Annotated in this window: 45 protein-coding genes and 2 tRNA genes (2 of these 47 only partly in view); 18 read left to right on the top strand and 29 right to left on the bottom strand. The window is 68.7% G+C overall.

Annotated features, from left to right (window positions below; genetic code table 11):
- Together ACTHNQ_RS20690 and ACTHNQ_RS20685 are read right to left on the bottom strand one after the other, a co-directional pair.
- Positions 1-636, bottom strand: partial view of a glycosyl hydrolase family 28-related protein gene (locus ACTHNQ_RS20690; RefSeq protein ID WP_440335797.1) — the 5' portion only. The gene continues 1,395 nt to the left of window position 1, outside the view; only the first 636 of its 2,031 coding nucleotides appear in the window; it begins with the start codon at positions 634-636; its stop codon lies beyond the left edge, outside the window.
- Positions 637-885: 249 nt separating this feature from the next.
- A complete protein-coding gene (locus ACTHNQ_RS20685) occupies positions 886-2,136 on the bottom strand; it encodes a glutamyl-tRNA reductase (RefSeq protein WP_440335796.1) in 1,251 nt (416 codons plus the stop codon).
- A 17-nt stretch (positions 2,137-2,153) separates the two neighbouring features.
- On the opposite strand from ACTHNQ_RS20685, the gene hemE reads away from it, so the two are divergent.
- From hemE to ACTHNQ_RS20640, 9 genes are all read left to right on the top strand, one after another.
- Entirely contained in the window at positions 2,154-3,212 is a 1,059-nt protein-coding gene (hemE, locus tag ACTHNQ_RS20680; RefSeq protein ID WP_440335795.1) for a uroporphyrinogen decarboxylase, read from the top strand.
- Positions 3,205-4,422: a protoporphyrinogen/coproporphyrinogen oxidase gene (locus ACTHNQ_RS20675; protein WP_440335794.1), complete on the top strand. Its 1,218-nt coding sequence runs from the start codon at positions 3,205-3,207 to the stop codon at positions 4,420-4,422. The genes hemE and ACTHNQ_RS20675 overlap by 8 nt, the downstream gene beginning before the upstream one ends.
- Before the next feature lie 72 nt (positions 4,423-4,494).
- Positions 4,495-5,178, top strand: a complete 684-nt coding sequence (gene hemQ / locus ACTHNQ_RS20670; RefSeq protein ID WP_440335793.1) for a hydrogen peroxide-dependent heme synthase — start codon at positions 4,495-4,497, stop codon at positions 5,176-5,178.
- Positions 5,175-6,086 (top strand): hydroxymethylbilane synthase, encoded by a 912-nt coding sequence (hemC, locus tag ACTHNQ_RS20665; RefSeq protein WP_440335792.1) that lies wholly within the window; start codon positions 5,175-5,177, stop codon positions 6,084-6,086. Before hemQ ends, hemC begins: the two co-directional genes overlap by 4 nt.
- Positions 6,083-7,051, top strand: a complete 969-nt coding sequence (gene hemB / locus ACTHNQ_RS20660) for a porphobilinogen synthase (RefSeq protein ID WP_440335791.1) — start codon at positions 6,083-6,085, stop codon at positions 7,049-7,051. Before hemC ends, hemB begins: the two co-directional genes overlap by 4 nt.
- The gene (gene hemL, locus ACTHNQ_RS20655; RefSeq protein ID WP_440335790.1) at positions 7,048-8,361 is read left to right on the top strand and encodes a glutamate-1-semialdehyde 2,1-aminomutase; all 1,314 of its coding nucleotides are present in this window, start codon (positions 7,048-7,050) and stop codon (positions 8,359-8,361) included. The genes hemB and hemL overlap by 4 nt, the downstream gene beginning before the upstream one ends.
- 126 nt (positions 8,362-8,487) lie before the next feature.
- A complete protein-coding gene (locus ACTHNQ_RS20650; protein ID WP_440335789.1) occupies positions 8,488-9,186 on the top strand; it encodes an ABC transporter ATP-binding protein in 699 nt (232 codons plus the stop codon).
- A complete protein-coding gene (locus ACTHNQ_RS20645) occupies positions 9,183-10,508 on the top strand; it encodes an FtsX-like permease family protein (protein WP_440335788.1) in 1,326 nt (441 codons plus the stop codon). Before ACTHNQ_RS20650 ends, ACTHNQ_RS20645 begins: the two co-directional genes overlap by 4 nt.
- A 47-nt stretch (positions 10,509-10,555) precedes the next feature.
- The gene (locus tag ACTHNQ_RS20640) at positions 10,556-11,515 is read left to right on the top strand and encodes a magnesium transporter CorA family protein (protein ID WP_018172470.1); all 960 of its coding nucleotides are present in this window, start codon (positions 10,556-10,558) and stop codon (positions 11,513-11,515) included.
- 30 nt (positions 11,516-11,545) lie between these two features.
- On the opposite strand, the gene ACTHNQ_RS20635 is transcribed toward ACTHNQ_RS20640, so the two are convergent.
- Positions 11,546-12,766, bottom strand: a complete 1,221-nt coding sequence (locus ACTHNQ_RS20635; protein ID WP_440335787.1) for an MFS transporter — start codon at positions 12,764-12,766, stop codon at positions 11,546-11,548.
- Between the two features lie 69 nt (positions 12,767-12,835).
- Here ACTHNQ_RS20635 and ACTHNQ_RS20630 point away from each other — a divergent pair, with 69 nt between their 5' ends.
- A complete protein-coding gene (locus ACTHNQ_RS20630) occupies positions 12,836-13,537 on the top strand; it encodes a GntR family transcriptional regulator (protein WP_440335786.1) in 702 nt (233 codons plus the stop codon).
- A 44-nt stretch (positions 13,538-13,581) separates the two neighbouring features.
- Here the strand turns inward: ACTHNQ_RS20630 and ACTHNQ_RS20625 are convergent.
- The 4 genes from ACTHNQ_RS20625 to galU all read right to left on the bottom strand — a co-directional run bounded on the left by ACTHNQ_RS20625 (position 13,582) and on the right by galU (position 16,322).
- Positions 13,582-13,657, bottom strand: a tRNA-Ala gene (locus ACTHNQ_RS20625).
- 66 nt (positions 13,658-13,723) lie between these two features.
- Entirely contained in the window at positions 13,724-14,695 is a 972-nt protein-coding gene (locus ACTHNQ_RS20620; RefSeq protein ID WP_440335785.1) for a large exoprotein, read from the bottom strand.
- 86 nt (positions 14,696-14,781) lie between these two features.
- The gene (locus tag ACTHNQ_RS20615) at positions 14,782-15,411 is read right to left on the bottom strand and encodes a GNAT family N-acetyltransferase (RefSeq protein ID WP_026305693.1); all 630 of its coding nucleotides are present in this window, start codon (positions 15,409-15,411) and stop codon (positions 14,782-14,784) included.
- Positions 15,412-15,434: 23 nt separating this feature from the next.
- A complete protein-coding gene (gene galU, locus ACTHNQ_RS20610; protein ID WP_440335784.1) occupies positions 15,435-16,322 on the bottom strand; it encodes a UTP--glucose-1-phosphate uridylyltransferase GalU in 888 nt (295 codons plus the stop codon).
- 82 nt (positions 16,323-16,404) lie between these two features.
- On the opposite strand from galU, the gene ACTHNQ_RS20605 reads away from it, so the two are divergent.
- The 3 genes from ACTHNQ_RS20605 to mscL are packed head-to-tail and all read left to right on the top strand — an operon-like array spanning position 16,405 to position 17,765.
- Positions 16,405-17,001, top strand: a complete 597-nt coding sequence (locus ACTHNQ_RS20605; protein WP_440335783.1) for a 5-formyltetrahydrofolate cyclo-ligase — start codon at positions 16,405-16,407, stop codon at positions 16,999-17,001.
- 22 nt (positions 17,002-17,023) lie between these two features.
- Positions 17,024-17,305, top strand: a complete 282-nt coding sequence (locus ACTHNQ_RS20600) for an FmdB family zinc ribbon protein (RefSeq protein WP_018172477.1) — start codon at positions 17,024-17,026, stop codon at positions 17,303-17,305.
- Between the two features lie 43 nt (positions 17,306-17,348).
- The gene (gene mscL, locus ACTHNQ_RS20595; RefSeq protein ID WP_440335782.1) at positions 17,349-17,765 is read left to right on the top strand and encodes a large conductance mechanosensitive channel protein MscL; all 417 of its coding nucleotides are present in this window, start codon (positions 17,349-17,351) and stop codon (positions 17,763-17,765) included.
- 10 nt (positions 17,766-17,775) lie between these two features.
- Here the strand turns inward: mscL and ACTHNQ_RS20590 are convergent, their stop codons facing one another.
- Both ACTHNQ_RS20590 and ACTHNQ_RS20585 read right to left on the bottom strand, forming a co-directional pair.
- Entirely contained in the window at positions 17,776-17,976 is a 201-nt protein-coding gene (locus ACTHNQ_RS20590) for a hypothetical protein (protein WP_440335781.1), read from the bottom strand.
- Entirely contained in the window at positions 17,963-21,685 is a 3,723-nt protein-coding gene (locus ACTHNQ_RS20585; protein WP_440335811.1) for an AAA family ATPase, read from the bottom strand. Before ACTHNQ_RS20585 ends, ACTHNQ_RS20590 begins: the two co-directional genes overlap by 14 nt.
- Before the next feature lie 210 nt (positions 21,686-21,895).
- Between ACTHNQ_RS20585 and ACTHNQ_RS20580 the strand changes: the two genes are divergently transcribed.
- From ACTHNQ_RS20580 to ACTHNQ_RS20570, 3 genes are all read left to right on the top strand, one after another.
- A complete protein-coding gene (locus ACTHNQ_RS20580; protein ID WP_440335780.1) occupies positions 21,896-22,516 on the top strand; it encodes a methylated-DNA--[protein]-cysteine S-methyltransferase in 621 nt (206 codons plus the stop codon).
- Positions 22,517-22,635: 119 nt separating this feature from the next.
- The gene (locus tag ACTHNQ_RS20575; protein WP_440335779.1) at positions 22,636-23,556 is read left to right on the top strand and encodes a response regulator transcription factor; all 921 of its coding nucleotides are present in this window, start codon (positions 22,636-22,638) and stop codon (positions 23,554-23,556) included.
- Between the two features lie 79 nt (positions 23,557-23,635).
- Positions 23,636-23,989 carry a histone-like nucleoid-structuring protein Lsr2 gene (locus ACTHNQ_RS20570; protein ID WP_440335778.1) on the top strand — a complete coding sequence of 118 codons (354 nt, stop codon included), beginning with the start codon at positions 23,636-23,638 and terminating at the stop codon, positions 23,987-23,989.
- Positions 23,990-24,058: 69 nt separating this feature from the next.
- Here the strand turns inward: ACTHNQ_RS20570 and pntB are convergent, their stop codons facing one another.
- Positions 24,059-25,480, bottom strand: coding sequence for a Re/Si-specific NAD(P)(+) transhydrogenase subunit beta (gene pntB, locus ACTHNQ_RS20565; RefSeq protein ID WP_440335777.1), 1,422 nt, complete (start codon positions 25,478-25,480; stop codon positions 24,059-24,061).
- Complete coding sequence (locus ACTHNQ_RS20560) at positions 25,477-27,030, bottom strand: Re/Si-specific NAD(P)(+) transhydrogenase subunit alpha (RefSeq protein WP_440335776.1); 1,554 nt, start codon at positions 27,028-27,030, stop codon at positions 25,477-25,479. Before ACTHNQ_RS20560 ends, pntB begins: the two co-directional genes overlap by 4 nt.
- Positions 27,031-27,261: 231 nt before the next feature.
- Between ACTHNQ_RS20560 and ACTHNQ_RS20555 the strand changes: the two genes are divergently transcribed.
- On the top strand, positions 27,262-27,543 hold the full coding sequence (locus ACTHNQ_RS20555; protein WP_141893904.1) for a Fe-S cluster assembly protein HesB: 282 nt from the start codon (positions 27,262-27,264) through the stop codon (positions 27,541-27,543).
- Between the two features lie 53 nt (positions 27,544-27,596).
- On the opposite strand, the gene ACTHNQ_RS20550 is transcribed toward ACTHNQ_RS20555, so the two are convergent.
- Positions 27,597-28,436, bottom strand: a complete 840-nt coding sequence (locus ACTHNQ_RS20550) for an endo alpha-1,4 polygalactosaminidase (protein WP_440335775.1) — start codon at positions 28,434-28,436, stop codon at positions 27,597-27,599.
- 65 nt (positions 28,437-28,501) lie between these two features.
- On the opposite strand from ACTHNQ_RS20550, the gene ACTHNQ_RS20545 reads away from it, so the two are divergent.
- Positions 28,502-28,573, top strand: a tRNA-Arg gene (locus ACTHNQ_RS20545).
- A gap of 209 nt (positions 28,574-28,782) precedes the next feature.
- Here the strand turns inward: ACTHNQ_RS20545 and ACTHNQ_RS20540 are convergent.
- The 17 genes from ACTHNQ_RS20540 to ACTHNQ_RS20460 all read right to left on the bottom strand — a co-directional run.
- Positions 28,783-29,913, bottom strand: a complete 1,131-nt coding sequence (locus ACTHNQ_RS20540; protein ID WP_440335774.1) for a tyrosine-type recombinase/integrase — start codon at positions 29,911-29,913, stop codon at positions 28,783-28,785.
- 418 nt (positions 29,914-30,331) lie between these two features.
- A complete protein-coding gene (locus tag ACTHNQ_RS20535) occupies positions 30,332-30,826 on the bottom strand; it encodes a DnaJ domain-containing protein (protein WP_440335773.1) in 495 nt (164 codons plus the stop codon).
- Positions 30,823-31,344, bottom strand: coding sequence for a hypothetical protein (locus ACTHNQ_RS20530; protein ID WP_440335772.1), 522 nt, complete (start codon positions 31,342-31,344; stop codon positions 30,823-30,825). The genes ACTHNQ_RS20535 and ACTHNQ_RS20530 overlap by 4 nt, the downstream gene beginning before the upstream one ends.
- A gap of 46 nt (positions 31,345-31,390) precedes the next feature.
- Entirely contained in the window at positions 31,391-34,486 is a 3,096-nt protein-coding gene (locus ACTHNQ_RS20525) for a helicase-related protein (RefSeq protein WP_440335771.1), read from the bottom strand.
- Complete coding sequence (locus ACTHNQ_RS20520) at positions 34,483-36,285, bottom strand: phospholipase D family protein (protein WP_440335770.1); 1,803 nt, start codon at positions 36,283-36,285, stop codon at positions 34,483-34,485. Before ACTHNQ_RS20520 ends, ACTHNQ_RS20525 begins: the two co-directional genes overlap by 4 nt.
- A complete protein-coding gene (locus ACTHNQ_RS20515) occupies positions 36,278-37,495 on the bottom strand; it encodes a DUF6361 family protein (protein WP_387145406.1) in 1,218 nt (405 codons plus the stop codon). The genes ACTHNQ_RS20520 and ACTHNQ_RS20515 overlap by 8 nt, the downstream gene beginning before the upstream one ends.
- 2 nt (positions 37,496-37,497) lie before the next feature.
- Positions 37,498-38,358 (bottom strand): restriction endonuclease, encoded by an 861-nt coding sequence (locus ACTHNQ_RS20510; protein ID WP_387145403.1) that lies wholly within the window; start codon positions 38,356-38,358, stop codon positions 37,498-37,500.
- Positions 38,359-38,440: 82 nt separating this feature from the next.
- Positions 38,441-40,186 carry an NERD domain-containing protein gene (locus ACTHNQ_RS20505; protein ID WP_440335769.1) on the bottom strand — a complete coding sequence of 582 codons (1,746 nt, stop codon included), beginning with the start codon at positions 40,184-40,186 and terminating at the stop codon, positions 38,441-38,443.
- Positions 40,187-40,210: 24 nt separating this feature from the next.
- Entirely contained in the window at positions 40,211-46,702 is a 6,492-nt protein-coding gene (locus ACTHNQ_RS20500) for a DUF3320 domain-containing protein (RefSeq protein ID WP_440335768.1), read from the bottom strand.
- 59 nt (positions 46,703-46,761) lie between these two features.
- A complete protein-coding gene (locus tag ACTHNQ_RS20495; protein WP_440335767.1) occupies positions 46,762-47,439 on the bottom strand; it encodes a hypothetical protein in 678 nt (225 codons plus the stop codon).
- Complete coding sequence (locus ACTHNQ_RS20490; protein ID WP_440335766.1) at positions 47,436-50,642, bottom strand: type I restriction endonuclease subunit R; 3,207 nt, start codon at positions 50,640-50,642, stop codon at positions 47,436-47,438. The genes ACTHNQ_RS20495 and ACTHNQ_RS20490 overlap by 4 nt, the downstream gene beginning before the upstream one ends.
- Positions 50,643-50,648: 6 nt before the next feature.
- Positions 50,649-51,866: an exonuclease domain-containing protein gene (locus ACTHNQ_RS20485; protein ID WP_440335765.1), complete on the bottom strand. Its 1,218-nt coding sequence runs from the start codon at positions 51,864-51,866 to the stop codon at positions 50,649-50,651.
- 13 nt (positions 51,867-51,879) lie between these two features.
- Positions 51,880-53,043, bottom strand: a complete 1,164-nt coding sequence (locus ACTHNQ_RS20480; RefSeq protein ID WP_440335764.1) for a GTPase family protein — start codon at positions 53,041-53,043, stop codon at positions 51,880-51,882.
- Positions 53,044-53,078: 35 nt separating this feature from the next.
- Positions 53,079-53,753 (bottom strand): hypothetical protein, encoded by a 675-nt coding sequence (locus ACTHNQ_RS20475; protein ID WP_440335763.1) that lies wholly within the window; start codon positions 53,751-53,753, stop codon positions 53,079-53,081.
- Positions 53,754-53,823: 70 nt separating this feature from the next.
- On the bottom strand, positions 53,824-55,017 hold the full coding sequence (locus ACTHNQ_RS20470; protein ID WP_440335762.1) for a restriction endonuclease subunit S: 1,194 nt from the start codon (positions 55,015-55,017) through the stop codon (positions 53,824-53,826).
- Positions 55,014-56,624 (bottom strand): type I restriction-modification system subunit M, encoded by a 1,611-nt coding sequence (locus tag ACTHNQ_RS20465; RefSeq protein ID WP_440335761.1) that lies wholly within the window; start codon positions 56,622-56,624, stop codon positions 55,014-55,016. Before ACTHNQ_RS20465 ends, ACTHNQ_RS20470 begins: the two co-directional genes overlap by 4 nt.
- Before the next feature lie 9 nt (positions 56,625-56,633).
- On the bottom strand, positions 56,634-57,671 hold the 3' portion of the coding sequence (locus tag ACTHNQ_RS20460; protein WP_440335760.1) for a hypothetical protein. It continues 936 nt past the right edge of the window; only the last 1,038 of its 1,974 coding nucleotides appear in the window; the start codon falls outside the window, past its right edge — the gene reads right to left on this strand; it ends in the stop codon at positions 56,634-56,636.

Genomic DNA, 57,671 nt, shown 5'->3' with positions numbered 1-57,671 from the left:
CGCCTTGTACGTCTTGTGCAGCAGCAGCCGCTGCTCGTCGTAGAACTTCATGGGGCGGAACGGTGCGGTCGGCTCGAACGCCGGCGTCGTGGCGGCGGGCACGCACGCGCACTCGGCCACCCACCAGTCCGGGTGCAGCAGCCCGGCGTTCGGATCGTTCGTGAAGGGGTACTGGTTGTACAGGTAGGCGTACTGCGACGTCAGCTGCATCGTGTTCGTGTGCGGGCCCGTCTGCACCGTGAGCGGTGCCGTGAGCCCGCCGCCGTTCGGCGCATCCGGGATGCTGTACCGGACTGTGAGGGCGTCCGTGGCCGCCGGGAGCGTGAACTCGACGTACTGCCCGGGCGTCAGGCGGACCGCCGAGCGTCCGGATGCCTCGGCCTCGATCGTGTACGCCTCGCGGCCGGGGCCGATCACGGTGCCGTCCGTGACCGCGTTCTCGGCCTCCTGCTCGAGGAAGGCGACGTCGGCGCCGCGACCGGCCACGAGCGCCGGATCCAGCGCCGCGCGCGTCACGACGGGCGGCGGCGTGTTCCAGCCGGGCGGCGCGGCGGCGGCGGCCTGCGCCGTGACCGCCATACCGACGGCGAGGGATGCCGCGGCCGCAGCCGCGACGAGGGTTCGGGTTCGTGTCATCGTCGACTCGCTTCATCCGGGGTGGGACGGGCCGCGATGCCCGCTCGCGCTCAATCTAGAGGTGCGACGCAGGAGTTCTCAAGCACTTGTCTGAGTCTTGCAGACATTTGCGGACTTCTTGCACGTCTTGCGGCGCTTTGCGTAGTGCCATCCCGGACTCGCGGAAGGGTACATTTCCGCGGCGGGAATCCACCCTTTCGCGGTTCCGGGTGGGCGCGCAGGGCCACCGGCATCCTTCGACGTGAAGCGCTACGCGGTGGCCCAGAGGTCGTCGTCGTCGGCCGCCGCGGCCGGCGGGTCGACCGTGAGCCCGTGGAGCAGTCCGAGTGCGTCGCGGACCTCGTCGATCCGCCCCTCGACGGCGAGCTCACGCATGCGCACCGACGGCTTGTGGAGCAGGACGCCCGCGAGGTGGCGCAGTGCCGCCTCGACCTCGTCACCGGCGCCGCGGGCGCGGGCCCGGGCGATCTCGTCGTCCACGACCTTGAGCACTTCGCCGCGCAGGGCGGTGATCGCGGGGCCCACCTCGCGGTCGGCAGCGAACTCCGTCGCGGCGTCGCCGACGATGGCGCGCGCGTCGGCGTGGGCGCTGAACTCCTCCAGCGGCGCGTGCAGGCGGATCGTCTCGAGGTCGAGCAGCTCGACGCCCTCGACCGTGCCGACGGCGGGGTCGACGTTGCGGGGCAGCCCGAGGTCGATCACGAGCACGCGGCGCCCCGGCACGAAAGCGTCGGCGTGCACGACCGCGTCGGCGGTGCACGTGATCACGACATCGGCCTGTGCCGCTTCGGCGGCGAAGTCGGTCACCGGCAGGAGCCCGCGCTGCACGGCGAAGCCCTCGGCGCGGCCGGAGGGAGAGAAGACGTGGATGTCGCCGGCGCCGCGGGCACGCAGCGCGTCGACGGTGCGTGCGGCGTAGCGTCCGGTGCCGACCAGCACGATCCGCGCGGCGGCCCAGTCCGACACGCGGCTGGAGGCCAGTTCGAGCGCAAGACGCACGAGCGAGCGGTGCGCACCCCGCAACTGCGTGCGGTTGCGCACGCCGCGACTGGTGTGGGTGGCCTTCTGGAACAGGCGCTCCAGCTCGCCGCTGGTGAGGCCGTCGGCGCGCGCGGTGTCGAGCGCGCGGCGCACCTGGCCCGAGATCTCGTCCTCCCCCACGACCACGGACTCCAGGCCGCTGGTGACGGCGAAGAGGTGGGCAGCGGCATCCGCCCCCTGGTGCACCGCGACGGACGCGCGCAGCACCTCGGGCGACACGTCGGAGGCCTCGGCCATCGCCTCGACGACCGACTCCACGGCGACCGCCTCGCCGCCGGTGAGCGGCTCGTCGATGTCGAGATAGGCCTCGAAGCGGCTGCAGGTGGCGAGCACCACCGCACCCGCGACGAAGATCTCGCGCTCGACGAGAGCCTTCGTCGCCGTGGGCGCCCCCACGGAGAGACGCTCCAGGGTGTCGAGGCTCGCGTTCCGATGGTTCGCGGTCAGACAGAGGAGCACGACTCTAATCTTAACGTGTGACGTTGCATGACTCTCACCCTTCCGTCCTTCAGAGAAACGATCCCCCTGCGCTGATACGCGCGTACCGCGGCGAACGGCCGGCGATCACGCCGGTCTGGTTCATGCGGCAGGCGGGGCGTTCCCTGCCGGAGTACCGGGAGCTGCGCGTCGGAACCGACATGCTCGACGCCTGCCTGAACCCGGAGCTGGCGAGCGAGATCACGCTGCAGCCGGTGCGTCGCCACGGCGTCGATGCGGGCATCTTCTTCAGCGACATCGTCATCCCGGTGCGCCTCGCGGGCGTCGACGTGCGCATCGTCGCCGGCCGCGGCCCCGTGCTCGAAAGCCCGGTGCGCACCGCCGCCGACGTCGCGGCGCTCCCCCCGCTGGACCCGGCCTCGCTCGCCCCGATCCGCGAAGCGGTCGCGCTGACGGTCGCCGAGCTCGGCGCCACGCCCCTCATCGGCTTCGCGGGCGCGCCGTACACGCTCGCGTCGTACCTGGTCGAGGGCGGCCCGTCGAAGGAGCAGCTCAAGACCCGCGCGCTCATGCACTCCGACCCCGAGACATGGGCGGCCCTTCTGACGTGGTGCGCGACGATCACGGGCGCATTCCTGCGGGCACAGCTCGAGGCCGGCGCGTCGGCGGGCCAGCTGTTCGACTCGTGGGCGGGCTCGCTGAGCCTCGCGGACTACTCCGACCACGTCGCCCCGTTCTCGGCGCTGGCGCTCGACGCCGTCCGCGACCTCGACGTGCCCCTCGTGCACTTCGGCGTCGGGACCGGTGAGCTCCTCGCCCGCATGCGCGACGTCGGCGTCGACGCGGTCGGTGTGGACTGGCGCCTGCCGCTGGACGAGGCTGTGCGCCGCGTCGGCCAGGGGGTCACCGTCCAGGGCAACATCGACCCTGCGCTGCTGCGCGCGCCGTGGCCGGTCCTGGAGGCGCACATCGTCGACGTGCTCGAGCGCGGCAAGGCCGCCCGGGCCCACGTGCTCAACCTCGGGCACGGCGTGCCGCCCGACACCGACCCCACCGTCCTCACCCGCATCGTGGAGTTCGTGCACGCGCATGCCTGACCCCTCCGACCGCTACTCGGTCGTCGGCGGCGGCGTCGGCGGGCTCGTCGTGGCCCGGCGGCTTGCGGCCGCGGGCGCCCGGGTCACGGTGTTCGAGGCATCCGATCATCTCGGCGGCACGGTCGCACGGCACGAGGTGGCGGGGATCGGGTTGGATGCCGCCGCCGAGAGCTTCGCCGTCCGCGGCGGCGTCGTGGCGGCCCTGCTCGCCGAGCTCGGCCTGCAGGACGACATCGTGGCACCCGCACCGGGGCCCGCCTGGCTGCAGCCCGTCGTGGGCGACGCCGTGCCGCTGCCGGCGACGGCGCTCCTCGGCATCCCGGCGGATCCCCTGGCGGACGACGTCGTGCGCGTCGTCGGGCGCGAGGCCGCCGTCCGCGCGGTCGAGCTCGACGCCCGTCCGGTGGGCGCCGTGCCCGACACCCTCGGCGCCCTCGTGCGCGAGCGGCACGGCGCGGGCGTGCTGGACCGCCTGGTCGCGCCCGTCGTGCACGGCGTGCACTCGCAGCATCCCGACGAGGTGCCTGTCGCCCGGGCCCACCCGGGCCTGGCCGATGCCGTCAGCGCCGCCGGGTCGCTCGGCGGCGCCGTCGCCCGGCTGCGCGCGGCCGCTCCCCCCGGTGCGGCCGTCGCCGGCATCCGCGGCGGCACGCACCGCATCGTGCCCGCCCTGACCGACGACCTCGGCCGCCGAGGGGGCGACGTGCGCCTGAACAGCCGCGTCGACGACCTGTCGCGTCTGGGGGGCACGGTCATCGTCGCGGCGCCGGGCATCGCGACCGCCGGTGCACCGGGTCGTCGCATCGACCTCGTCACGCTCGTGGTCGAGCAGGACGAACTGGATGCCGCCCCCCGCGGCACCGGGCTGCTCGTGGCCGCCGGAGCACCGGTGGGCGCCCGCGCGCTCACCCACGCGACGGCGAAGTGGGCCTGGCTGCGCGAAGCCGCCGCCGGCCGCCACGTCCTCCGCCTGTCGTACGACCAGACCCCCGCGGACCCGGTGGCCGCAGCCCGCGCCGATGCCGAGAAGCTGCTCGGGGTCGCGCTGCCGAGGCTGGTCGACGCCGCACACGTCTCATGGATGCGGCCGGGTGCGGCATCCGCCTCTCCCCCGGGCGTGACGCTCGTCGGCGAGACCGTCGCCGGCTCGGGACTCGCGGGCATCGTGGCCCACGCCGAGCGCACGGCCGCCGAGCTGCTCGCCCGCTGACGGTCCGCCTCCCCGGCCTGCGCGGAAGGCTGCGCGGGGAGGACGCCCCGGCAGGAGTGGGAGGATAGAGGCATGACGGATGCCCCGGCCCAGACCTCCCCTGACACCCTCGGCTACACCCTGTGGGCCGTGTTCCGGCGGGACCCCCAGCGGCCGGCGCCGGCGGGCGAGCTGGCGGCGGCGGTCGCCGAGGTCGAGGCCTCGGGTGTCGTGGTGCGCGGGTTCTACGACGTCTCGGGCCTGCGCGCCGACGCCGACCTCATGATCTGGCTCACCGGGGTGGGCATCGCGCCCGAGGTGCTGCAGTCGGCGCTGCGGACGCTCCGCCGCGCCGAGCCGCTCGCGTCGCTGCTGCCGGTGTGGAACGCGATGGGCGTGCACCGCGACGCCGAGTTCACCGCCAGCCACCTGCCCGCGTTCATGCGCGACAAGGACGCTGAGGCCTGGCTCACCGTCTACCCGTTCGTCCGCTCGTACGACTGGTACATCCTGCCCGACGACGAGCGCCGTCAGATGCTCGCCGACCACGGCCGCAAGGGCGCCGCGCACCGCTCGGTGCTGAGCAACACGGTCGCGTCGTTCGCGCTCGGCGACTACGAGTGGATCCTCGCCCTCGAGGCGCCCGAGCTCGTGGAGCTCGTCGACCTCATGCGCGACCTGCGTCAGACCGAGGCCCGCCGCCACGTGCGCGAAGAGGTGCCGTTCTACACCGGTCGGCGCATCGGCCTCGACGAGATCGCCGAGGTGCTCTCGTGAGCACCCTGCGCATCGGCACGCGGGGCAGCACGCTCGCGCTCGCCCAGACCGGCATGTTCGCCGACGAGCTGGCCGACGCGACCGGCGTGACGACCGAGATCGTCACCATCACGACCGACGGCGACCGCTCGAACGAGCCGCTGTCGCGCGCCGGCGGCACCGGCCTGTTCACCGGCGCACTGCGCGACGCGCTCGAGGCCGACGAGTGCGACCTCATCGTGCACTCGCTCAAGGATCTTCCGACCGCGCCGCACGATCGGCTCGTGATCGCGGCCATCCCGGCCCGCGAAGACCCCCGCGACGCGCTCGTGGCCCGCGACGGCCTGACGCTGGACGAGCTTCCCGCCGGCGCCCGCGTGGGCACCGGATCGCCGCGCCGCATGGCGCAGCTGCGCGCACGGCGCCCCGACCTCGAGGTCGTCGACATCCGCGGGAACGTCGACACCCGGCTCGGCAAGGTGACCGGCGGAGAGCTGGATGCCGTCATCCTCGCCGCCGCAGGACTGCGCCGGATCGGACGCGCCGATGTCGTGACGGAGTTCCTCGACGCCGACGCGTGGCCCACCGCCCCGGGTCAGGGCGCCCTCGCCGTCGAGGTGCGCCGCGGCGACGAAGACCTCGTCCGCGCGCTCGACCACGCCGAGACCCGCGCCGCCGTGGAGGCCGAACGCGAAGTGCTCGCCCTGCTCGAAGCCGGCTGCTCGGCGCCCGTCGGCGCCCGCGCGGTCGTCGACGCGGGCCTGCTGCTGCTGTCGGTGAGCGTCTACAGCCTCGACGGCGCCACCATCCTCACGTCGTCGCATGCGGCGGTCTGGCCCGATGCCGACGCGCCCCGCGACATCGCCGCCGCCGTCGCCCGCGAGCTGCTCGCGGCCGGCGCCGCCGACCTGACCGGAGAACGCCCGTGATCCACCCCCGTCCGCGTCGCCTGCGTGCGACGCCCGCTCTGCGGCGCCTCGTCGCCGAGACGCGTCTGCACCCCGCCGAGCTGATCCTCCCCGTCTTCGTGCGCGAGGGTGCCGGCGCGCCGGTGCCCATCTCGTCCATGCCCGGCGTCGTCCAGCACACCACCGACTCGCTCAAGGGCGTCGTCGCGGATGCCGCGGCCGCCGGCATCGGCGGCATCATGCTGTTCGGCGTGCCCGAGCACAAGGACGCCGTGGGCTCGGGCGCGACCGATCCCGACGGCATCCTCAACGTCGCGACGCGCGTCGCGGTCGCCGAGGCGGGCGACGCCCTCGTCGTGCAGACCGACCTGTGCCTCGACGAGTTCACCGATCACGGCCACTGCGGCGTCCTCGACGCGCACGGCTACGTCGACAACGACGCGACCCTGGAGCGCTACCGCGAGATGGGCGTCGCGCAGGCCGCGGCGGGCTCGCAGCTGCTGGGCCTGTCGGGCATGATGGACGGCCAGGTCGCCGCCGTGCGCGACGCGCTCGACGACGCCGGGTACCTGAACACGCCGATCCTCGCCTATGCCGCAAAGTACGCGTCGGCGTTCTACGGCCCGTTCCGCGAGGCGGTGCAGTCCTCGCTCGTGGGCGACCGCCGCACGTACCAGCAGGATCCGGCGAACCGCCGCGAGGGCGCGCTCGAGCTCGACCTCGACATCGCCGAGGGCGCCGACATCGTCATGGTGAAGCCCGCGATGAGCTACCTCGACGTGCTGGCGGATGCTGCGGCATCCAGCCCCGTGCCGGTGTGGGCGTACCAGGTGTCGGGCGAGTACGCGATGATCGAGGCGGCTGCCGCCCACGGCTGGATCGACCGCCGGCGTGCGATCGAGGAGTCGGTGGTCGGCATCCGCCGCGACGGAGCCGACGCCGTCCTGACCTATTGTGCCCTCGAGCTTGCGGAGTGGATCCGATGACGACGAACGCACAGGAGTTCGACCGCGCCCGCGGCGCGATGCCCGGCGGCGTGAACTCGCCCGTGCGCGCGTTCGGGTCGGTCGCCGAGACGCCCCGCTTCTTCGTGTCGGCGTCCGGCCCGTACGTCACCGACGTCGAGGGGCGCGAATACGTCGACCTGGTCGGCTCATGGGGCCCGGCGATCCTCGGGCACGCGCACCCCGCCGTCGTGAAGGCGGTGCAGGATGCCGCCGCCCGCGGTCTCGGCTTCGGCGCGTCGACGCCGGGCGAGACCGAGCTCGCCGAGCTCATCGCCGCGCGGGTCACGCGCGACGGCGCGCACCCCGTCGAGAGGGTGCGGCTCGTGTCGACGGGCACCGAGGCGACGATGACCGCCATCCGACTGGCGCGGGGCGCGACCGGCCGTGACCTCATCGTGAAGTTCGCCGGGCACTACCACGGCCACTCCGACGGCCTGCTGGCCGAGGCCGGGTCCGGCGTCGCGACCCTGGCGATGCCGGGCTCCGCGGGTGTGCCCGCGGCCATCGCGGCGCAGACGCTCGTCATCCCCTACAACGACCTCGAGGCGGTGCGCGAGGTGTTCGCGGCCCGCGGCGACGAGATCGCCGCGGTGATCGTCGAGGCGGCACCAGCCAACATGGGCATCGTGCCGCCCGCGCACGGCTTCAACGCCGCTCTCGCCGACATCGCGCACGCGCACGGCGCGCTGCTGATCCTCGACGAGGTGCTCACCGGCTTCCGCGTCGGACCGGCCGGCTGGTACGGCATCGACCCGGTGCCCTTCACGCCCGACCTGATCACGTTCGGCAAGGTCGTGGGCGGCGGCCTCCCGCTCGCCGCGATCGGCGGGCCCGCTGCGCTCATGGAGCTGCTGGCGCCGCTCGGCCCGGTGTACCAGGCGGGCACGCTGAGCGGCAACCCGCTCGCCGTCGCCGCCGGGCGCGCGACGCTCGACCACCTCGACGCGGCGGCCTATGCCCGCATCGACGCCGCCGCGGCGACGATCGCCGAGGCTGCGGCATCCGCTCTCCGCGATGCGGGCGTGACCCACGTGCTGCAGCGCTCGGGCAACCTCTTCTCGATCCAGTTCGCCCCCGAGGCGCCGACCGACTACGACACCGTGAAGGCGCAGGAGGCGTTCCGCTACCCGCCGTTCTTCCGCGCCATGCTCGCGCAGGGCGTGTCGCTGCCGCCGTCGGTGTTCGAGGCGTGGTTCGTGTCGGCATCCCACGACGACGCCGCGGTGGCGCGCATCGTCGCCGCTCTCCCCACTGCCGCCCGCGCGGCGGCAGAGGCCACCCCGGCCTGAACCGGGCCGCTCGCGGCCCGGGCACCACGGTCCCACCGGCGGATCATCCGCGCGCATGACGTGTCGGGCGGGAGATCACTCTCCCGCCCGACGCGGCACGGCACCCGCGCACGGCACCGTGGAAGCATGAGTTCTTTCGTGATCGAGGCCACCGGCCTCGAGAAGTCCTTCGGCACGACCCGGGCACTGGCGGGGGTGTCGCTCGCGGTGCGGGCGGGCGAGTCGCTCGCCATCATGGGCGCCTCCGGCTCCGGCAAGACGACGCTGCTGCACTGCCTCGCCGGCATCACACTGCCCGACGCCGGCGCTGTCGCGTTCCAGGGCCGCGCGGGCCGCGTCGGCGTGAACACCTTGAACGAGCGCGCCCGCTCCCAGCTGCGCCGTGAGGAGTTCGGGTTCGTGTTCCAGCAGGGGCTGCTGATCCCCGAGCTCACCGCCATCGAGAACGTGGCCCTCGCGCTCATGCTGAACGGCATGTCGCGGCGGGAGGCGACCTCGCACGCGTCGGGCTGGCTCGCCGCATTGGGCCTGGCCGGCATGGAGGACCGCCGCATCGGCCAGCTCTCGGGCGGCCAGGCGCAGCGCGTGGCGATCGCCCGCGCGCAGGTGACCGGAGCGACGGTCGTCTTCGCCGATGAGCCCACCGGTGCGCTGGACTCCGCGACCTCCGCCGAGGTGATCGGCGCCCTCCTGCACTCGACCACCGGCCAGGGACGCACCCTCGTCATGGTGACCCACGATGCCGACATCGCCGCCCGCTGCTCCCGCATCGTCGAAGTGCGCGACGGGCGCATCGTCGGCGAGCGCGTCGGAGCGGCGGCATGATCGCGCGCGTCGCCTGGCTGCTCGCCCGGCCCGGGGCATCCGGGGCGGCGACCCTCGTCCTGCCCACGACGGCCTTCGCGATCGTCACGGCGCTGCTGCTCACGGTGCTGGGCGGAGCCCAGTCGTTCTGGACCTGGACGGACGACATCGCCCTCAGCTATCAGCTCCTCGCCGTCGTCGCGCTGGTGCTGCTCATCGTGCCGCTGGCCTCGCTCGGCGGGGCGGCGGCGCGACTGTCGGCACGGCGCCGCGACGACCGCCTGGCCACCCTGCGGCTGCTCGGCGCCACGCCGGCGACGGTCTCTGCCCTCGCCGTGCTCGAATCGACCGTGCTCGCGCTGGTGGGTGCCCTCGCAGGTGTCGTCCTCTCCCTCGCCTTCGTCCCCCTGCTTGCCCTCGTGCCCTTCCGCGGGGAGCCCCTCGGCATCGCCGGCGTCGTGCTGAGTGCGCCCGTGATCGCTGGGACGGTGCTCGGAATCGCGGCACTGGCCGCCGTCAGCGCGGTGCTCGGGCTGCGTCAGGTGGTCATCTCGCCGCTCGGGGTGCGCACCCGTCAGGATGCGCCGAAGCTGTCGTGGGTGCGCGCCGGCATCGCCGCGGCCGTGGTCGTCCTCTCGTTCGGGCTCATGAGCGTGCTGCAGGTGGCGGGCAGCGCGATGCTGATCATCGCCTTCCTCGCGGCCGCGTTCGGCGGAACCCTCGCCGTCCTCAACCTGGTCGGCCCATGGGTCATCCGCCTCGTCGCCCAGCGGCAGTCCCGCCGGGCGACGCGTCCGGCCAGGCTCCTCGCCGCACGCACCGTGCTCGAATCCCCCAAGGCCGCCTGGCGTCAGGTGTCGGGCGTGGCCTTGACGAGCTTCATGGCCGTGTTCGCCGGCGTCGGCGTCGCCCTCGTCGACCTCACGGCAGCGGACACCGGGATGGACGCCGACGCCGCGCAGCTGTTCGCCGACATCCGCACCGGCATCCTCATCACGGTGATCGGCTCGTTCCTCATGGTCGCGTGCTCCGTCGGGGTGAACCAGGCCGCCGGCATCCTCGATCGCCGCGAGCTGTACCGCTCGCTCGACATGCTCGGCATGCCGGAGCGGACGATGGATGCCGCCCGCCGGCGTGCCGTCATGTCGCCGCTGCGTCTCACCGCGATCGGCTCCGCGGTCGTCGCCGCCGTCGTGATGCTTCCGCTGACCGGCGCCACGCTCCTCTTCCAGCCTCTCGCGCTGATCGTCATCGCCGCCGTGCTGGCCGCGGGGATCGGGGTGGTGGCACTGGGCCTGGTCGTGACGAGACCGCTGCTGCGCCGTGCGGCCACGGAGGGCTGAAGCCGGACCGGCCCCGCATGGCTTCATCCGCTCATTAGGGTGAAGCCATGCGCATCCTCGATTCCATCGACGACGAGCTCATCGGGCAGCTGCGTCGCGACAACGAGTTCTTCTGGCTGGATGCCACCGACCTTCCCGCCGACCAGATCACGCGCCTCGGCACGCTGCTCGGTCTGCATCCGCTTGCTGTCGAGGACAGCATCCGATTCGGCCAGCGCCCGAAGCTCGACACGTACGGCGACACCGCGCTGCTGGTGCTGCAGGGTGCGGTGCGGTCGCAGCCCGAGGATCGCAACCCCCACCCGCTCGAAGAGATCCACTGCCATCTGAGCGGCGACTTCATCGTCACTCTGCACCGGCGCCCCTACCCCGATCTGCACCGCGTCGCGCCGCTGTTCTCCCATGCGAAGACGGCCAAGAGCGAGCAGTACCACGTCTACAAGATCATCGACGCGGTGGTCGACAGCTACTTCCCGATGCTCGCCGACCTCGACGAGCAGATCAGCGATCTCGAAGATGCGATCGCCGCGGGCGGTGGACGCCCCGAGCTCGACGAGACGTTCCGCCTGAAGCGCCTGCTGCTCCGGCTTCGCAAGGCCGTCGTGCCGATGCGCGATGTCTTCGCGCGCGAGGTCGAGGTGATCGTCGATCTCGCGGGGCTCGAAGCCGACAGTCACGACTACTTCCGCGACGTCTACGATCATCTGATCCGCATCACCGACGAGCTCGACTCGTACCATGAGCTGGTCAACGGCTGCACCGACCTGTACCTCTCGACGATCGCGAACCGACAGGGTGAGACGTCGAAGCAGCTCGCGATCATCGCGTCGATCTTCCTGCCGCTGAGCTTTCTCACCGGCTTCTTCGGCATGAACTTCGGCTGGGCGGTCACACACGTGTTCGACGGCCCCTGGGCGTTCGCGGCGGGGTGCGCGGTGATGGCGGCCGCGGCGGGCGGCATGTGGCTGTTCTTCCGCCGCAAGGGCTGGACCGGCACCGACGGCTGATCGAGCCGGCGGTGCAGCATCCCGCCGCCGTCAGCGCGCGTCCGGGTCGTCCGCGTGGCGATCCCGAGCGGGCAGGAGCCCGAGCGAGATCAGCGGCGTGAGCGCCACCAGCCCGAAGGCGAGCGGGTAGCCGGCCACGGTGATCAGCGCTCCCACGAGCGGTCCGACGGCCGACGCGCTGAGGAACTGGCCGGTGTTCTGGATGCCGAGCGCACGGCCCGCCCAGCGGGAGCCGGCTGCCTCGGCCACCGAGGTGTACGCCAGCCCGTTGTCGGCGACGCTGATGGTGGCCGCGATCACGAAGACCGCCGCCGCGACGGCGTCCCAGTGCGCCCAGCCGGCGGCTCCGAGCGCGACCATCGCGACCACTCCTGCGAGCGCGACCTGGCGCAGCACGCCGACGCGCGTGCCGCGACGATCGCTGACGTGCCCGATCACGATCCTTCCGACGGCGCCGACGAACTGCGAGGCGGCGACGAGGATGCCGGCGGCCGTCGCATCCCATCTCATTCCCGCGGTGAACCACACCAGACCGAACGTCGACAGGGTGAACTGCGGAAAGACCAGCAGTGCCGAGACGAGGTGGATGCGCAGCAGGAAGCCGTCGCGCGCGTACGGGTTCGCCGTCGCGGCCGCGGCTGCGCCCGCCGGAGCGCTCGGGCGGGGCGGGTTGCGGATCCCCCACGCGCACAGCCCCGCGAGCACGAGGGCTGCGGCCCCCGAGAGCACGAACGGCGCGGTGGCCCCGACATCGGAGGCCAGCGCCGGCACGGTCAGCGCGGCGACGGCGACGCCCAGGGGCTGCGACATCTGCCGGATGCCCATCGCGAGCCCTCTGCGCTCGCGGGGGAACCAGCCGACGACGACCCGGCCGCTGGCGGCGTTGGTGCTGGCGGAGGCGGCGCCCCCGAGCATCAGCACGACGGCGAGCCCGGCGTAGCCGTCGACGGGCACCGCGGCGAACGCGAAGACGGCGGTCAGCGCGAGACCGCCCGCGATGATCCAGCGCTCCCCGAACCGGTCCGCCAGCGCACCCCAGGCGACGAGCGTGAGCACCATGCCGAACGTGGGCGCGGCCGCGAGCAGGCCGGCCTGGGCGAGCGGCATCCCCTCGGCATGCAGCATCGGGATGAGGTAGGCGGGGGTCGAGACGAGGAGCGTGCCGGCGGCCTGTGCGGCGACGCCGAGCGCGAGCATGACCCACGCCCTCGTCGGTGTCCGTGTCGGGTGCGTCGCCACCGGGTTCGACATGGGGCTTCCTTCTTCACTGCGGTCGAGTACCATTACGGTATACCACTACGGTGCACCAGAACGGACGCGATGAACACGGCGAACGAGAGCGGCCTGTACGACAGGCTTCGCACGGCGATCCTCTCCCTCGAGCTCATGCCCGGCGAAGGGCTGAGCGAGCGCGGCCTGGAGTCCCTGCTCGGGGCGTCGCGCACCCCCATCCGCGCCGCGCTGATGCGACTCGAGAACGAAGGGCTCACCCAGCGCGAGGGCCGCGGCTGGCAGGTCGCGCCGATCGATCTGACCGAGATCCGCGCCGTGATGGAGTACCGCGAGGCCGTCGAGGCCGCGCTCGTCGAGCACGTCGTCGAGCGCGCCGACGACGCCGAGCTCGCCGCCCTCCGCGCCATCGCCGATGCCCACCACAGCCACGACGACGAAGAGGCCGGGCTGCGAGACGGGAGCGAGTTCCACCTCGCCCTCGCGCGCCTGTCGCGCAACCCGTTCCTGGCCGAGGCGATCGGCAATGCGCTCACCCGGTTGAGCCGCACCCGATGGCTCGAGGTGCGCACCCCCGAGTCCCGGGCGCAGGCGCGCGCCGAGCACCTCGAGATCGCCGCCGCCGTGGCCGATCGCGATGCCGAGCGGGCACGACGACTCGTCGTCGCGCACAGCAGGGGCACGCGCGACCGCCTGCTGACCTCGCTCGAAGAGGAGCGCCGCCGGCTGCGCGGACGAGGTGTCGCCATCATCGAGTCCTCGACGGCGCCGCCGGCGCTCAAGGCTGTCTGAGACGCAGAAGAGCCCGCCGGATTCCGGCGGGCTCTTCGGTGTTCTGGTGGACCTGAGGGGAATCGAACCCCTGACCTCCTCGATGCGAACGAGGCGCGCTACCAACTGCGCTACAGGCCCGTGAACCTCGAAAACACTATCACGGGTCGAGGTGTGGTCCGAATCAGCGCGGGGCCCGGGCGCGCCTCACGCGCCCGCTGCGCGGCGCGTCAGCAGCTCGCGCACGTGCGCCTCGATCTCGGCGTCGTCGACGTACCCCATGCGCGCGTAATCCGTGCCGGACGAGGCGGTCCGGGCTGTGCGCGCGGTCTCGATCGACGCGGGCCGCTGCTCCTCCGCGCGCGCCCGCATGGCCTCTTCCAGGGCCGCCTGCCGCAGCGCCGCGCGAGCGGCCTGTGCGTCGAGGACCGCGGCGGCACGCGAACCTGCGGAGGCGGTGAGCGGCTGCGGCAGCGGTCGCGGCTCCCACGCCCGCTCCTCCGCCTCGAGCTCGACGTCCTGCACCGCCGCGACGCGCCGCGGGGCGGCATCCACCGCGCGTGCAACGGCGCGCTCCGCGACCCGCGAGAGCCGATGAAGGACGAGAAGGGATGCCGCCGCCAGCCCGACACCGGACCACAGCAGGGTCTGCACGCCGGTCGTGACGGTCTCGTAGACGCCCCAGGCGGCGAGGCCCAGGCCGAGGACGCCGACCATTGTCGCCGCGAACCGGAAGCGTCGCCGGGCGCGGGCACGGCGGGCCGCGGGCAGGGCGCGGGCGGCTGCGACCTCGGCGCGAGCGGCGGCTTCGGCGGCTGCGCGCTCGGCACGGGCGCGCTCCAGGTCGACGCGCGCGGCCGCCTCGGCGGCGACACGCTCCGTGCGGGCGACCTCGAGGTCGGCCTTCGCGCCCTCGAGCGCCGCCTGCTCGCGCTCGGCGAGCGCGCGCTTGGCGAGCTTCTGCTGAGCCGCGGCCGTCCGCGCGTTGAGCTCCAACCGGACCTCTTCGGGCGTCTCACTCGTCTCGGCGAGCACCCGCAGCGCCTGGTTGAGGCGCACCGCGTTGCGCTCGGCGGCGTCGTACTGACGCCTGCTGTGCCATGTCGGTAGCAGATACACCAGCCACAACGCCGCGGCGACGAGAACGATGACTCCCCCGCCCAGTACCTGCCCGCCCATGCACTACACGGTAACGCGGCCTGAAGCTGCGGACACACGCATCCGCTCGCGTGTCGCGGGATGCGCGGACGCCGGTGTCCGGGCCCTTATGCGTGCAGGCGGTCCGCGGGAGGCACCGTTGCGGCGTCCACCGGGGCCCTACCGGACACCCACCGCTGCAGCACGCCCTCCGGCACGTCCTCCCGCACGAGGGCGAACGCGTAGTGATCGCGCCAGTCGCCGTCGATGTGGATGAAGCGCCGGCGCAGTCCCTCGTAGCGGAAGCCGAGCTTCTCGACGACGCGCAGACTCGCCCTGTTCTCCGGCCGGATGCAGATCTCCATGCGATGCAGCCGCAGCTCCGAGAAGCAGATGTCGGTCGCGAGCGCCACCGCGGTGGGGGTGATGCCCCGGCCGGCGAACCGCTCGCTCACCCAATAGCCGATCGTGGCCGATGCGAGCGACCCGCGGGCGACACCCCACACGTTGAGCTGACCGGCGATCTCGCCCTCGTGCTCCATGACGAAGGGCACGCCGACCCCGTCGCGGTACTGCTGCAGCAGTCGCCGCACACCGACCCGCATGTCGAACGACACGGGGCCGTCCGGGCTCGTCGCCTCCCACGGGCGCAGCCAGCCGCGGTTGGCCAGCAGCTCGTTCTGCAGCACGCGGGCGTCGCGCTGCTTCACGAGCCGGATCGACACCGGCCCATGGCTGCGGGGAGCCGTCAGATCCACGAGACTCCCTCGAACGGGCGGCGTCAGAGGTTCGCCGCGAACTCCTTGAACCAGGGACGCAGGTCGGGACCGAGGTCTTCGCGATCGACCGCGAGCTGCACGATGGCCTTGATGTAGTCCACCCTATCGCCGGTGTCGTAGCGGCGGCCACGGAAGACGACGCCGTACACGCCGGGGCCGTCCGGATCCGCGGCGAGCTCCTGCAGCGCGTCGGTGAGCTGGATCTCGCCGCCCTTGCCCGGCTCGGTGCGCTCGAGGATGTCGAACACGGCAGGGCTCAGCACGTAGCGGCCGATGATGGCGAGGTTGGAGGGGGCGTCCTCGGCGCTCGGCTTCTCGACGAGGCCGTTCACCTTGACGATGCCGTCCTGGTCGGTCGCCTCCGCCGACGCGACGCCGTAGAGGTGGATGTGCGACGGGTCGACCTCCATGAGGGCGATCACGGCGGCACCCGTGCGCTGGTGCTCGGCGATCATCGTGGTCAGCAGCTCGTCGCGCTCGTCGATGAGGTCGTCGCCGAGCATGACGGCGAACGACGCGTCGCCCACGTGCGCCTTGGCACGCAGCACTGCGTGACCGAGACCCTTCGGCTCGCCCTGACGCACGAAGTGGATGTCGGCGAGGTCGCTGGACTCCAGCACGCGGTGCAGGCGATCGACGTCGCCCTTGTCCTTCAGCTTCTCTTCGAGCTCGGGCACCGAGTCGAAGTGGTTCGAGATCGCGTTCTTGTTGCGTCCGATGATGACGAGGATGTCGTCGATGCCGGCCTGCGCGGCCTCCTCGACGACGTACTGGATCGCGGGCTTGTCGACGACCGGCAGCATCTCCTTCGGCATGGCCTTCGTCGCGGGGAGGAAGCGGGTGCCGAGGCCTGCGGCCGGGATCACGGCCTTGATCGGGGGATGAGACATTGTCCGAGTCTATGCCGCAGGCCCCGGGTGTCCCTACTCCGGCGCAGACGCCATGTGCTGACCGCAACGTAGAATCGACGGCATGTCCGACGCGATCGCCGACGCCAAGCGCGCCCTGCGCGCCGATCTGCGCGAGCGACGCCAGCTGCTCTCCGACGCAGCTCGCGAGAACGCCGAGGCCGGTATCCACGCCCAGCTCGACGCCCTCGTCGCGCAGCACGGCGCGCGGTCGATCTCCTGCTTCCTGTCGACCATGGCCGAACCGGGCACGCGTTCGTTCGTGAAGGATGCCTCGGCCCGCGGCATCCGCGTCCTGCTGCCCGTCACCCGCACCGACGGACTCCTCGACTGGGCGGTGGCGACGCCCGACGGCGACATCGCCGAAGGGCTGTTCGGACTGCCCGAGCCCGTCGGAGAGCTGCTCGGCCCCATCGCGCTGAACGATGTCGATCTGCTCGTCGTCCCGGCGGCCGCCGTCGATCGCACCGGCATGCGGCTCGGCTGGGGACGCGGCTTCTACGACAAGACCCTCGGGTCCATGGAGCGCTGCCCGCCCGTGTACGCCGTCGTGTACGACTCCGAGGTGCTCGACGAGGTCCCGAGCGACGTCCACGACCAGCGCGTCACCGGGGTCGTCACCCCCACGCAGACCATCACCCTCGCGCCCGCGCGGCGCTGAACCCGAACCCGCGAGAGAACCCATGCCCACCTACGCCTACGCCTGCAAGCAGTGCGGTCACCGCTTCGACGCCGTCCAGTCCTTCGCCGACCCCACCCTCACCGAGTGCCCCGAGTGCGGCGGGCCGCTGCGCAAGGAGTACGGCTCGATCGGCGTGACGTTCAACGGCGCGGGCTTCTACCGCACGGATTCGCGCGCCGGCGCGAAGAGCTCGGGATCGGATGCGTCGGGTGGCGCCTCCTCGTCGACTTCGACATCATCGAAGTCCGAGGCGAAGGCCTCTCCCGCGTCCTCCGGAGCCTGAACCGGAGCCCCATCGGCGCGGGACGACACCCAGGGGGGTACCCGTGATCAAGGGCTTCAAAGAGTTCATCCTGCGTGGGAACGTCATCGACCTCGCGGTCGCTGTCGTCATCGGCGCCGCATTCACGGCGATCGTCAACGCGATCGTGAATGGGCTCATCAATCCGCTCATCGCGCTGATCTTCAACGCGAGCAGCCTGGACGCGGTCGGCTGGACCGTCGTCAACATCAACGGCGAGAAGGTCTTCTTCGGCTTCGGCATGATCGTGGGCGCGATCATCAACTTCCTCGCGGTTGCCGTCGTGGTCTACTTCGTGTTCGTCTACCCCATGAACCGCATCAAGGAGCGCGCTGCCGCCCGTGCGGGGGTCACCCCGGCCGACGAGGAGCCGAAGCTCCCGACCGAGCAGGAGCTGCTCGTCCAGATCCGCGACCTGCTCGAGAAGCAGCCGGGTCGCTGACGGAACGCGCCTAGTAGTGCGGGGGGACGTCGCGGCGCATGCGCTCGTCGTTCGGCCCCGAGGAGCCTGTGGATGCCGCGGCCGCGTCGGTCGCGGCATCCGTCGTCTCATCGCCCGGCGTCGGTTCGGCCGTGGTCCCGGGGGCGGGGGTCAGCTTCGCGCGGCGTGACCCCGTGACCCGTTCGATGCGCTGACGGTCACTCGACGACATCGATCGGCTGCGTCTCGTGGTCGACCCGCGGGGCGTCCGGCGGCACACCGAGCATGGCGGCGATCCGCTGGGCGACGTCGGCCGGGTCGCGGTACAGGTCGAACGAGTGCACGCGGACGTAGTGCCACCCGAGGCGCCTGAGCACCTGCGGCCGCAGTCGCAGCGACTCGCGCAGCGATTCGCCGACCGTCTCGGGGTCGCTCTCGACGACGACGGCCTTGCCGTCGTACTGGGCCACCAGCGGCAGGAGGCCGCGGTAGTGGACGTCGACGGACAGCCCGGCGCGACGGAGCTCACGGGCGAGCGCGCGTGTCAGCGGATCGGCGAGGTCTTCGAGCCGCGCCTCGCGCGAACGGGCGGCGAGGTTCCCCAGGATCGACATGAGGGTGGCGGCGCCGTACTCCAGGCGCCCGTCGTCGAACGCCGACGGCCGGATCGACGACACGATGACCATGGAGCGCCGGGCGCGGGTCATCCCGACCGTGAGCAGGCGCTCGCCGTCGGGGGTCGACAGGTCTCCGAAGTCGCTCAGCACCCGGCCGTGCTTTGTCAGCCCGAAGCCGAGCGAGAAGATCACGCGGTCGCGGCTCTCGGCGACCGACTCTTCGAGGGTCAGCACGGCGAACGGCTCGGCGGTGTCGCGCGAGACGAAGTCGGCGACGTCGGAGCGGCCGACGAACGCGGCCTCGACCGCGGCACGGATGCGCTCGGCGTGCCGCGCGCTCGCTGTGACGACCATGAGGGATTCGGTGCCGCGGTTGACGGCATGCTCGACGACGAGCGTCACCACGCGGGCGACCTCGGAGTCGGGGCTCTCGACGGCACCCGTCACCGGATCGGGCGCACCGTGACCGCCCTCGACGTAGTCCACGGCGAGGCTGCCGCGCCCGAGGTACGACCCGGCCCACGGCAGCGACACGAGCTCGCCGCCGTAGAACGCGTCGTTGACGAGCGCAGCCAGATCCTCTCCGCCCGCGCGGTAGCTGCGTGTGAGCGTCTCGACGGGGAACAGCTCGGCGAGCCGCTCGAACACGCTGGTGCCGTCGAACGGGGTCTCGTCGGCCTCCGCCTCCTCCCCCGCCGGCGGGGTGGAAGGAGCGGGGGTGCCGGAGGCCACCACGAACGGGGTCGGCTTCTGCGTGACGGGGTCGCCGAACGCGACGACCTGGGTGGCCCTGCGCAGCGCAGGAGCGGCCTCCGCGAGACACAGGGCGCCGGCATCCGCCAGCACGACGACGTCGAACGCCGCCTTCGCCGGGATCCGCGGAACCTCGTACGGCGAGGCGAGCCACACCGGAGCCAGCGTCCGCGAGAGGGACGGCGCCACGGTGAGCAGCTCGGCGGGCGTCACCGCACCGCGCTTGAGCGCCTGCTTGAGCGCGGCTGCCTCGTCGGCGTGATCCACGATGCCGATGCGCCATTGCGTGGCCAGCTGCGCCGCCAGGAGCGGACCGGATGCCGCCGCATGAGCCTCGTCGACGAGACGGAAGTCCCTCTCCAGACGATCGACGACGGCGGTGTTGGCACCGAGCACGGCACGGTCGGTCCGCAGCACCAGCTCCAGGGCGGACTGCCACCAGGCGAACTCGAGCTCGGCCGCGACCCGGTCCTCGGGCACGTGGCGCACCGAGAGCTCCAGCAGCAGGGGCTCCAGGCCGAGAGTCGCCAGTTCGGAACGCAGCGTCGCGCGCTCCTTGAGGTTGTCGAACACGTCCGAGTCCGCCGCGAGACCGGCGAGGGTGCGCACCAGGTGCTTGACCGGCAGCGAACCGAGGCGCTCGGCGCCGGTGCGGCCGAGGACGGCGTCGAGCTCGCCGAGCTCGGACTCCACGCGGTGCCACGCGACCTGCACGTCGCCGAGTCCGAGCGGCACCTCGGGGGTCACGCCCGCCTCGACGTAGCGCTGCCATTCCGTGCGCTGCTGCTGGATGCGCACGAGCGCCTCGTACATGTCGGGCACGTGCACGCCGGGGCGCAGGTACTCGCGCGACAGCCGGCGCAGTCGGCGACGGTTCGCGCCGTTCATGTCGGGAGAGTCGCGCCGGGCGGCGTGCGCCTGGATGAGCTCGCCCAGCGGCCGCTCGAAGACCGTCATGCTGAACTTGTCGAGCGAGTCGCGGATGCCCTGCATGAGGCGCAGGTAGACACCCAGCTCGTCGACGGTCTGGAAGGGGCGCATGCGGGTCTGGCCGACGAGCTCGTAGCCGCGCTCCAGCAGGGTCGGAAGGTCGCTCCGCTGCAGCTTGCCCGCGAGGCCGTGCGCGGCGCGCGCCTGCTCCACGGTCGAGAAGGTGACGCCGTACCACGGCGAGTCGTCGGGGCCGAAGCGGAACTCCCCCAGCCGCGCCGCCGCCGCGAGCTTCGCCGCGGCCTCGGAACGCGTCGTCGCCAGCCGCTCGAGGGCCTCCGCGTCGAAGCGCGCCTCGGTCGCCGGTGCCGCACCTGATTCGGCGAGGGTCGCGAGCGCGCGCAGGATGTCGAGCACCGACACGCCGAGTGAGGGATGCGGGTCGGTGACGGCCGCCCGGTAGTCCCCGAGCACGCCCCGCAGGCGCACGAGCGCGTCGTCGATGTCGGCGACCTTCGGCGTCTCGGCCTTCTCGTTGCGGCCGATCGCGCGGATGAGGTCGCGCTGCAGACGATCCGGCGAGACGGCGAGCCCCGGAAGGCCGATGCCGGCGAGGCGGTGGCGGACGCCGTCCAGGGTCGAGCGTCGAGCGCTCACGACGAGCACGTTCTTGCCCGCCCGGACCAGCTGGCCCACCGTGTTGATGACGGTCTGGGTGCCGCCCGTGCCGGGCAGCGTGTGCACGACGATCGACTGACCGTCGGCGATGCGCGCCAGGACTCGTTCCTGCTCGGAGTCGGCGTCCAGCAGCAGCGTGTCCGCGGCGGGCGGACGGTGATCGGGGCTGGTCAGGACGGGCGCGTCGCGGCGGATGGTGAGCGCTTCGCGGTCCGAGACGTGGCCCGCCAGTGCGTTGAGCACAGGATGGTCGAGGTCGGCGGCATCCGCTGCCATGCTGCCGCCGACGTCGGCGAAGGTCGAGACGAGCAGCCGCGGCTTGACCGCGTAGCTGTCGATCGACGCGGTGAGGGCCCGCAGGTGGTCGATCACCGGCTGCGGCTTGAAGAGGCCGCCTTCGTACGCGAGGGCGGCGAGGCCGCCGGCGTCGATCGCGATGCCGAAGTGCTGTCGCATCGCGCGCACCAGCTCGGGGTTGACCGAGAAGGTCCCGTGCAGCTTGAGCTCGAAGTCGCCGTGGTGGCGGCGGATCGCGAGGGGACGAAGCAGCACGGGCGCGCTGCACACGAGGCCGCCGAGGCGCCAGTTGGCCAGTCCTACGGCGAGCCGGACGGTGTCGAGGCCGCGCGTCGTGCGCAGCTCGAGGTCCTTCGCGGTGATGCGCTGGGCGGCCAGCCGTGCACCCCGCAGGGCGACCTCGTCGCGGAAGAGGTTCGAGAGGAGCGTGGAGCGGCCGGTGATGAACTGCGGCAGGCTGCCCGGGTGCGCCTTGGTGATCTCGATCGCCGCGTCCTGGCCGTCCACGAAGTGCTGCAGCGTGGAGCGGCCGCCCAGCGCGGCGGCCTGCAGCCGCAGGCGATCGCGCTCGGGTTCGGCGATGTGCACGACCGTCACGTCGGGGTCGGCGAGCCCGAGGTCGCCGGGGGTCACGACCACCCCGCGTTCGGCGTCCTCTGCGCCCAACACGGCGCTCCGCTCTGCTCGCCACACACGAGCCACCCTAAGCGGAGCGTGCGCGGGGTACTTGCAATGGACCTGAGTTTCGCGGTATTGGACGGGCGGCCGAGTGGCCTCTCCTCCCCAGCAGGGGTGTTCACGGGCCGTATCCGCCGCCGTCCCCCGGTCGCGCTCCGAGCCGCCCGTCGGGTGGGCGGCTCGCGCCAGGATGGTCGCATGACCCCGACGGATCCGCCCCGCTACCGCGTCCACCCGTCGCCGATCGGCGACATCCTGATCGTCGCCGCAGACGACGCCATCGTGACCCTCCACCCCTTCGACGGTCCGCTCGACGCCGAGATCGAGCGGGTGTCGCTGCAGCTGCGCGTGGCCCCCGTCCCGGCGGATGAGGCGGATGCCGCGGCCGCCGCATCCGCTCTGTTCGAGGCCGCGACGACGCAGCTCGACGAGTACTTCGACGGCGCGCGCACCGCTTTCGACCTCCCGCTCGACTGGAGCCTGGTCCGCGGCTTCACCCGCGCCGCACTGCAGGCGGTGTGCGACATCCCCTACGGCGAGACCGCGGGCTACGGCGAGGTCGCGATCACGGCCGGCGCGCCACGGGCGGCTCGCGCGGTGGGCACCGCGTGCGCGACCACCCCGTTCTCGATCGTCGTCCCGGTGCACCGTGTCGTCCGAGCCGACGGCTCGCTCGGCGAATACGGCGGCCGGCCCGACGTGAAGCGCTTCCTCATCGACCTGGAACAGAGACAGTCCGCGCCTGACGAGACGGCGACAGGACTGAGCATCCCTCCCGCGCCGCCGGGCGCCCGGGAGGCGTGGACCGCGGACGAGTAGGCCGCCCGCAGCAGACGGGGTCCGGGCGCGCCCGGACCCCGTCTGGACGATGCCGCCAGTGATAAGGTCGACGCTACGAAAGGCGGCGAGGACGCCGTCACCCCCGGAAGCAGGTAGTCGTGGGCGCGTCCCTCCCACACAACGCACCGGTCCCCGGTAGACGATCGGGGGACCGTGCTGCCTTCGGCGCACCCGATGACGACCAGAGCGACGTCCAGGCCCTCGACCACGCCGTCGCCGAACTGGTGCGTCGCACCCGCTTCCCTGTCGCGTTCGGCGGCCTCGTCCTCGACGGCGCGATCCACGTCACCTCCATCCACGGTGCACGCACCCACAGCCTCGACGGCCTTGTCGTGGAGGCCGCGCGCGGCCTCGGCGGACGCGCTCTCATCGAGAAGCGCCCCCGGCTCGCGATCGACTACCGCTCGGCGCGCAGCATCACCCACGACTACGACGGCGCCGTGCTCGGCGAAGGCATCGCGACGCTGTTCGCAGTGCCGATCCTCGTCTCGGGGCGCGCGCGCGGCGTCATCTACTGCGGCTCGTGGGCCGAGGCCCCGGTGGGCGACGTGGTCGCACGCCCCGCCTTCGCCGTGGCCGACGAGCTGTCCAGCGAACTGAGGATCCGTGAAGAGGTACAGCGCCGGCTGGCGCTGGCGCGCACCCCGGCGACATCGCCGGCGCTGCCGGCCGCCACCCGCGAAGGGCTGCGCGAGAGCTACGCCGAGCTGCGCAGCATCTCGGCGATCATCGGCGACCCGGTGGTGCGCGCCCGGCTGGACCGCCTCGAACAGCGCCTCACGGCGCTCTCGCAGGACCCCGTCGAGCAGCCGGTCGAGCTCGACGTGCGACTGTCGCCGCGTGAGCTCGACGTGCTCGCCTGCGCGGCGCTGGGGTCGACCAACGCCGAGATCGCCACGACTCTGGACCTCAAAGAGGGCACCGTCAAGTCCTATCTGCAATCGGCAATGGCGAAGCTGGATGCCTCGACCCGGCATGCCGCGGTCGTCATGGCCCGCCGCGCCGGAATTCTTCCCTGACACTTCTGCGCGACCTTTCTCGGCGCGTCGTCGCGAATTGATTGCCGACGACGAATTGCATTGCGTATTGTGAATGTCTATGGCCCGAAAAATCATCCACCAGCTCGTCGATGACGTCGACGGCACCGTTCTCGAAGCCGGAGACGGTGAAACTGTCCTTTTCTCACTCGACGGCGTCGCCTATGAGATCGACCTCTCCGCCGACAATGCCACCGCCCTGCGCGAAGCCCTGGCGGCCTATACATCCGCCGGACGCCGCGTGAGCTCCGGCCGGTCGACCACCTCGGCACCCGCCTCCGCCGGCGGGCGCCGCCGCGCCGGTCAGCGCGATCTCGGCGTCGTCCGCGAGTGGGCGAAGGCGAATGGCTTCAAGGTCTCGGAAAGGGGCCGGGTTCCGGCATCCATTGTCGAGGCATACGACGCCGCGCACTGATCTTTGTGGGCAAAAGGCCCCCATTCGCGATCCTTTCGCGAGTGGGGGCCTTTCGCCGTATATCAGAACTCAGACGGCGATACGTGAGAGCTGCATGAGAATCTCGTCCACCTTGTCTTTCGCGTCTCCGAAGAGCATCTGCGTGTTCTCGCGGTAGAAGAGCGGATTGGCGACACCGGCATATCCGGATGCCATCGACCGTTTGAAGACGATCACATTCGCCGCCTCCCACACGCGCAGGACCGGCATCCCGGCGATGGGGCTCGACGGGTCCTCGGCGGCGGCGGGGTTGACCGTGTCGTTCGCGCCGATCACCAGGACGACATCTGTGCGCGCGAGGTCGTCGTTGATCTCGTCCATCTCGAGCACGATGTCGTACGGCACCTTGGCCTCCGCGAGCAGCACGTTCATGTGACCCGGGAGGCGGCCGGCGACGGGGTGGATGCCGAACCGCACGTCGACGCCGCGCTCGCGCAGCTTCTGCACGAGGTCGGCGACCCCGTGCTGCGCCTGCGCCACCGCCATGCCGTAGCCGGGCGTGACGACGACGGTGCCCGCGCCCGCGAGCATCTCGGCGGCGCCGGCGGCGTCGATCTCGCGGTGCTCGCCGTGCTCCTCGTCGCCGCCCTTCGGCGCCTCGATGCCGAACCCGCCCGCAATGACCGACAGGAACGACCGGTTCATCGCCTTGCACATGATGTAGCTGAGGTACGCGCCCGACGAGCCCACGAGGGCGCCCGTGACGATCAGCAGATCGTTGTTCAGCAGGAATCCCGCCGCGGCCGCGGCCCACCCCGAATAGCTGTTGAGCATCGAGACCACGACCGGCATGTCGCCGCCGCCGATCGACGCGACGAGGTGCCAGCCGAGCGCGAGCGCCAGCAGCGTCACGAGCACCAGCAGCCACAGCTCGGGCGTGAGGACGTACCAGACCGTCAGCACGACGAAGAGGACGAGGGCGCCGACGTTGAGCACGTTCTTGCCCGGCAGCATGAGCGGCCTGGACGAGATGCGCGCCGACAGCTTGAGGAACGCCACGATCGACCCCGTGAAGGTCACGCCGCCGATGAAGACGCCGATGAACACCTCCGCGTGATGGATGTCGGCGAGGGCCCCTTCGAGTCCGACATCGAACAGCGCCCCGTTCCAGCCGACGAGCACCGCGGCGAGGCCGACGAACGAGTGCAGCAGGGCGATGAGCTCCGGCATCCCGGTCATCTGGACGACCCGCGCACGCCACAGTCCGATCGCACCGCCCACCACGACGGCGATCACGAGCAGCACGAGACCGGTCGTTCCCTGCGGCGTCCCCCACGCTCCCGCAGCGGTCAGCCACACCGTCGCCACGAGTGCGACGATCATGCCCACGATCCCGAAGGTCACACCCCGGCGACTGGTCTCGTGCTTGCTGAGCCCCGCGAGGCTCAGGACGAACAGGAGCGCGGCGACGACATAGGCCGCGCCGGCGACGGCACCTGCGACGGCGATCATCGGGCGTCGCCCTTCTGGAACATGGCGAGCATGCGGCGCGTCACGGCGAAGCCGCCGAAGATGTTGATGCTGGCCAGCAGCACCGCGACCGCGGCGAGGATCTGGACCGTCAGGTCGGGCAGGGTGATCTGCACCATGGCGCCGACGACGATGATGCCCGAGATGGCGTTGGTGACGCTCATGAGCGGCGTGTGCAGGGCGTGCGCGACGTTTCCGATCACGTAGAACCCGACGACGACCGCGAGTGTCAGCACCAGGAAGTGCTGCGGCAGCGGGGGCGGTGCGAACGCGCACACCGCGAAGAGGGCGACGATCCCCGCCGCGACGAGGCCGGTGCGGGCGCCGGGCGACATGGCCGAGCGGGCCGGACCGGCGGTCGCCGGTGTCGAGGCCGGCGTGGACGCCGGCGAGGCAGCCGACACCTGGACGGGCGGCGGCGGCCACGTCACCGCACCGTCACGGACGACGGTGACGGTGCGCTGCACGACGTCGTCGAAGTCCAGGTGGAGCACCCCGTCTTTGCCCGGCGTGAGGAGCTTCAGCAGGTTGACGAGGTTGGTGGCGAACAGCTGCGAGGCCTGCTGCGGCAGGCGTCCGGCGAGGTCGGAGTAGCCGAGGATCGTGACTCCGCCGGGCGTCACGACCCGCTCCCCCGCCACCGAGCCTTCGACGTTGCCGCCTTGGGAGGCCGCCATGTCGACGATGACGCTGCCCGGCTTCATGCTGGCGACGTCGGCGGCGGTGAGAAGCCGGGGCGCCGGACGCCCGGGGATGAGCGCCGTCGTGATGATGATGTCGACGTCGGCGGCCTGCTCGGAGTAGATCTCGGCGGCACGCCGGTCATATGCCTCGCTCGTGGCCTTCGCATAGCCGTCGGCCGACACCTGCTTCGCCTCGTCGGGCACGACGACCTCGAGGTACTGACCTCCGATGGAAGCGACCTGGTCGGCCACCTCGGGGCGGGGATCGGTCGCACGCACAATGGCGCCGAGACTGGATGCCGCACCGATGGCCGCGAGTCCGGCGACGCCCGCGCCCGCCACCAGCACCTTCGCGGGCGGCACCTTGCCCGCCGCCGTCACCTGTCCGGTGAAGAAGCGTCCGAACTCGTGGGCCGCCTCGACGACCGCGCGGTAGCCGGCGATGTTCGCCATGGAGCTCAGCACGTCCATCGACTGTGCGCGCGAGATCCGCGGCACCGCATCCAGGGCGATGGCGGTGATGCCGCGCGTCGCGAGTGATGCGACGAGGTCGGGCCGCAGCGCCGGGCTCAGCAGGGCGACGAGGGTGGCTCCGTCGGCCAGCCGATCGATCTCGTCCGGTGTCGGCGCGTCCACCTTCAGCACCACCGGTGACGCCCAGGCCTCGGCCGCGTCGACCACCGTCGCTCCGGATGCGGCGTAGGCGGCATCCGGGAACGACGACGCCGCCCCCGCCCCGGCTTCGACGACGACGTCGTAGCCCAGGGCGATGAGCTTGGGAACGGTGGTGGGGGTCGCTGCCACCCGGTTCTCTCCGGGCGCTTCGGCGACGATGCCAATGCGGGTCATGCGTGCCACGATGGCAGACCGTCGCGCCGGTACGCCACGTAAGTCGCCCGACACGGTGTGAGAAAGCGTCGAACTTTCGAATCCGATAAGGATCAGCACGTGGCCGCGCGGGCCGTCCACCGAAAACGTGGGAGCTTCCTCCGAATGGGGCCGGATCGGCGCGTACGGGTTGCGGATGGGCGGCGATCTCGGAATCGTGGCCCGTCCACAGCCGAAACGGAAAGGAAAAGCATGCTCACGCTGACCCAGACCGCCGCCGAGGCCGTCAAGGAGATCGTCTCGCGGGTGCCCGCCGTCCAGGACGGAGGAGTCCGCATCCGCGACACGGGAGGCACCGGCGGATTCGAGCTGAGCGTCGCTCCCGACCCTCAGCCGGCCGACACGATCGTCGTCACCGACGGCGCCCGTGTCTTCCTCGATGAGACCGCCGCGATCGCGTTGGAGGACCGCGTGCTCGACGCCGAACTCTCTGACGACGGCGCCGTGCGCTTCGCCCTCGCCACTCAGGGCTGACGCCCGCACCTCGGGCCCCGGCATCCGATCTTCTGGATTGGATGCCGGGGCCTTCACTGTTCGGGCACCTCCGGGCCGTCGCACACGGCGAACACGTAGGCGTTGTCATCGGGGCCGACGAGTTCCCGGTCGCGGAGTACCAAGGCCCCAGGAGCCGAAGGATCGGCGCACGCGGCGGCGAAGTCGACGCCCGTGTCGGAGTACTCGACGCCGATCACATGGTCGCCGTAGGCATCGGCGTACAGGCCGCATTCGTCGTATACGGCACACTCCTCGGCCAGCGCGAAGTCGAATCCCGCGGACTTCTTGAGCATTGCGGCATCTTCGGCGGCGTTCTTCTGACCCGCGGCGAGTCCGGCATCGTGAGCCGCGTCGACGAGGAGCTCCGCCAGCGCGAGATTGTCGTCGAGCGTCAGAGCGCCGTCGCTGCGCTCGTACGTGTCGAGGTTGTCGAACTCGACGGCATCGAAGCCCGAGTCGGCGCAGCCTCTGATCCACCCGGCGACGATGCCCGCGATCTGTTCGCGCTTCGCCGCTGACGACGTGTCGAGCAGCGCCTCGTCCGGCCAGTCCGGATCGAAGACCAGATCGCCGTGGGCATCGTGCAGGAGCGCGTTCGGCGGCCACGCGTCCAGCTGTCCGGGCTGGGTCTGGAAGCCGTTGACGTAACAGATCGAGTACGCGTCCGGCGCAGGCGCCGCCGTGCGATCCCGCACCACGATGCCGACGCCTGCGGGTACGTCGTACGCGGCGCCGAGCTGGTAGTCCGGGGCGGCGCCGGCAGGCGGGAGGTCGATGGGTGGCGGGGTTTCGGCGGCGCAGGCCACGAGGCCCGCGCAGAACAGGACCGCGACGACAGCGCCCGCCAGACGGGTCGGTCGGCGGCGGATCACGAAGTGAGGGTACATGCAGACGATGTCGGGTCAGCGACGCGGGTCGCCGTAGACTGTGACGGCCAGCCTCTGTAGCTCAATGGAAGAGCAGTTCCGTCCTAAGGAAACGGTTGGGGGTTCGAGTCCCTCCAGGGGCACAGTCTTTTTTTGTCTCTGACCAGGTATTTCTTCTGTGGTCAGACCACTCAGAATGCGTTCTTGCCCGCTTTTTGCCCGCATTCTGAAATTTCGGCATACCGAAAATAGCCGTCCTCAATTGCCTGCGAGCCACGTCTGAGAGCGCCAAAATCGAGCGTTTCGGGCGAAATCTGCCTCGTCGAAAGACTGAGCAATCTGCTCTCTGGGGTCACTGGGGTCGGGCGTAGCGGGTCTGCGGACCCGAGGGCAGCGCCACCAGCGGCATCTGGTCGTTCAGTCGGGTCGCGACGGCATCCAGATCGTCGTCGAAGAGATCGGCGTAGGTGTCCAGCGTCATCGCCGCCGACGCGTGGCCGAGCATCCGCTGCACGGCCTTCACATTCGCGCCTGAACTGATCGCGAGTGACGCGGCGGTGTGGCGGAGGTCGTGAGGCGTGAGTCGAGGGATCGATGGATCGAACTCCTGCGCGCGGCGGACCGCGTTCGCGAACCATCCTTTGCTGCCGGAGTTGCGCATGTGGTTGACGCCATCGCCGAACAGCAGTCCCTCGGGCCCCTTGCCGGCGCACGCCTGCTCGATCATCGGCGCGAGACGCTCCGGGTACGGCACCGAGCGCTTCTCGTGCGTTTTGGGTGTGCCGACGTGGATCTCGTACGCGATCATCACCGCGTTCTCTTCGATGACGAATCGCCGGCGCAGCTTGTTCACGCTACGCACCCGCAGCCCTGTCGCCTCGCCCCAGCGGAGACCTGTATACGCCAGCGTCAGGACGAGCGTCGGATACGCCGAGCACGCCGCCAGCGTCGCAACCTGATCGTGCGTGAGGTAGACGCGACGCTTGCCTGGCCCGCGGCGAGGAAGGCTGCGCACGTGCCGAGCCGGATTGCTCGCGAGGCGGCGATCGTCGATCGCGACGTCGAGGATGCCGGCGAGCACTCCCAGGGCGCGAATCACGACGGTGCGTGACTTCTGCGTCGCGAGGTCGGAGACCCAGTCCTGGACTTCGGAGCGACGGATCGACGAGATCTCTCTGTCGGCCCAGACCGGCGCGACATGGTTCTTCCACGCCCGTTCGAGCGTCATGTAGTACGAGGGCTTCGACATCGGCGGCTGCTTGGATCGCAGCCAGCTGTCCGCGAACATCCGGACGGGGACCCGCGACGAGGACGGGTCGATGTACTCCCCCTTCGACTTCGCCACCGTGACCATGGAGAGGTAGAGCTTCGCCTCACGCATCGTCGTGAAGCCCCGCTTTTCCGCCTCGGTGCGATCGGGCTTGCGATAACGCACGCGGTAGCGGCGGCCCTTCGCCGATTCGTATGGGGTGATGCTGCCCATCTCGACCTCCGATGCATGCCGGGTTCAGGGTCACTCTCGGGCCAGTGTCGGACACTGATCGGATGCCGTCAATGCGGCCGGTGAGAGATGTGGATAGATGGCGGAGGACGTCGTCAACTGGCGTTGAGGTGGAGGGCGCCTCCCTCCGACGCCGGCAGTGTAGCGATCGACCGCGGCTCCGTTCTCGCCGCTCACTCCTTGCAGACTCCGCGCTGGCGCGCGTCGCTTAGCAGCCGTTCGACGACGAGCACTGCGCCGCGCCCGATCGCTGAATCGGCTGAATGTCGGAGCAAGGCTCATCTTGGTCGCGCGCCGTCTCGACGAATCCGGCGGGGCCGCCGCGCCACCGCCACCGCGCTAGTCGAGTGGGACCCAGCGGTCATCCTCTCTCTGTCTCGGCCCGAAATCCTCAGATCGATCAGATGGAGTTGGCCGCGATGATCGTTCCACCAACAAGAGCGACGACGACGAAGCCGAGTGTGGACCAGACGATGACCCGGGTCCAGTCGACATAGCGGGGCGATCGAACACCGGGCCCGAACCCGGCCGCGTCCGTCCATGCCACAAACTCGTCAAATCGCATCGTGACACGAGGTGGGGGCGGAGTCGCTTGTGGCGACCCCGAGGCTGTCGGTGGGGCCATGCGCGGGCCCGCCGACGAGCGCGTCGGCTTCTGTTCACCGGGCCGCGGCGGTTCCTTCCGCAGCGGGTCACTGACGTAGCGGACAAGGATGTCGCGGGCCTCGCGCGCGTTGTGGAACTCTCGGCCAAGCCGCGCTCGATCTGCGTCATCGGCGTCCGGATGGAGATCGGGATGCAGCGCCCGCGCTCGACGCCGGAATGCGTCGCGAATCTCCTCGACGGATGCCGCAGTCGTGACACCGAGGTGGGCCCGCGCTTCATCCAGGGTCATGTCATCGCCGTCAGATAGCGCTGGTACTCGCGTGTGAGTCGCTGCTGCCGGCCGTGTTGCGCCACGACCGCGAACTCTGCGAGCAGCGTCTTCGACATCCGGGCCTTGAGCGACTCGTGAACGATGAGAAATCCCAGCGACGCCGCCGCAGCGGACCACGCAACGATCCGGAGCATCGGCGAGAATCCTAAGAACGCGGCGCCGACGAATGCCACGAGCCACAGTGCCGCACACCAGTTTGAGAGACGGGCCCAGATCGCGATCGAGGCGTAGTACGCCCCGGTCGTCTGCACCCACAGCTTGTTCGGTACCCAATACCGCCACTCTGACGGCGCCGCGGCCACGCTCGGTACGGGAGTCCAGCCCTCCGGAGGCTGCCACAGCGCGTTGTCCCGAATCCACTTGTCGGTCGGGCTCGGCCAGCCTGGCGGCACGCGAAAATCCGCAGGTACTCCGGGCACGCGGATCCGCTTCGATCGTCCGATCAACGTCGTCGTCCTCCCCAGAAAACGGGACATCGTCGCCGCCAGACTAGCGCGTCGTGCGGCGAAGCCAGATACCGATTTACGACTGCCGGCGAGGCGGTCTGAGGTCGATCGTCGGCACCGACTCACCGTCTACGCCGCGCTTTGCGAGCATGTCGACCATGTCCTCCTGGCGAGGCTGGCCCAGCGTCAACCGGTAGAGCGTTAAGGCGCTGCGCAGTCGCTCGTACTTGGCGATGTCGCGGCTGAGTGGATACTGCGCGATCACGCGGTGAATGCGTGCCGAACCCGGGTAGAGCCACCAAGGGGAAAACTCGCCGAGCTCATTCTCGACGTCCGCCGCCGCATCGAAGGCGACCTGCCACGCGCGCACGTCGTCGGATGCCAGCACATCGGGCCAGTGCGACCCAGCGACATTCTTGCGGACGGCGTGACCCGCGAAGCGGTTGACGCGGCCTTCGCGCTGCTCGAAGTCCACCGGATTCGAGGGGAGGTTCCAGTGCACAACGGAATGGCTCCACCAGTGAAAGTCGATCCCTTCCTGACCAACGCTGGTCGACGCAAGCACGAAGGGTGCGAACGGGCTGTTGAACGCGGCCCGCACCTCGGCCTGGCGCACCCCCGACGTGTCATCCGACTCGGTGGCGTACTTGCCGCCGTACCGCAGTGCGAAGCGCGCCATCATGGGAATCTCGTCACGTGCCGTCGTGTTGTCGCGAGCGACGTACCGGGCGGGGCGAAGCTCCATCGACTCGACCGTGCGGCGAGCGAGAGCCGCGAGCCCGGCATCGTCGAGGTCGCCGCCGCCGGTTTCGCTGAGTAACTGGTACATGTATTCGTCCATGACGGCCTGCAGGTTGCCGTCGGCGCAGTAGTCGAGCACGCTTCGCCAAAACGGTTGCTCATCGCCGTACAGCGTGACAAGCAGCGCGATCGATTCGGTGCGGTTGAAGAGCGTACGGATGCCTCGCACGAGTTCGAAAGCGGCAGCCCAGAGTCCGTCGGGGGTGACGCTGGGCCCGGCAACGGTGCGCAGTGCGCGCCACGCAATGTTCCCGGGCGAGTGGACGGCCATGCGTGCGAGGTCGGGGTGTGAGAGGACACCGTTCGACGACGGTTCCAGCGCCAGCCGGACGTGCTCCAGGAGGCCGCCGATGCGGCCCTCCTCGGCGCGAGACTCGACTAGCCGCTCTGCTGTCGCCGATTCGAGTTCTGCCGGCAGCATCCCGGGATATGCGAACACGGCGTCCGCAACCTGGTCCGTCTCCGAACCTGTGGTGAGCTTCGCGTCGACGGTAGCGAGCAAAGTATCTGCCACCACGGTCGCGCCGGCGGTTCGTGCGGCTCGCAGGGGATCACCGAGCTCGGCCAGACCCGGGTGGGGCCAGAACAGTGCGAGTGTCGACATTGCGGCCGGCCGGCCTTCCGCCAGCCGGTACTGCAGGCGTGCGCCCACCGCCTTTCGGGCATCGGGTGTGTTCTCGCGGAGGAGGGCTCGATCACCCGCCGCGAGGCGGTCGGCCTCGTAACTGAGCAACGATGCGATCGCGGTGGGCACTCCGGTCCAGGCCGAGAACACCACGTGCTTTGTAACCGATCCGTCCGACAACGGTGTGTAAATCGGTCCCGGTTGCAGATAGGGCATCGTCGGCGGGACCCACAGCAGTTTCCACCATCCGCGCTCAAGCGTCTCGTCAGCCAGGGCACGCAAGTGTCCGTTGCCGAGGTCGACGGGCTCAAATGCGGCGACCGCGTCTGTTTCGAGCGACCGAGTCGTCGCAAGAACGGAGCCGACGTTCTCCGCGTCGGGTCCCTCCAATGCGGCTTTGACGCGATCTGCCGCCTTGTACCCATCCATGAAGCTAGCGAAGTAGGGAATCGACTTCCAATACTCGAGGTCGATCGGCGAATCGACGATGCACCCAAGCGCACGCAATGATGCCCACTCACGGAGGTCGGCTGATGTTGGGGATCCGGTCGCCAGGTGCCGCACGGCGACGAGGTCTTCGCGCTCACCGATGGGTGGTCGCTCTGACCTCGTCATCAGCGGCGTCAGTGCATCGCTGACACGGCGAGCCGAGGCTGCCGCGTCACCGCCAACTACGAGTGACTGACGGTATGCCGCCAGCGCCGCGGCGACCTCTCGTTCGGCACCGGGCGCGCCGCCCGCGAGGAAGCGCACTGTCGCGAGGAAGTCCTGATAGTGGTCATCCTCGGCGTCGTCGCTGTTGGTGAACGGCTTGTACGGCGTTGCTGAGAGCAGGAGAACCTTCGCATCAGGATGCTCGAACAACGCGTGGGCCAGTTCGGCGGCGTCGCCGGATTCCGGGTTGAGCAAGTGCCGGAACCGCTGGAACTCATCGAGGATGATGAGGTCCGGCTCCAGGGTGTCGACACCGGCCTTGGCTAGCGACTGGCGGAACTCGGCGATGAGGTCGTGGTTCCGACGCCAGAGCTCACCCGGGACAGACTGCTTGCGTCGAACCTCGTCGCGGAGCGCGATAAAGCGGTCAAGGGAGCCGTCCGCTTCGATCATGCGAGTGAACGCAGTCACGATCCGCGGGTCAGGCTCATCAGCGAGTTCGCGCAGCAGCGGCTGGACGTACCACTGGTCGAACCTCTTGGCCGTCTTCACCGTGCCGTGCATCAGCAGACGCGTGACCCGTCGGTCCGAGTCAGTGCGGTTCGCGATCTTGTCGAGAATCACGGTCAGCATCGCGCGCTCCGGCGCCGACCCCTGCCGCCACCCGCCTTCGCTGAACGACGTGCCCGGCGTGAATGAGACGAGGTTGACCTTCTTGCCGACGTCCGCCGTCTTCTCCGAAAGGCGCCGACTCTCCTTGGCGAGCAGCGTGAGCCGGGTCGCCATGCCGATGTGCTTGTCGCCCGTGACGTTCAGCCGGCGCAAGTTCTGCGTCGCGAGGTCGACGTTGCTGCAGACATAGACGATGTCGATGCGGTCGACGTGGTCAACGTCCTGCAGGTGCTCGATCGCCCTCGCGATCACACCGCGCGCGACGATGCTCTTGCCGAGTCCCGTTTCGTCAGCGACGAGAAACCGACCGGATGCTTCACTGGACGCCGCGCCGTAGAACCGCTCGATGACGTGATCGACGGCATCCCGCTGAAAGCCCTTGAGCCCCGCCATGACGGCGTCGACGTCGACAGCGCTCACCCGTGACCTCCGGACAGTTCGAGGTGCGCTGACCAGACCTGACTCCACAGCTCGTCGAAACCATCAGGCAGTACGGCGTCTTCGTCGTGCTCGCGCAGGTAGTCGATGATGCGCCGAGCATCGGCGAGCCCGCGATGGCCCTCACCCACGGCGCGGACGAGTGCCTCGAACAGACCGGTGCCGGTGCCGGAGGCATCCGCGGAGCCGAAGAAGCCGGCCGCGCCGGAGCTGGATGCCGCCAGCGTCCACGCACCGGACAACTCCAAGAGCAGCGTCAGGAGGCGCACGAACGCCGAGCGGTCGGTGAGCTGGCGCGCGATGATCGCATCGTGCCGGCTCTCGATGTCGTCGAGCAGCCGTGCGAGAACGATCGTGCGACGCTCGTTGCCGGCGTTGTCGCGAGCTACCAGGACGACGAAGGGGGTGATGTCGGCGAGCGGAATCCCCTGAAGCAGGACTCCCTCTGACTCGGCCGCGCTCACGATGCTGCTGCCCAGGTCAGGACGAGTGAGCAGGTGCCACCGTACAGAGACTTCGCCGGCGCGACTGGCCAAGCTCGACGTGACGGAATCGTCCGCCCATACCCGTAGCGCGTATGGATCCGCAGGGAGCACGCGGGCTGAGAAGCGCGCGCCCGCGAGAGCGCGCACAAAGGCTTCGAGCTTGCGCGCCGCCTCTTCCTTGGCATCCGGCTCGCTGCCTCCAGTCGTGACGTACTCCTCTTTCAGCTCACCGAGCGCATCCAGCGTCGCCTCCACCCCGACCTTCGGGATAGGTCCGACGAACTCGACCATCACCTCGACGTTGCTCTGCCAGCCGGCATCCGTTGCGTTCGCAGACCCGAGGAACACGTGAGCGCCGTCCAGACGATCGACGACGACGGCTTTCGCATGCAGGCCCGCGAGTCGGTCGCCGGGAGGGACGAACCCACCGTGGTCGTCAGCGTCGTCCGGGGAGTAGGTCGCGGCTTCGTCCAATACGTACGTCGAGAGCTTGGCATCGAGGGAGCCAGGCAGCAGCCGGTCGAGGCTCTCAGCGCGCGAGAGAACGTGCGTCTGCGTGCGAACGCCGGACCGCAGCATCCGCAGTCCGTCATCTGACAGGAACGGCGACACGATGAGCGCCCGCTTGCCGTGTAGGTCAGGTGCACTGGCGCCGGGTACGCCGAAGACGTGGAACGCGATGCTGCGCATCGGATCGGGCTGCTCCCAGACGACGTTGCGCCAGCGCTCAGCCAGCTCGTCGATGCGCGCCCGCCGGTTGGGATCGAGTTCGTGCACACCGAGCCACGGCAATCGGCGCAGCAGCTCGACAAGTGGACGGTTCACCGCGGCAGCTTCGCGCTTCTGTCCGTCGGCCGCGGGCTCACCGTCGAGGCGCACGATGACATCCCAACTGCGGTCGGCCGTGAGATTGCGGCTCGCGCACAGAAATCGGTAGGCGGTGCGCTCGCCCGCGCGATACTCCAGGAACCACACCTTCGGGTGGAACAGGCCACGGCGGAGCGCGACCGGGTGCACCATCGGCTCGAGGAACGCAACGAGGTCCGAGCGGGCGCCCATCGAGATCTCGCCGGCCTGGGCGAACACGTCGACGCGGTCGGCGGCGCGGCGAATCGCGTCGAGAACGCCGAGCGTGTCGTCTTGGGCTGACAGTCGATGCGAAGCGAACGAGAGTGGCACGGCCAGCGCAGTCGCGAGGTCGAGCGTGAACGTCGTGCCGACGGCGTGCTCGAGCTCGAATCCAGACGGCGGTTTGAGCTGCTCGGTGAGGGCCGCACGAGATTGTGGCTCAAGCATCCGTCATCTCCGGGGTGCGTTCGAGACCGTCATGGATGTCGAGCAGGATGCCGCGTACCTGCGGCCATCGGTACACCAGCGCGCCGGCGCCCGAGCTTCCGCCCCACGATGCCAAGCGTGGGCGATTGCCGAGCCGCGCCTGCGCGCCTTTGTGCTGCCGCTCGCGGCGGGTCATGAAGGTGCGGGCAGCCTCGCTGTCGACAAGCGAGTCCGCACCTTGCTCGACGAGGAGGTCGCGCCAGCCGCGGACGAATCGGCGGGAGTTGAGATTGATCGGCGACCCGCGCGTCAGTTCGACGCGGGCGAGCAGGGCATCGAGATTCCAGCTCGTCAGGTCGACCATCGCGGGCAGGTCGTCGGACCACCGGGCAAGACGGTCCCGGAATCCCTTGCTCGGATCGCTGAGGCGGTCGTACCCGGCATCCTGATACTCCTCGGCGAGCAGGAGGTTGTAGAGCAGCTGCGCGCCGTGCATCAGCGCTGAGAACGCGCGGGCGTCGACGAGCAGCTCATGGGCCTCGCCGTTGACGGCGATCGCCGCGGGATCGGCCCACGGTGCCGGACTCTCTGCAGACGGGCGCTCAACGGCCAGATGAGCAAACAGAGATCCGGTGGCCTCGTCGAGGATCCGGTCACGCAGCCACTCAGCTTCGTCTTGCTGGAGCGAGAACCCGTCAGCAATCGACTTCGGAAAGCCGTCGGGAGGCTGCGGGAGCGTCGTCGACCACGCGCAGAATCGGGCGCCCGAGGCATCGCCGAAGTCGTCTCCCGATATGCTCAAGCCGTCTAGGCGGAGGGCGTCATCGCGCGACAACGAGGCGTCCGTGAGGATGCCGTAGTGCCGCAGCATCGTCCAGTAGATCGCTGACGGAAGGTTCTTCAGCGCCTCGCCGGCCTGCATCCCGAGCAGTCCGGCGTAGTCGCCCGAGTCCCGCACCGCGTGGATGATGTCACGTTCGTAACGGTCGGCCTCCGCGGCGGGGTTCGGCCGACGCGCGGCCTTCTGGTACGCCCATGGCACGAACAGCAAATATCGTGCGCGCGTCAGCAGGGTCGAGGTGCCGGGGAAGAGTGAGTCGGCGATCGCGTCCCGGATCTGGCCGAGGCCGAGCTCGTCGCGACTCTCGCGCTCGGCAAAGAGACGGATAATGTCGCGCATGCGGCGCTGTTCTTCGCTCGACGCGTCGAGCCATGCGATGAGTGACGGCACGGCTATTCGAAGAAGTCCTCGTCGATCTCGACGATCTGCACGGTTTGCTTCGTCTGCACTCCGACGCCGTATCGAATCATCAGCGAGGTGAGCCTGTCTCCGTCGATCAAGATGATTCGCGTCGGTACGACCTCTGCATACTGACGTGCGCCGGGGCTGAATCGTCCTGTGGTGATGAACACCCCGCCGTCGGCCTTGCCGCTCAGTGCGCCGACGAAGCCCTGCACTTCTGGCCGGTTGACGGCGTTGTCGGGGGCATATCGCTTTGCCTGGACGTAGACGCGGCTGAGCCCCAGGGTGTCTTGGTCGATGACACCGTCGATGCCGCCGTCGTTCGACGCAGTCGTCACACGAGCCTGCCCTTCGGCACCGCCGTACCCCATCGCCACAAGCAGATCGACAACGGTCTGCTCGAAGAACGTCGGCGACTTCGCCAGTAGACGTGCGAGGAGCTCGGAGGCGACCTCCGCATGGATCTGCTTGATCCCCTGGTCGATGAGCTCTGCGGGGTTGAGCGACTCGACATCGTCCGTCGCATCTGCTGTGGGGCCGGGTACGCTGCGGGACCGGCGATAGCCGGTTACCTTCTCGACGTCGTCCCGCGTCACACCCGGGTAGCTGGCGAGCAGAGCCCGACCGTGCTCACCGATGATGTAGCGGCCGCGCTCGGGCCGCAAGAGCGCCTCAGCCTTGGTGAGATGTGAGATCGCCCACCCGACGCGGTTCGCGTACATCGGCTGCCCCGTGGTCAGGGTGACCTCGCGTTCGGCGTCAGTCAGCCCAACCTCGCTTGCTGCGGCCTCGGTGATCTCACTGCGATCACGGATTGCCCCATCACCCATCACTCGCAGAACCGGTGCCATGAATTCATGCCACTTGGGTATCGACAAACCTATGCTCCCTACGATTCAGCGTTCTCGCCGGCGCCGCCGCCGCGAGACTCTCTCACCCACCGACAAACTCGCCTGACGGTGGTTCCATCCCCAGCATGACGCACCGGTACTTCGCACGTGTCAGAGCGACATACAGCAGGTCGTTCCACTCGAGGCCTTGGGAACCGACGAACTCCCTTGCATCGGCCCCAAGGTCAGTGACGACCACGGCATCGGCATCCAGACCCTTGAACTTGAAGACCGAGCGCCACCGGATCTTGCCCGGCATCCCCTCGGCTTGAAGCTGCTTGCGCAACCAGCGTTCGTCCTGCGTCTTCTCGGGACGCGCGAGCAACCGGCCCACGAGAGACCGCTTCTCGGCGAAGGGGCTCAGCACGACGATGTCTTCGGGTGCATGCTGCTGCAGCAACTCGCGAAGCGCGGATGCGAGCGCGCCAGTCTCGTTGCCGTCGACGATGTCGATTGTGCTCAGCCCGCCTGGGACGCTCTTGGCGACACGGTGGCGCGTGTACCCGAGCTCCTGACGGAGCGTGGCCTCGACCGCTGAAGTCAAGCCGGGCACCGCCCGGCAGTTGCGGCGCACGCGGACGTGCACGAGGTCGGGAATCAGGCTCTTCGCGATCGCGAACGGGTTCACTTGCTCGTCGACGCGGCGCATGATCTGCTGGCGGGAGTCGCCAGCGAACACGAGCTTGGTGCCCGCTGGGCGGCCCGTGCCCGCGAGGGCGAAGACGAGCTCCAGCACGAGCAGGTTGCCTGCGATGTCTTGGAACTCGTCGATGCAGATCGCCTCGTACCCGCCGAGGTGCGGCTTCTCTCGCAGGATTGCGATCGCTCGCTCAGGAAGCACGCGGGTGTACCACTCGTGCGAGGCGTCCGGCGGGTTGGCGGGCATGCCAACCAGGCGCAGCATCAGCGAGTTCAGATCGGCGACGTCGACGTTCGGCAGGCCGCCGACGAACCGCTGCAGTTCGTCGGCCATCAAAACGTTCCAGCATGCCACGAGGGTCTTTCGTCCCTCGCGATTGAGACGGCGGGCCGATTGCGTGATGAGGTACGACTTGCCGGTTCCCGCGGGGCCTTCGAAGTAGACGTGGTCGTTCGTGTCGATGAGTTCGAGCACGACCTGTTGGGATGAGAGCAGCTTCAGCTCTGTCTCTCGACGCTCGTGCGCGCGCTCTTCGGGGGTCTGCTTCGCCACGAAGTCCGAGATGAGGGCATCCGCGATGATGTCGGCACGGTCGGCGGTCAACGCGCCCGGATCGTTTGCGACCTCGTCGACGCTTGAGTACCAGCGGTTGTACTCGTCGAGCGTCTTCTCGATCAGCCAGGCAGCCCGACTGAGGTCGTCGCTCCACCCCAGCTCCCACTCGAAGAACTGAAGATCGCCCGGTGTCTTGTTCTCGAACTGGTGGCGCCCGATTGACGTGAACCAGACGAGGCGGGCGATCGGCTCGCCTCCGGTTAGCAGGTCGTGCTCGCGAATATGATGACGGATGCTGCGCCGAGCGCCGTCAAGCTGCTTGAGCGGATCCTTGTGGGGACTGGGCACACGATCGAGGTACCAGTCGCCGCCCTTGTACTCGACGTAGGCCGGCGACTTCACCTCGATGACGAGGATGCCGCGGCCCGGCGCGAGCACGATGAAGTCCGCTTCGCCCTGGAACGCGGACGCATGACGCCCGATGCCGAGCGAGTGGATGGCAACCCAGTCGTCGTGTCCCTGGATGCCTTCGAGCGCGGTGAAGACCTTGCGCTCGGAGGCGTTCGCCCCCTCGCGCGGGTAGGCGGGGATCATCCGGACCATTGCTCTAGCTCCCGGTTATGAAGCGCCGACGGCTTGGAACATCCCGCGATCGCCGCGTTCGATTCGTCCTGTCTCGAGTCCGCGCTGCAATCCCGCATCGAGTCGCGACGAAACCCCTTCGGTGAGGCGCTTGCCGCCGAAGAGAGCCAGCGACTCACGCTTGAGCTCGTCGACGTTCATGCCGCCGCCGAGTTCGGCGACGACGGCCATCGCGTTCGCGATCTCTTCAAGGGGAACGTGGTCGATGTTGCGACGATCGCCCGGCTGGCTGCGACGGACATCCCGCCATTCGAGAGGATCGATTCCGGTCGGCCAGGCACAAGATCGGTCACTCGTGCGGAGGTACTCCTGCGGCAGGCAGCGCAGGATCGCGTCGGCGCGTGCTGCCGCGACACGGTTCAGTCCGAACGACTCAGCAGCAAGCCTCGCGAGCCTCATCTTGTGAATGGGGCCCTCCTTCTGCACGATTTCGCGCAGGACAGAGCGCACCTTCTCGGTCGCGGCGTCGTGCGGCAGCCGATCGAGCGTGTCGGTCGTGCCGAATCGCTTCGGTTCCCACTCGACGTATTGGCGCAGGCGCGGGTGCCGCACCTCCGTGCTCACTGGTGCGGCCGCGGCGCTCTGAGGTGCGGAACGAAGCGGCGTCGGCGCATCAGTCACGTGCGGGACGGCCCGTGCGTCTGGCAGCGACGCGGCGGGCGCAGGTCGTGCCTCGGCCTTCATCTGTTCGAGGCGGAGCACGGCGCCGGCCTTCACAACCGCCGCCGAGAGTCGAGCGAGCGTCGATTCGCGGTCCTGGAGCCATTCGGGGAGCCACACTCGCTCAACACCCGGCCACTTCATGAGGCCCTTCAACACGTCGACCGGGAGCCCGTCGCGGTCCGCCACCGTGCGGCGTGCTCGCCAGCTCTCGCCGTCGAGAAGGACCGCGACGAGGGGTTGCCCGGGGTCGGCAGCGTCGGCGATCGAGATGTCAACGCGGAAGTCCGACAGCCCGATGTCGGTCTGCACAGTGAATCCGCGGTAGCGCAGTTCGTCTGCGATTTCGTCCCGGTGGCGATCGACCAAGCGGTCGCGATGGGCGCTGTCGGTGGTGGATTCGACTCCGGATGAGGCGAGCTCAAGGTATCCCTTGAGGTGCTTGATACCGATCGACGCGGTCTCTTCCGCGCGCAGCTCGGGAGGGTCGAAGCTGGCAAACAGGATCACTTGGCGACGGGCGCGGGTGATGGCGACATTGAGCCGTCGCTCGCCGCCTGCGCGCGAGAGTGGCCCGAAGTTGAGGGGGATGACTCCGCGCTCGTTCGCGCTGAACGCGACGGAGAACAGGATGGTGTCCCGCTCGTCGCCCTGCACGTTCTCGAGGTTCTTCACGAACAGGCCGTCGCGCTCGTCCAGGGCGTGAGCGAGCCTCTCGTCCGGCGCTTCTCGAAGCAGAGTCTCGATGAGCGTGCGCTGCTGCGCGTTGAAGGTGATGATCCCGAGCGAGGGTGTCTCATTGGGCGAGTTCGCGAATCGCTGCGCGACCTCACGGACGATGGCTTCGGCTTCGACGGCGTTCGTTCGCAGGTCGCGACCTCGGCCGGCGCGGTTGAAGTGACCTGCGACGCGCACGAGCGAGATTCCGTGGTCGGCGTCCACGTTGGGGGCATCCGCGGACCAGGGCGCGGGGAAGGACGAGAGCCGGCTGTCGTAGTACGCGTGGTTGCTGAACGAGATCAGCGCCTCATCCTGGCTTCGGTAGTGCCACGACAGCCATTTGCGCGGAACCCGGGCCTGCACGCACTCGGTGAGGATCGATTCCTCGTCGGCGACGACATCAGCGACAGCCGAGGCATCCGACTCGATGTCATTACTCACCTCGGCGAAGCTCGACGGCGGCATCTGCTTGCTGTCGCCGACGACAACGACCGACGTGCCGCGTCCCATGGCACCGACAGCGTCCGCCACACGAATCTGGGATGCCTCATCGAACACCACGATGTCGAACATCTTCGCCCTCGCAGGGAAGAAGCGGGCCACCGACTCGGGACTCATGAGAACGCAGGGGGCTATCTGGGTGATCAGGTCGCCGTAGTTTTCGAACAGGGCGCGCACTGTCATCCCGCCGCGCTGGCGTGCGAGCTGCCGTTTGAGCTCGCCCATCATGCCGCCCTCATACGCGGGATCGATTCGGCGCTTGGCGATGATCTCCGCGGGGATCCACCGAGGGAGCGCGTCACGAATCGCGGCCGCACTCGAGGTGAACCGCCCAATGGTGCGGTTGTGCGCGGGTACGTCGAACGCCGCCATTGCCTGCGAGTCCGCCCGCTCAGCGACCGACGCTTGGGCGATGCCCTTGTCGAGGGAGAGCGAAGCGAGGTCCGCGGGAAGCGCGCCGGTCAGGAGGGCATCGTGGGCGGCGGTCATGCCGAGGCGGATGAGCGGCTCGAGGTGCTGCCGGAAGGCGACCCACCGATCGAGGGTGACCGGTTCCGTGGTCGCGAGATTGCGGGCCGGTGCCGTAGACCGCCACGTCGCGAAGAAGCCATCCGGCTCGGCCCACCTGGCGAACGCGTCTGCTCCATCGCCCGACGGTTGGGCAACGCCGCTCGCTGCGGCGAGTGCACGCCACGCGTTTGCGAGTCTGGTGAGGGCGCTGGCGAGGTCGGCGTCAGGGTGGCTTGCTGCGTAGTAGCCGCGGAGCGCCTGCCGAAGATCGGCGTTTCCGTCGGTCGATGACAGCTCGGAGCCCAACCAGACCCCCCACGCGAGAGTGGCCTTCGCAGGCTCCACACCTTCGCGCAGGTACGGGTTCCAGTTGGAGGTCACAAGCGGGAGGGGAAGGGTGGCAAGAGCCGCGCGCAACCCGCCGATTTCGTCGGCTGTGCGTGCCACGTCGGCGGTGAGAGGTGTCACATCCCGAGCAGGGAACGAGCGAGCTTCGACCCGCAGGGAGGTACCGAATTCCGAGAGAACCGCGCGTTGCCGTTTGCGGCGTCCGAAGAAGCCAGAGGCGTCGGCGGCGACGCCCGCACGATGGATGGCGTGAACGTCACCGTCCAGCACTTCTGGACCGACCGATACGAACCAGGGGCGGTCGGCGTTGCTGGTGTTCAGCCGATCCTGGAGGGCCGGCACTTCACCGGACAGCGTGCGTGCATGTACGGCGTCGATCGCCTCGAGGGGGTGTCGTGGCGACCTCGCCAGCGACGCCCAGCGATCGAGGCGACCCGGCGTGGATGTGACCGCGAGCAAATCGGGGTTCGGCTGGCGAGTGAGGAGGTCGGTGAGGGCTGCATCGAACTCCCGCGCGGCAGCGTGAAGGGCGTTCGTATCGATGGGCTTCGCCGAGGACACCGTCACGAAGCCCCACGGGTGCAACGGGGATGGATGGGCGAGGTCCGCAGTCTCGGGCAATGTGCGCAGCAGATCGCGAAGGTACCCGAACTGCTCTTCTGTCCCCGTCGCGACCAGCGCCGCCGGGATGTCGAGAGCTTCGATGTCTTCTGCCGAGGCGAGAAGCTGTGCGCGGGCCGAGTAGAGGGACAGGCCGGCCGAGTTCGGCTCGTGCAGGCGCTGCGCGTACCGCTTCAGTGAGCCGCGACTCGTTGCTGCGGTCTCTGTGTACGCCTTGAGGGCCGCTCCGTCAGGCTGCGCGATCGCGTCGATCGCTGCGCGGATCTGTGCGCGCACGGCCGTAGGGCGCGCGCCCTTGTCATGCAAGTCAAGTGAGAACGGCCCGAGGCCGACGGCATCCAATCGGTCCTTGACGACGTCCAGGGCCGCGCGCTTCTCAGCGACGAACAGCACGCGCTTCCCGTTGGCGAGCGAGTGCGCGAGCAGGTTGGTGATGGTCTGGGATTTTCCCGTGCCCGGGGGACCTTCGAGGACGAACGTGCGTCGGGCTTCCGCCTCGGCAACTGCTTCGAGCTGCGATGAATCTGCCGGGACTGGGACGGCATTGTTCAGCGCGTCGAGGTCGACGGAGGTCGGTGCCTCGAACGGGTCGACGTATTCGGCCGTCGGCGTCTGGATCAGGTGCGCGACCAGAGAGTTGCTCGCCAGCTCCTTCCAGTTCTCGTCCAGGTCCTTCCATAGTCGGTACTTGGCGAACTGAAGTATCGAGAGGTCGACGGTGTCTTCGACGGTGAACGGCAGGCGTGCGGAAGCGAGCGCCCGTCGCGTCGCGGTGAATGCCGCGGGCAGATCGATTCCCGAGTCATCCTTCGCTGGGTTGGCGAGGCCGGGAATGTCGAGCCCGAAGCTCAGGCGCAGCTTCTCCAGCAGGCAGTAATTCGGCGTGGACTCCCCGGCCTCATCGATGCTGAGGCGGAAGGTGTTACCGCCACCCGATGCCTCAAGTCTGACGGGGACGAGAACAAGCGGAGAACGCAGCTCACGATCGTTAAATACCCAGCGCAGCATCCCGAACGCGAGGTAGAGGTTGTTGGCGCCCGTCTCTTCGATGATCGTTCGGGCTTTGTAGGCGAGCGCCCGGAGGCGGGCGGTGTAGGTCGCCTCGGTCACGCCTGCGAAGACCTGCTTTCGCTCGGTCAGCATCCCTGCGCGAGCGGTTTCCGGGAGGTCCTGCCCGAACCGGATGCCGCGGCTGCCATCGACCGTGGGGATGCGGTCGTTCGGCACCAGAGTGACCGTGGTGCCGTTGTTGATCATGTCTTCGAACGTGGCGAGAGACGGTTGCGGGACAGCGAGCGGGTAGCCGGACTTCTCGCCGTAGTTGATAAGTCGGTTCCGCAGGCTCAGGTCGAGTAGCGCGTTCTTCCAGAGGGCGACGCGCGGAGGTACCTCGCGAGCGACGCCTCCGGCGATCGCCTCGACGGACGGCGCGTAGTGCAGGGCGTCTGGTGCCTGGGCGACGGCGTACTCGAAGATCTTTACCTCACCTGACTCGCTGATGGCACGGCTCGGCAAGGGGTAGATGCGCGCGAGTCGCGCCTGCATGATGTCGGTGATCCCGTGCACCGCTGACACGTCGCCGGCGAGGGTGCTGATGTGGTGGTGGCGGCGTGCGTCGGCGAACGGCTTCGACGTGGTTCCGCCCGTGAGGAACGTGGTCTCGACGACCTCGATTTGTCCGATGCCGACGTAGTTCACTGCCTCGGCCGGATCCAGCTGAGCGGGCCCGTCGAGGCTGGCCTCATCGCGCCAGTAGCCGAGGAAGATGTGACCGGGAATCAGCCAGAGGGTCGAGTTGATCCCAGCCTCCTCGAGCGCGGCTGCGAGGGTCACCGTGGTGTCGAGGCAGGTGCCGAGCCGCCCTTCGAGGACCTCGGAAGGGGTGCGCACCTTCTGGCCGTCGAGCCCCCAACTGGCGGGCGGCTCGGCGTAGCGGATGTCGCGAGCCCGCATGCTTTCGTAGACGGCCTCGACGATCGCATCAACCCGTTCGCGGGAGCCCTGCTGGTATCCGTCGAGGTTCGAATTGCCGGTCTTGAGCTGCAGACGGTCGGATGCGTCGACGAGAAGAGCCGCGATCGCAGGAGAGTTGGGCTGCACGAACGAGGCGAGTAGTTCGAGGCTGAGCTGTGGTGGATTCGCGCGCCACTGATTTGCTGCGAGCACCGTCACGGGAGTGTCGTGGTGCGCGATCACACCGCCGTCCCCGTCGCGCAGGGTGACACGCACCACGCCGTCCGTCGGATGTTCGACGGCGAGCGTGCGCACCGGATCGAGCGCGAGGTCTGCGTTGCGCAACGTGGTGGGCGTGGTCCCGTCGAGATCTACGATGACCACCTTCGGGTCCCCCAGCGAGCCAAGCCTGCAGATTGCCTCGATCTCAACAGAGGCTCCCCGCATCTCCGCACCCTGATAGTCGATCGTGACCTCGTCCACGATCGCGATGGAGTTGCGGGCGTGCGCGTAGCTCAGATCTGGCAGAGCACTGACCCGGATCGCCACGGTGGCGTCGGGAAGGGATGCTGCAGGTTCTGGGAAGACGGGGCCCGCGACCATGGGGGTCGGTGCGACATCGCGCCTGGTTGCTGAGGTGTCGGGTGCCGCGAGCGGGGAGTCGAGCGTTGAACCGGAATCCTGCACCGGTGGCGCCGTTCCTGATTCGGCCGTCATCGCCGCGAGCACCGGTACCTTGAGCTCTCGCAGTCGATCCGCCTGGGTTTCCGCACGGAGTCCGCGCAAAAGCATCTCCGCCGAGTCAAGCGCGCGATAGGTCTCGGCGATTGAGAATTCCTCGTTGTGCGCCCACTTGTTACGGACGTTTCGCAACTCGCTCGCCCAGTTCTGCGCCTGCCGGCCGAGGAGACCCGCGAACGGGTATCCCAGCGACCCAAAAGACTCGGTGAACGCGCGGAGGATCAGCGAGAGGTCACGGGGGTTGTACCGGGCGAAGCTGCGGCCGGCTTGTCGGTCCTTGCGCTCGAGAATCTCGGTCCAGTCCTTGACCTCCGGCGCGAGCTCGCGGAAGCGCTCCGCAACAACGGGGCTCAGCCCATCGCTCAGCGCATCGAGCGCCTCTTCGACATGGTCCCGCGTATCGAACTCAGGCATTCTCACTCCTCACTGGTCCCTCATTCCCCAAACACTCGCACAGCCAGCAGACGTGCTGGTCAGCTCCAAATCTCGAGCGCCGCTGGGTCCCACATCTCCATCTGTGCCACCCCGTTGTAGAGGTAGATCTCTCCCGACCCGCAGAGCGTGACACCGGTCGAGATCGGTTCGAGGTACGTGTCCCAAAAGATGATCGTGAATCGGTCCGCGGACGGATAGTCGCTGCCCAAGTTGAGGAAGGTGCCGTCCTCGGTCTCGCGCGCGCTCATGAGCGGGCCACATACGCGCTGCACTGTGCCCACGTGATCGTGCGTTTGATCCCAGCCCAGGCCATCGTTGGGCCATTGAGGTGTGGCCGCTTCTGCGGCCGCACCAAAGCTGCACCACCCGTCCTGAGCAAGGAGCTCGACAGCTTCAGTCCGTGTGCCGTATCCGATCAGCTCATCGCAAGACTCCACCCGGAACTCGCTGTCGAACGAGTTCGCGAGGTAGTCAGCTGCGATCTCGGATTCATTCGAGCAATTGAGACGCATCGCCTCCATCGTGGAGTTGATGTCGCCGCTGTCGGTCCTGGCGTGTTGGATCGTCGCTGCCAATAACTCGGAGCAGCTCTGACCGGCGTCATTGGATCCGTAACCGGAGTCCGCGCGGCTTGACGGGCGACTGCAAGCGGTCAGCGACGCAAACAACAGCGTGGCTGTGAGCGAGGCGATGACCGCGCGCGCCCCGGTCCTCATGCTGCTCCCGTCGGACTTGCCGGGGTGCTCCGCTCGTCCGCGTAACGCGGCGCCATCGACTCCATCTGATCCATCACGAGCTTGATCGCTTCGAGCTGCTTGTCAGGCGGGTACTTGTACTTCACCAGTAGCCGCTTGATCGACGAACGCAGTTTGGCGCGCACGTCATCGCGCACGGTCCAGTCCGTGCGCACGTCCCGCCGCATCACGGCGACGAGTTCGCGCGCGATCTGGGCCAGCACATCCTCGCCCTGCACGTCCACCGCTGACTCGTTCGAGGCGACGGCGTCGTAGAACGCGAGTTCGTCGCTCGATAGTGGGGGCGAGAAGTGCGATCCACGGGATGCCTCGGCCGCGACTTCCTTCGCCAACTGCAACAGCTCAGCAATGACCTCGGCCGAGGTGAGCTGCTGGTTCGTATAGCGGTTCATGATCTCCGCGATCCGCTCCGAGAACGCCCGCTGCCGCACGAGGTTGCCCCGGGTCGCCGCGGAGCCGGCATCCGTCAACGATTTGCGCAGCGCCTCGATGGCCAGGTGCGCGTTCGGCGAGGCTTGCGCTTTCGCGAGGAACTCGGGCCCGAGGTCGTCGAGCGCGAGGCGGGGCAGGCCGGCCGCCTCATAGATGTCGAGCACATCTCCGGGCGCGATCGAGTCCGCGACCAGAGTACCGAGCAGGCGAGAGATCTCTTCGGGGATCGGCTCATCGCGCGCCTGCCGCTCAGCGGCGTCGAACTTCGCCATCCATACGCGAACCTCTTCGTAGAACGCGATCTCATCGTGTAGCTCCGCGAGCCCGTCACGGCCCGACGCGAGTGCCCAGGCCCGCGAGAGCCGCCCGGTCGCTGTCCGGAAACGAGATGCGAGCCGGTCCGGTCCCAACTCCGAAGCATTGAGGGGGTTCGTGGCGTCCCGCAAGAAGTTGGTGGCGGTGGTGGCCGCTTTGCGCCACGCCCGCGATCCTCCTTCCGCCGCGATCGAGCGCCAGTCACACTCCGCGAGCATCTCGCGGATCTGCGCGACCAGTTCGGTCGCGATACCCACAGCTTCGTCGACGTCGCGACCGATCGGCTTGTTCTCCTGGTCCGAGACGGTGTATTCCGACAGCGCCTTGGCAAGATTGTCGGCGAGGGGCGCGTAGGCGACGAGCAGTCCGTCCTGCTTGCCCTTGAACGTCCGGTTCACACGCGCGAGCGTCTGCATCAGCAGCGCGCCCTTCAGGGGACGGTCGAGATAGAGGGTGTGCAGCGGCGGGGCATCGAACCCGGTGAGCATCATGTCTTTGACGATCACGAGCTCCAGCTCGTCGTCGGCGTTCTTCAGCCGCGCCTTGATCGCCCTGTTCTCGGAATCCCGCCGCACGTGATCGCTCACCGGCGGCTGGTCGGATGCTGAACCCGAGTAGACGACCTTGATCCGCCCCGAGTCCAGCGCATCAGAGTGCCAGTCCGGCCGCAGAGCGATGATCGCCGAATAGAGCCGTGCGCAGATCTCGCGCGTTCCGCCCACGATGAGGGCCTTGCCCGGCGATTCGAGGAACTGCTTCATGCGCTCGCGCCGCTCCTCCCAATGCCCGACGAGGTCGGCCGCCAGGGTCTCGATGCGCTCGGGCGCTCCGTACACGGCGTTGACGACAGCAACGGATGCTTCCAGCCGAGCCCGTTCGGTGTCGTCCAGGCCGAGCGTGTACTCGTCGGCGGCGCGGTCGATGTCTTCTTCGGTCGCACCGTCGGCGAACGAGACCTTGATGAGGCGCGGCTCAAAGTAGACCGGTACCGTCGCGCCGTCATCGACCGCCCGCGTGAGGTCGTAGATGTCGATGTAGTCGCCGAACACCGCACGGGTGTCACGCTCGGCGAACGAGATCGGCGTGCCGGTGAAGGCGATGAGCGTTGCGCTGGGCAGCGCATCGCGCAGGTGACGGGCGTAGCCGTCCAGATCGTCGTAGTGACTGCGGTGCGCTTCGTCTACGACGACGATCACGTTGCGTCGATCGGTGAGAAGTGGATGCTGCGTGCCCGACAGCTTCTCGGCCTCAGTCAGGCCGAACTTCTGAAGTGTCGTGAAGTAGATTCCGCCGGTAACGCGGTTGCTCAGCTCATTGCGCAACTGGGCGCGCTCGCGCACCTGCACGGGTTTCTCGGCGAGCAGCAGACTCTGGTCGAACGTCTGAAAAAGCTGCCCGTCGAGTTCGGTGCGGTCGGTGACGACGATCACGGTGGGGTTCTTGAGCTTCGGATGCCGCGACACGAGGTTCGCGTAGAGCTCCATCTCCATCGACTTGCCCGAGCCCTGCGTGTGCCACACGACGCCGGCCTTGCCGTTGGTCTCGACGGCCTGCACGGTCGAGCCCACGGCCTTCGTCACCGCGAAGTACTGGTGGGGCTTGGCGATGCGTTTGGTGAGTCCGTCGGCGTTCTCGTCGAACGCGGTGAAGCTGCGAACGAGTTGCAGAAAACGCTCTTGGTTGAAGAGCCCGCTGAGCGCGTCGTCGATGGGTTCCACCGACGAACCGTCCTCGATTCTCGGCTGCACGAGCGGCGCACCGTCGTCATCGACGTTCCAGGGCGCGAAGTGATTGAGCGGCGTGAACGGCGTGCCGTACTTGGCCTCGATTCCGTCGCTCGCGAGGGTGAGCACGCAGAACCGAAACGCCAATGGAAACTCGCGCAGGTACGTCTGCAGCTGCGCGTGCGCCGGGGCGACGCCGGTGGATGCTGACCCCGCGCGTTTCAGTTCGACGATGCTGAGCGGCATCCCATTGACGAACAGCACGATGTCGAACCGGCGATGCAGATCGCCCTGGCGTATCGTGACCTGGTTGACCGCGAGCCAGTCGTTGTCGGAGGGATCGGTGCCGAGCAGGCGAAGCCGCGGATTCTGCTCGACACCGTCCGAGTCGATGTAGCTCAGTGGGTACCCACCGACGAGATAGTCGTGGATGCGATGGTTCTCCGTGATCGCATCTTGTGACTTCGGCGACGCGATCTCGGCGACGGCCTGCTGCAGGTACTCCCCCGGCACGCCCGCGTTGAGTCGCCGGAGTGCTTCGAGCAGACGCGGACGGATCAGCAGGTCGTCCCACGTATCGCGTTCGCCGCTTCCGGGGGCGATCTCTTCGCCCTTCGCCGGCCGCCACCCCAGCGGCTCGGCTAGCGTTTCGAGAGCGTCCTGCTCCCACGCAGATTCAGGTAGCGCCGTCATCGCTCATCACCTCTCGAGCAGCTTTGCGAGTCCGTCTTCACTGACGATCGGGATCCCGTAGTCGCGGGCCTTCTTCGCCTTGCCCGAGAGCGAGTCAGGATCGGCGGCAACGACGAGCTTGACCTTCTTGGTCACGGTCGGATGCGGCAGGTAGCCGCGGTCGCGCAGCTCAGCCTCCCAGACCTCGCGTGGACGCACCATGTCACCGGTGAGCACGATCAGATCTCCCGTCACAAGCGCGAACGCTTCGGAAGCAGGGGCGTCCACCTCGGGGCGGACATCATCGACGGCCGCGGCGATGTCGTCGTCATCGAGCTGGAGCAGAGCGCCCACCGCGCGGAGGTCAGCCTTCTCGTTCTCCGTCAGCACTCCGTCTGACCACGCACGTCGCTCAAGTTCGACGAAGTAGTCGCGGTGGATGCGATGAACTGCAGTTCGCGTCAGACCGAGCTCCGTGGCCACGGAGCCGAGCTGCGCACCTTCGCTCACCGAGATGATCCCGTCGAGCAGGCAGCGATCGAGAAGCGCGGTGTACTGGGCCGCTGCTCCATCCACCGCGTCCCGCACAGACTCGGTCGAAATGCGCTCGAGAAAGCTCGCGGGCGCGACGTATGCCGTAGACCGAGGCTTGGCAGTTGCGCTGGTCCGCCGGCCCATGGGATATTCGTGCGCCCGTCCGGTCTCTGCGGTGCGCTGCCAGTACTCTGCCCATCCGGGCCACGTGGAGCTCGTCCGCTGATAGTGCGCGAGCAACTGAGCGGTCGCGTAGGAATCGGAGCCGGCGCTATGCGAGCGGCCGGGCTCGATGGAACACGTGGCGCACGCGTGTGCCAGAGAGCACGATGCGCCAAGACCGAAGCTCGATCCGAGCGCCATCGTGCAGACGCTTGGCGTATCGGCATGCAGCCAGTACCCGGCCCGTTCGAACTCGGCGTGCAAGAACCGCAGATCGAATGTGGCGTTGTGTGCTGCGAACACCCGTCCGCGCAGCAGATCGGCGAACTCCGCGGCGATGTCGGTGAACACGGGCGCATCCAGGATGTCGGCGGCGCAGATGCCATGGATGTTCTGGGGCCCCAGGTCGCGTTCGGGATTGACGAGGGTCTCCCACCGCGCGGTGATCGTGCCGTCATCTTCGACGTGGGTGACCCCGATCTCGACGACCCGGTGACGGTACGAGGGCAGGATGCCCGTGGTTTCGAAATCGACAACTGCGAATGCCATCAGATGACGCCCCTCATGACTTCGCGATCTTCTGCTCGGCCATCTTGCGGATGATGTCGAGGAACCCGGGCACGTACGCGCCCAGTTCGTCGGCCACCTTGGCGGGGTCGAGTTTGCTGGTGTGTACTTGCTCGCACAGACGCAGCCACCCCTCGCCCATTGCGGCCGTGAGAGCTCCGGCAACGCCGGCGTTGATGGCGCTCCCTGCCCCAGGAATGAGCGCGAGTGCGCCACGGGCCAGCGACTGCCCGGCGAGCTGTGTCGCTAATTGGGCGAGCGCCGTTGCGGAAAGCATCGTCTTCAGTTCGAGGTCGTAGATCGTTGCGATGCGACCCATCATCGCGAGCTGGACCGGCGCCAGAGCGACCGCGTTAGCGACCGGAAGAGGGACGGCTGCTGCCGTTGCCGCGGCGGCTGCGGCTGTGACGATGACCGGACGAGCCAGCTCGCGCTTCCAGGGAAGGTTGAGGCGCTGTGCGATGCGAAAGGCATCCTTCTCGTCTTCGGGCGAGAGGGCGAGGGTCTCCGCAACGAGTTCACCGAGGCCGTGCCCCTTGCCCTTTCCATTGCGGTCGCGAGTCGAGGTCAGGACGAACTCGCGATACGGCACGACGATCGGCTGGTCATGCGAATCGACGGGCTCGTTGAGCCAATCGACGAACGTCTTCGTGTCGAGCGGCACCGTGCGCTTGTTGGTGATGGGGTTCTTCTCCCAATCGACCTTCGTGAGCACGAGGATGACGGGCAGGCCCTTCGCGTTAAGGTCTCGGATCATGTCGATCTCAGGCCGCTGCAGGCGGTCTGAGTGCGAGTTCACGCAGTACCAGACCACCGAGATCTGCTCGTTCGGGGGACGGTGTGAAATCACCTCCAGACTCTCGTGCAGCAACTCGATAGGCCGCTTTTCCGTGCCGATCTCGAACCCCTCAAGATCCCAGATGCCGAGTGAGTCGTCGTGGTAATAGTGCGCACCCTGCGTGACAGGCAGACCTTTGCCGACCTTCGCGAGATCGCGACCGAACACAGCGTTCACGAGCGACGACTTGCCTACGCCTGTTCCGCCGATGATGGCGAGGTTGAAGCGGCCGTATCGGGACTTCGCCTGCGAGGTCGCGTCGATGAATGGCTGGTCGTCGATGCGCGGCGCCTCGCCGTCGGTCGCGGATTCTGCGGTCATGTCTGCGGATGCTCCTTGCTGTTTCCGTGCGGCGGTCATGAGATGAACTCGAACTCGAGGGTGATCGATGGGTCGATCGCGTGAATGATGTTCGAGTAGAACTCCTTCGCCTGCTCCTCGAGCACAGGCCTTGCGCCCTCGATCGTGTCGGCGACCATTTCATCGTCGAGCACTGCCTCGATCACGGCGAGCTTGTCGATCTCGGGCGTGGTCCAGCTAAGGACGCCATTCTTTTCGCTGACCACAGAGATGTCGGGGTTCGAGTAGCCCAGGTAGATGAAATCTGGGATGGAGATGCGATAGGAGTCGTCCCCGACGCGTTCGATGGCGACCTTCTTCCCTTCGATGCCGAGCTTGGCGTCGAAGTCGTAGCGAACGAGCAACGTACGGTCGCTTCCCGGCAAATCGAACGCAAGAGCTTCCAGTCCAGGGATGCTGATCTCAAGACCGTCGCCTCGCTCTTCGAGCGTGTCTCCGACGCCCGTCGTCACGAGCACCACTTGCTCCTCGCGAGTGATGGAGCGGATGACCGATACGTCGCGAGACTCGGTAGCGCCGAGTACTCGCCCCCAAGCGAGGCCCACGTATGCAGCAGCGCCGATCAGGGCAACGATGAAGACGACGAGCAGGATTTTCGCCCAGATCGGCGTCCGCTTCGCCGGCTTCGGTGCGGGCGGGGTCGCCAAAGGCGGTGCGGTAGTGCTGGTCATGCGGTGTATCCCCCAGATACATGCGACGGTGCAGTCTTGTGAATCTATCCGGTCTCGAGGCCGGTCGCGTTCACGCGCCGGCTCGGGATGCTGCCTCCTCCGCATCACGGACACGCAGCTTGCCCGACATGAGCTGCGGGAGCAGGGCGTCGCGGGTTGCGGCGAGGGTGCGGTTCTCAGCGTCGTGCGCGGCAACGGCAGTGAAGAGCGTCGTCGCACGAGTACCGAACTCGACAAGCCAGCTGTGGTCGGGAGTTGGCATCTCGAAGGCAGCGAGATCGGATGCTGCCACTCGTTGCCGCCCGGACGTCCCGATCATGTGCTGAACAGCGTATTCCCGGAACCGAGGGGCAGTTGCGAGGAGGAACGAGATTGGCGGAGCCATCATGTCCCGAGACCGGAACACGATGAACTCGGTTGAACCGACGCCGACCTCGTCGCTATCAAGGTGGTCCACATAGCCGGTCTTGCGGTTCTCGAGGCACGGTGTGATGCGCGCGAGGAGAGTGTCGCCATTCTGGAATCGCGCACCACCCTTCGGCTCGCGGTAGTCGAACCCGTCGATAGACCAGCCTGATTCGGGCAGCCGCTTCATATCGATGTAGATCGCTGACTGTGTGCGCGGCACCGTGACTTTCGGGTTCAGCTCCACGAAGTCGGCGAGTGTCGACGAACGGTCATCCCTGCTAAGCCACTCCGCGTCGATCTCCGTGCGAAGTAGCTGCTCTGCCGCATAGGCGAGGGCGGTGTTGGCGGCGATCTTGTCGTCGAGGGCGCCCAGCACCTCGGCGATTGCCCGCTGCTCGGGGAGCGGCGGCAGGGGGAGGGCGAGTTCTCCCACACGCGAGATATAGATGTGCTTGATCGTCGAACCCTGCGCACCCTGCTCAAGCAAGTCCTGATATTTGGGTGAGCGAAGCAGGTACGCCAAGTAATGACTGTCGACACGGTCATTCAGCTGAAGGAGTGCAACAGACTGATTGATGCACACATCGGATCGGTCACACACAGCGACTCGACCGATTGAGCCGTCCTTCGTGAGGAGTACGTCACCGACATTTGGGCGACTCTTGTCTGTCAACAGGTCGCGGTACGCCGAAAGGTCAGTATGGCGCGCGGTCTCGTAGTCGATCCGACCATCCCGGATGTCACGCGCGGTCACCATCACGGGGCCTGCGTCCGTCGTCGGCATAGGGTTGGTAAACCCATACGTGATGCGGGTGGTCAGGTCGTTCAGTGTGACCTGAGGCCACTCGGAGATCACGACACTCTCGCGATCTGTGCGCGCACGACACCTGCCAACCGCGCCGACTCGGCGAACTGCGCCTCCAGCTCGGCCCGCAGGCGGGCGAGCTTCTCCTCGATCGGCTCGCCGTCGTCCGCCGTCTCGGCGGCGCCAACGTAGCGGCCGGGCGTCAGGGCGTAGTCCGCGGCCTTGATCTCGGCGAGGGCCGCGGAGTAGCAGAAACCTGGAACGTTCGCGTACTCGGCGGGTGCGGCACCCGACTCGATTCCTCGCCACGCGTGAAACGTGCCCGCGATACGCGCGATGTCCTCATCCGACAGCGCACGCTCGGCGCGGTCGACCAGGTGGCCGAGGTTGCGGGCGTCGATGAAGAGCACCTCGCCCGCCCGCGCTCCCTTGTCTTTCGCGAAGAACCAGACGCATACGGGAATGCCGGTCGAGCGGAAGAGCTGCGTCGGCAGTGCGACCATGCACGACACCAGATCCGCTTCGACGATCTCGGCGCGGATCTGGCCCTCGCCGCCCGAGTTCGACGACATCGAACCGTTCGCCATGACGACACCGGCCTGGCCGCCGGGAGCGAGCTTGGAGAGGATGTGCTGGATCCACGCGTAGTTCGCGTTGCCAGCCGGCGGCACGCCGAACCGCCAGCGCGGGTCGTCTTCGTTGCGCGCCCAGTCCTTGATATTGAACGGGGGATTCGCCATCACGAAGTCGGCCTGCAGGTCGGGGTGCAAGTCGCGCGCGAAGGTGTCGCCCCAGCGCGGACCGAGGTTGCCCGACAGCCCGTGGATGGCGAGGTTCATCTTCGCCATGCGCCACGTGCGCTCGTTGAGTTCTTGGCCATAGACCGAGATGTCGCTGCCCTCGCCATGGTGGGCGTCGATGAACTTCTCGGCTTGCACGAACATGCCGCCCGATCCGCACGCTGGGTCGTAGACGCGGCCGTGGGTCGGCTGCAGCAGTTCCACGAGCACCCGTACGACTCCGGCGGGCGTGTAGAACTCGCCGCCCCGTTTTCCTTCGGCGGCCGCGAACTTCTCCAGAAAGTACTCGTACACCTCGCCGAGCAGGTCACGGGCGCGGCGTCCGTCGGATCCGCCCTGTCCCTGGGCTGCGAACCGTGCCGAGTTGAACAGGTCGACGAGCTCGCCCAGGCGGCGCTGGTCGACGCTGTCGCGGTTGAAGATGCGCGGGAGCGTGCCCGAGAGCTGAGGATTCGCCTGCATGACGGCATCCATCGCTTCATCGATCAGCGCGCCGATCGACTTCTCGTGGGTGTCCATCGACGGCCCCAGGCCCTTGGCGTTCTCGGCGAGGAAACCCCACCGCGCGTTCGCGGGCACCCAGAACACCCCGCGGCCGGTGTACTCGTCGGTGTCGTCGATGAGTTCGGCGATCTGCTCATCGTCGTAGCCCTCGGCGGTCAGCTCAGCGCGGATGCCGGCACGGCGCTCGTCGAAGGCATCCGAGACGTACTTGAGAAAAACGAGCCCCAAGATGACGTCCTTGTACTGCGAGGCATCCATCGACCCGCGCAGCTTGTCGGCCGCCTTCCAAAGCGTGTCTTTCAGCTCCTTCATCGTCGACGGCGCCTGCGCGGCGGCTTTCGGTGTGCGGGGCATGCGTGTTCCTTACTGCGTGGATGCCGCATCGGCGGCGTGGTTCGTATCGATCATGGTCACCGCTCCCGACGTCGCACCAGCGACGATCAACGCGGCATAGTCGGTGAGGCGCGCGGCGCGGGCCTCAAGGTCTTCTCGAACAGTCGCTATGTCGGCGAGGGCTTGGCGCAGCGGCGCGATGGTGTGCGGGGCGACGCGGCGCAGCATCCATCGCTTCCATGCCCCGGGGCCGGCGGTCGCGCCGGTGATGTCGGCGGCGATGACCTCGGGTACGAGTCCGCCAGGGTCGCCCGCTGTGACGCGCAGCACGCGAGCCGGGTACGCGACGACCTTCGTACCGTCGGTGTCGACCCACGCGGCCGCGGTCGGGCTGGTGCGGAAGATCACATCGCCGGGGCGGCTGAGCTGCGCGTTCGGGTACTGCGTTGCAAACGTGAGCTGGTCGACGCGTGTGCGACCGATCGCCGCAGGGTTGTCGAGATCGGATGACGTCACGACGATGAGTCCTTCCGAGCCCAGCAGATCAGGATCAAGGCGGGTGCCCTGGATCCTTCTCAAGTGTCGGGCATCGATCAGCTCGGGAACTGACATGGCTCGCGGGACATCGTGGGTATCGGGCACGATCTCTTTCGGGGTGATGTCGTCACGAACCGCGTCAGCGGCGATGTCGAGACGAGCGGGAAGCTCTGCCGCCTTCGTGGTAGTAGCAGGCTTCCGAGTCGCCGACGCCACGAGCGAGCCGCTTCGTGCCTGCAACGACGTCGTCCGCACGAATGTCACGAACCGGAACTTGTGTTCGCGCATGTCGCGTCCGCTACCCATCCCCGCGATCAAATCCGATACGAGGTCGGCGCGCGCAGCGGGAGTGAGCGGAATCGCGGTGAGATCGGCAAGCGCGGTGACTCGCTCCGCCAGCGTGACCTCGCCTATCGGCTCGCCAAGCACCCAGAGCGCTAGCGACTCGCGAGTCGCGCTGTCGACCAGGCCGGCCGGCAGGCGCGCGATGCCCCGAACCCGGCCAGAACGAAGGATGTCGACGCGCGCCCG

This window comes from Microbacterium sp. (assembly GCF_051953575.1).
Lineage (GTDB): Bacteria > Actinomycetota > Actinomycetes > Actinomycetales > Microbacteriaceae > Microbacterium.
Note: the sequence above shows the minus strand (reverse complement) of the source record. Positions and strands in the feature narration are given on the sequence as shown.

Excerpts from the sequence above, each read along its gene's own strand:
- ACTHNQ_RS20675 (WP_440335794.1), top strand. The coding sequence starts at position 3,205 with ATGCCTGACCCCTCCGACCGCTACTCGGTCGTCGGCGGCGGCGTCGGC.
- hemQ (WP_440335793.1), top strand. The coding sequence starts at position 4,495 with ATGACGGATGCCCCGGCCCAGACCTCCCCTGACACCCTCGGCTACACC.
- hemL (WP_440335790.1), top strand. The coding sequence starts at position 7,048 with ATGACGACGAACGCACAGGAGTTCGACCGCGCCCGCGGCGCGATGCCC.
- ACTHNQ_RS20650 (WP_440335789.1), top strand. The coding sequence starts at position 8,488 with ATGAGTTCTTTCGTGATCGAGGCCACCGGCCTCGAGAAGTCCTTCGGC.
- ACTHNQ_RS20645 (WP_440335788.1), top strand. The coding sequence starts at position 9,183 with ATGATCGCGCGCGTCGCCTGGCTGCTCGCCCGGCCCGGGGCATCCGGG.
- ACTHNQ_RS20640 (WP_018172470.1), top strand. The coding sequence starts at position 10,556 with ATGCGCATCCTCGATTCCATCGACGACGAGCTCATCGGGCAGCTGCGT.
- ACTHNQ_RS20635 (WP_440335787.1), bottom strand. The coding sequence starts at position 12,766 with ATGTCGAACCCGGTGGCGACGCACCCGACACGGACACCGACGAGGGCG.
- ACTHNQ_RS20630 (WP_440335786.1), top strand. The coding sequence starts at position 12,836 with ATGAACACGGCGAACGAGAGCGGCCTGTACGACAGGCTTCGCACGGCG.
- ACTHNQ_RS20620 (WP_440335785.1), bottom strand. The coding sequence starts at position 14,695 with ATGGGCGGGCAGGTACTGGGCGGGGGAGTCATCGTTCTCGTCGCCGCG.
- galU (WP_440335784.1), bottom strand. The coding sequence starts at position 16,322 with ATGTCTCATCCCCCGATCAAGGCCGTGATCCCGGCCGCAGGCCTCGGC.
- ACTHNQ_RS20605 (WP_440335783.1), top strand. The coding sequence starts at position 16,405 with ATGTCCGACGCGATCGCCGACGCCAAGCGCGCCCTGCGCGCCGATCTG.
- ACTHNQ_RS20600 (WP_018172477.1), top strand. The coding sequence starts at position 17,024 with ATGCCCACCTACGCCTACGCCTGCAAGCAGTGCGGTCACCGCTTCGAC.
- ACTHNQ_RS20590 (WP_440335781.1), bottom strand. The coding sequence starts at position 17,976 with ATGTCGTCGAGTGACCGTCAGCGCATCGAACGGGTCACGGGGTCACGC.
- ACTHNQ_RS20580 (WP_440335780.1), top strand. The coding sequence starts at position 21,896 with ATGACCCCGACGGATCCGCCCCGCTACCGCGTCCACCCGTCGCCGATC.
- ACTHNQ_RS20570 (WP_440335778.1), top strand. The coding sequence starts at position 23,636 with ATGGCCCGAAAAATCATCCACCAGCTCGTCGATGACGTCGACGGCACC.
- pntB (WP_440335777.1), bottom strand. The coding sequence starts at position 25,480 with ATGATCGCCGTCGCAGGTGCCGTCGCCGGCGCGGCCTATGTCGTCGCC.
- ACTHNQ_RS20560 (WP_440335776.1), bottom strand. The coding sequence starts at position 27,030 with ATGACCCGCATTGGCATCGTCGCCGAAGCGCCCGGAGAGAACCGGGTG.
- ACTHNQ_RS20555 (WP_141893904.1), top strand. The coding sequence starts at position 27,262 with ATGCTCACGCTGACCCAGACCGCCGCCGAGGCCGTCAAGGAGATCGTC.
- ACTHNQ_RS20540 (WP_440335774.1), bottom strand. The coding sequence starts at position 29,913 with ATGGGCAGCATCACCCCATACGAATCGGCGAAGGGCCGCCGCTACCGC.
- ACTHNQ_RS20535 (WP_440335773.1), bottom strand. The coding sequence starts at position 30,826 with ATGACCCTGGATGAAGCGCGGGCCCACCTCGGTGTCACGACTGCGGCA.
- ACTHNQ_RS20530 (WP_440335772.1), bottom strand. The coding sequence starts at position 31,344 with ATGTCCCGTTTTCTGGGGAGGACGACGACGTTGATCGGACGATCGAAG.
- ACTHNQ_RS20520 (WP_440335770.1), bottom strand. The coding sequence starts at position 36,285 with ATGCTTGAGCCACAATCTCGTGCGGCCCTCACCGAGCAGCTCAAACCG.
- ACTHNQ_RS20510 (WP_387145403.1), bottom strand. The coding sequence starts at position 38,358 with ATGGCACCGGTTCTGCGAGTGATGGGTGATGGGGCAATCCGTGATCGC.
- ACTHNQ_RS20505 (WP_440335769.1), bottom strand. The coding sequence starts at position 40,186 with ATGATCCCCGCCTACCCGCGCGAGGGGGCGAACGCCTCCGAGCGCAAG.
- ACTHNQ_RS20500 (WP_440335768.1), bottom strand. The coding sequence starts at position 46,702 with ATGCCTGAGTTCGATACGCGGGACCATGTCGAAGAGGCGCTCGATGCG.
- ACTHNQ_RS20495 (WP_440335767.1), bottom strand. The coding sequence starts at position 47,439 with ATGAGGACCGGGGCGCGCGCGGTCATCGCCTCGCTCACAGCCACGCTG.
- ACTHNQ_RS20490 (WP_440335766.1), bottom strand. The coding sequence starts at position 50,642 with ATGACGGCGCTACCTGAATCTGCGTGGGAGCAGGACGCTCTCGAAACG.
- ACTHNQ_RS20485 (WP_440335765.1), bottom strand. The coding sequence starts at position 51,866 with ATGGCATTCGCAGTTGTCGATTTCGAAACCACGGGCATCCTGCCCTCG.
- ACTHNQ_RS20480 (WP_440335764.1), bottom strand. The coding sequence starts at position 53,043 with ATGACCGCAGAATCCGCGACCGACGGCGAGGCGCCGCGCATCGACGAC.
- ACTHNQ_RS20475 (WP_440335763.1), bottom strand. The coding sequence starts at position 53,753 with ATGACCAGCACTACCGCACCGCCTTTGGCGACCCCGCCCGCACCGAAG.
- ACTHNQ_RS20465 (WP_440335761.1), bottom strand. The coding sequence starts at position 56,624 with ATGCCCCGCACACCGAAAGCCGCCGCGCAGGCGCCGTCGACGATGAAG.